This window comes from Microcoleus sp. PH2017_05_CCC_O_A (genome assembly GCF_020738785.1).
In the GTDB taxonomy this organism is placed as follows: domain Bacteria; phylum Cyanobacteriota; class Cyanobacteriia; order Cyanobacteriales; family Microcoleaceae; genus Microcoleus.
The window spans coordinates 1-40950 of the sequence record NZ_JAEQCB010000078.1; the positions used below are offsets into that span (position 1 = coordinate 1).

General features: G+C 45.6%; 38 protein-coding genes, 1 tRNA gene and 1 pseudogene. 16 read left to right on the top strand and 24 right to left on the bottom strand.

The features are described 5' to 3' along the window. Positions 1-148: 148 nt before the first annotated feature. Complete coding sequence (locus tag JGK20_RS19070) at positions 149-6031, bottom strand: AAA family ATPase (RefSeq protein WP_293231755.1); 5883 nt, start codon at positions 6029-6031, stop codon at positions 149-151. Between the two features lie 1083 nt (positions 6032-7114). On the opposite strand from JGK20_RS19070, the gene JGK20_RS19075 reads away from it, so the two are divergent. The 7 genes from JGK20_RS19075 to JGK20_RS19105 all read left to right on the top strand — a co-directional run bounded on the left by JGK20_RS19075 (position 7115) and on the right by JGK20_RS19105 (position 13735). Beyond that, positions 7115-7615, top strand: coding sequence for a peptidoglycan-binding protein (locus tag JGK20_RS19075; protein ID WP_293182851.1), 501 nt, complete (start codon positions 7115-7117; stop codon positions 7613-7615). Between the two features lie 312 nt (positions 7616-7927). Further along, on the top strand, positions 7928-8353 hold the full coding sequence (locus JGK20_RS19080; protein ID WP_293182871.1) for a photosystem I reaction center subunit II PsaD: 426 nt from the start codon (positions 7928-7930) through the stop codon (positions 8351-8353). A 304-nt stretch (positions 8354-8657) separates the two neighbouring features. After that, the gene (locus JGK20_RS19085) at positions 8658-9521 is read left to right on the top strand and encodes a GNAT family N-acetyltransferase (RefSeq protein WP_293182853.1); all 864 of its coding nucleotides are present in this window, start codon (positions 8658-8660) and stop codon (positions 9519-9521) included. 155 nt (positions 9522-9676) lie between these two features. Further along, positions 9677-11224, top strand: coding sequence for an anthranilate synthase component I (gene trpE, locus JGK20_RS19090; RefSeq protein WP_293182855.1), 1548 nt, complete (start codon positions 9677-9679; stop codon positions 11222-11224). Positions 11225-11491: 267 nt separating this feature from the next. Then, positions 11492-12376, top strand: coding sequence for a PhzF family phenazine biosynthesis protein (locus tag JGK20_RS19095; RefSeq protein WP_293182857.1), 885 nt, complete (start codon positions 11492-11494; stop codon positions 12374-12376). A 179-nt stretch (positions 12377-12555) separates the two neighbouring features. Next, on the top strand, positions 12556-13122 hold the full coding sequence (locus JGK20_RS19100; protein WP_293182859.1) for a Uma2 family endonuclease: 567 nt from the start codon (positions 12556-12558) through the stop codon (positions 13120-13122). A gap of 115 nt (positions 13123-13237) precedes the next feature. Continuing rightward, complete coding sequence (locus tag JGK20_RS19105; protein ID WP_293197311.1) at positions 13238-13735, top strand: hypothetical protein; 498 nt, start codon at positions 13238-13240, stop codon at positions 13733-13735. On the opposite strand, the gene JGK20_RS19110 is transcribed toward JGK20_RS19105, so the two are convergent. The 3 genes from JGK20_RS19110 to JGK20_RS19120 form a co-directional block, all read right to left on the bottom strand. Then, positions 13732-14568 (bottom strand): hypothetical protein, encoded by an 837-nt coding sequence (locus JGK20_RS19110; protein ID WP_293231757.1) that lies wholly within the window; start codon positions 14566-14568, stop codon positions 13732-13734. The two genes, JGK20_RS19105 and JGK20_RS19110, sit on opposite strands and share 4 nt — an antisense overlap. A gap of 269 nt (positions 14569-14837) precedes the next feature. Beyond that, positions 14838-16154 (bottom strand): homoserine dehydrogenase, encoded by a 1317-nt coding sequence (locus tag JGK20_RS19115; protein ID WP_293182865.1) that lies wholly within the window; start codon positions 16152-16154, stop codon positions 14838-14840. A 276-nt stretch (positions 16155-16430) separates the two neighbouring features. Further along, positions 16431-16631, bottom strand: coding sequence for a hypothetical protein (locus JGK20_RS19120; RefSeq protein WP_293182867.1), 201 nt, complete (start codon positions 16629-16631; stop codon positions 16431-16433). 261 nt (positions 16632-16892) lie between these two features. Here JGK20_RS19120 and JGK20_RS19125 point away from each other — a divergent pair, with 261 nt between their 5' ends. After that, positions 16893-17030, top strand: coding sequence for a DUF4277 domain-containing protein (locus tag JGK20_RS19125; protein ID WP_293182873.1), 138 nt, complete (start codon positions 16893-16895; stop codon positions 17028-17030). Between the two features lie 415 nt (positions 17031-17445). Here JGK20_RS19125 and JGK20_RS19130 read toward each other — a convergent pair whose 3' ends face one another. The 3 genes and pseudogenes from JGK20_RS19130 to JGK20_RS19140 all read right to left on the bottom strand — a co-directional run bounded on the left by JGK20_RS19130 (position 17446) and on the right by JGK20_RS19140 (position 21524). Beyond that, positions 17446-17877: a CAAD domain-containing protein gene (locus JGK20_RS19130; RefSeq protein ID WP_293182875.1), complete on the bottom strand. Its 432-nt coding sequence runs from the start codon at positions 17875-17877 to the stop codon at positions 17446-17448. Positions 17878-18363: 486 nt separating this feature from the next. Further along, positions 18364-19797 (bottom strand): annotated as a pseudogene (gltX, locus tag JGK20_RS19135) (glutamate--tRNA ligase); the annotation flags it as partial. Between the two features lie 575 nt (positions 19798-20372). Continuing rightward, positions 20373-21524 carry a transposase gene (locus JGK20_RS19140; protein ID WP_366039182.1) on the bottom strand — a complete coding sequence of 384 codons (1152 nt, stop codon included), beginning with the start codon at positions 21522-21524 and terminating at the stop codon, positions 20373-20375. A 198-nt stretch (positions 21525-21722) separates the two neighbouring features. On the opposite strand from JGK20_RS19140, the gene JGK20_RS19145 reads away from it, so the two are divergent. Together JGK20_RS19145 and JGK20_RS19150 are read left to right on the top strand one after the other, a co-directional pair. Then, positions 21723-22205 carry a DUF393 domain-containing protein gene (locus JGK20_RS19145; protein WP_293179508.1) on the top strand — a complete coding sequence of 161 codons (483 nt, stop codon included), beginning with the start codon at positions 21723-21725 and terminating at the stop codon, positions 22203-22205. Between the two features lie 100 nt (positions 22206-22305). Then, positions 22306-22515: a hypothetical protein gene (locus tag JGK20_RS19150; protein WP_293191312.1), complete on the top strand. Its 210-nt coding sequence runs from the start codon at positions 22306-22308 to the stop codon at positions 22513-22515. Positions 22516-22561: 46 nt separating this feature from the next. On the opposite strand, the gene JGK20_RS19155 is transcribed toward JGK20_RS19150, so the two are convergent. From JGK20_RS19155 to JGK20_RS19220, 14 genes are all read right to left on the bottom strand, one after another. Then, positions 22562-23221, bottom strand: a complete 660-nt coding sequence (locus JGK20_RS19155; protein WP_293179502.1) for a Uma2 family endonuclease — start codon at positions 23219-23221, stop codon at positions 22562-22564. A gap of 58 nt (positions 23222-23279) precedes the next feature. Beyond that, positions 23280-23365: transfer RNA gene (locus JGK20_RS19160), tRNA-OTHER, on the bottom strand. A 37-nt stretch (positions 23366-23402) separates the two neighbouring features. Further along, positions 23403-24065: a hypothetical protein gene (locus JGK20_RS19165; protein ID WP_293213901.1), complete on the bottom strand. Its 663-nt coding sequence runs from the start codon at positions 24063-24065 to the stop codon at positions 23403-23405. A 123-nt stretch (positions 24066-24188) separates the two neighbouring features. After that, positions 24189-24362 (bottom strand): hypothetical protein, encoded by a 174-nt coding sequence (locus JGK20_RS19170; RefSeq protein ID WP_293213903.1) that lies wholly within the window; start codon positions 24360-24362, stop codon positions 24189-24191. Between the two features lie 15 nt (positions 24363-24377). Beyond that, on the bottom strand, positions 24378-26006 hold the full coding sequence (locus JGK20_RS19175) for a hypothetical protein (RefSeq protein WP_293213905.1): 1629 nt from the start codon (positions 26004-26006) through the stop codon (positions 24378-24380). Next, the gene (locus JGK20_RS19180) at positions 25993-26454 is read right to left on the bottom strand and encodes a hypothetical protein (protein WP_293231759.1); all 462 of its coding nucleotides are present in this window, start codon (positions 26452-26454) and stop codon (positions 25993-25995) included. The genes JGK20_RS19175 and JGK20_RS19180 overlap by 14 nt, the downstream gene beginning before the upstream one ends. Further along, positions 26435-26635 carry a hypothetical protein gene (locus JGK20_RS19185; RefSeq protein ID WP_293179486.1) on the bottom strand — a complete coding sequence of 67 codons (201 nt, stop codon included), beginning with the start codon at positions 26633-26635 and terminating at the stop codon, positions 26435-26437. The genes JGK20_RS19180 and JGK20_RS19185 overlap by 20 nt, the downstream gene beginning before the upstream one ends. Next, positions 26632-27261 carry a hypothetical protein gene (locus tag JGK20_RS19190; protein ID WP_293231761.1) on the bottom strand — a complete coding sequence of 210 codons (630 nt, stop codon included), beginning with the start codon at positions 27259-27261 and terminating at the stop codon, positions 26632-26634. The genes JGK20_RS19185 and JGK20_RS19190 overlap by 4 nt, the downstream gene beginning before the upstream one ends. Positions 27262-27424: 163 nt before the next feature. Then, on the bottom strand, positions 27425-27667 hold the full coding sequence (locus tag JGK20_RS19195; RefSeq protein ID WP_293231763.1) for a hypothetical protein: 243 nt from the start codon (positions 27665-27667) through the stop codon (positions 27425-27427). A 2-nt stretch (positions 27668-27669) separates the two neighbouring features. Continuing rightward, entirely contained in the window at positions 27670-27855 is a 186-nt protein-coding gene (locus JGK20_RS19200; protein WP_293179477.1) for a hypothetical protein, read from the bottom strand. Positions 27856-27857: 2 nt separating this feature from the next. Further along, on the bottom strand, positions 27858-28418 hold the full coding sequence (locus JGK20_RS19205; RefSeq protein ID WP_293231765.1) for a hypothetical protein: 561 nt from the start codon (positions 28416-28418) through the stop codon (positions 27858-27860). Between the two features lie 500 nt (positions 28419-28918). Next, positions 28919-29251 (bottom strand): hypothetical protein, encoded by a 333-nt coding sequence (locus JGK20_RS19210; RefSeq protein WP_293231767.1) that lies wholly within the window; start codon positions 29249-29251, stop codon positions 28919-28921. An 83-nt stretch (positions 29252-29334) separates the two neighbouring features. Continuing rightward, the gene (locus tag JGK20_RS19215; RefSeq protein WP_293179468.1) at positions 29335-29754 is read right to left on the bottom strand and encodes a hypothetical protein; all 420 of its coding nucleotides are present in this window, start codon (positions 29752-29754) and stop codon (positions 29335-29337) included. Then, positions 29751-30116 carry a hypothetical protein gene (locus JGK20_RS19220; protein WP_293179465.1) on the bottom strand — a complete coding sequence of 122 codons (366 nt, stop codon included), beginning with the start codon at positions 30114-30116 and terminating at the stop codon, positions 29751-29753. Before JGK20_RS19220 ends, JGK20_RS19215 begins: the two co-directional genes overlap by 4 nt. Positions 30117-30461: 345 nt before the next feature. On the opposite strand from JGK20_RS19220, the gene JGK20_RS19225 reads away from it, so the two are divergent. Both JGK20_RS19225 and JGK20_RS19230 read left to right on the top strand, forming a co-directional pair. Beyond that, positions 30462-30665, top strand: coding sequence for a hypothetical protein (locus JGK20_RS19225; protein WP_293231769.1), 204 nt, complete (start codon positions 30462-30464; stop codon positions 30663-30665). 83 nt (positions 30666-30748) lie between these two features. Further along, positions 30749-31426 (top strand): hypothetical protein, encoded by a 678-nt coding sequence (locus tag JGK20_RS19230; RefSeq protein ID WP_293231771.1) that lies wholly within the window; start codon positions 30749-30751, stop codon positions 31424-31426. 89 nt (positions 31427-31515) lie between these two features. Here JGK20_RS19230 and JGK20_RS34605 read toward each other — a convergent pair whose 3' ends face one another. Beyond that, complete coding sequence (locus JGK20_RS34605; protein WP_366026233.1) at positions 31516-31764, bottom strand: helix-turn-helix transcriptional regulator; 249 nt, start codon at positions 31762-31764, stop codon at positions 31516-31518. Between the two features lie 535 nt (positions 31765-32299). Between JGK20_RS34605 and JGK20_RS19235 the strand changes: the two genes are divergently transcribed. The 4 genes from JGK20_RS19235 (at position 32300) to JGK20_RS19250 (ending at position 37430) form a co-directional block, all read left to right on the top strand. Further along, the gene (locus JGK20_RS19235) at positions 32300-32515 is read left to right on the top strand and encodes a hypothetical protein (RefSeq protein ID WP_293231773.1); all 216 of its coding nucleotides are present in this window, start codon (positions 32300-32302) and stop codon (positions 32513-32515) included. Next, entirely contained in the window at positions 32512-32841 is a 330-nt protein-coding gene (locus JGK20_RS19240) for a hypothetical protein (protein ID WP_293218706.1), read from the top strand. The genes JGK20_RS19235 and JGK20_RS19240 overlap by 4 nt, the downstream gene beginning before the upstream one ends. Before the next feature lie 566 nt (positions 32842-33407). After that, positions 33408-35798 (top strand): hypothetical protein, encoded by a 2391-nt coding sequence (locus tag JGK20_RS19245; RefSeq protein ID WP_293231775.1) that lies wholly within the window; start codon positions 33408-33410, stop codon positions 35796-35798. 3 nt (positions 35799-35801) lie between these two features. Then, the gene (locus JGK20_RS19250; RefSeq protein ID WP_293231777.1) at positions 35802-37430 is read left to right on the top strand and encodes a bifunctional DNA primase/polymerase; all 1629 of its coding nucleotides are present in this window, start codon (positions 35802-35804) and stop codon (positions 37428-37430) included. 58 nt (positions 37431-37488) lie between these two features. On the opposite strand, the gene JGK20_RS19255 is transcribed toward JGK20_RS19250, so the two are convergent. Together JGK20_RS19255 and JGK20_RS19260 are read right to left on the bottom strand one after the other, a co-directional pair. Further along, positions 37489-40131: a hypothetical protein gene (locus JGK20_RS19255; RefSeq protein ID WP_293231779.1), complete on the bottom strand. Its 2643-nt coding sequence runs from the start codon at positions 40129-40131 to the stop codon at positions 37489-37491. 3 nt (positions 40132-40134) lie between these two features. Further along, a partial coding sequence (locus JGK20_RS19260; protein ID WP_293231781.1) for a hypothetical protein occupies positions 40135-40950 on the bottom strand: 816 nt, incomplete at its 5' end.

Consider the following 40950-nt stretch of genomic DNA (forward strand, 5'->3'; position numbering starts at 1 on the left):
TAACCAATAACCAATAACCAATAACCAATAACCAATAACCAATAACCAATAACCAATAACCAATAACCAATAACCAATAACCAATAACCAATAACCAATGCCCCATGCCCCATGCCCCATGCCCCATGCCCCATGCCCAATAACTCCCCTAAATCGGAAGACCAATCACAAACTCTGTTCCGCCTCCTACCGAAGACAAACATTCCAAAGTTCCCCCATGTATTTCAGTGACTATCTGATGGCAAATAGACAGTCCCAATCCCGTACCTTTACCTTCTGCTTTAGTTGTAAAAAATGGCGCAAACATTTTTTCTCTGACAGATTCCGGCATTCCCATTCCATTGTCAGCAATCTGAATCACAATTGTATCGATGATTTCCAGTTTTTGCTGGCAAACACCCACGGTAGAAATCATAATTATATTGGGATTTTGTTCAATTTCTGCGTAGGTTTTGCCCGCGTTAAATTCTTCCACAGCATCGATCGCATTAGCAATCAAATTCATAAATACTTGATTTATTTGCCCGGGATGGCATTTTAATGTTGGCAACTCACCGTAATGTTTAATGATTTTAATTGCCGGTCTGTTGTGCTTAGCCTTGAGGCGGTGAGATAAAATCATTAAAGTAGTTTCAATGCCTTCGTGGATGTCAACTGCTCTTTTTTCCTGACTGTCGCTACGAGAATAGTTCCGCAGAGATTGCATAATGTCGCGGATGCGATCGATTCCCATCTTCATGGACGCCGTAGTTTTGGGCAAGTCGGCTAATAGATATTGTAGATCGATCGATGCAATTTCCTGTTCAATTTCTGCTCCCGGTTCTGGAAAGTTTTCTTGATAAATATTCACCAAGTTAATTAAATCACCAATATATTCTTGAACGTGGTGCAAGTTCCCAGAAATAAAGCCAATAGGATTGTTCACTTCGTGGGCTACTCCAGCTACCAGTTGTCCGAGTTGAGAGATTTTTTCAGTTTGAACTAATTGTGCTTGAGTTTGTTGCAGTTCGATCAATATGGCTTCTAAATTTTCAGCTTTCTCTCTCAGTTGAGCTTCTGATGTTTGTAAAGCTTGTTCCGCTACTTTGCGCTGGCTGATATCGCGAATGATTGACAAAGCGTGGGGTTTCCCTCTGTATTCAAAAAACTTTGCTCTTACCTCAATATCGAATTCTGTACCGTCTTTTCGCAGCACGATAGCTTCACAATAAAATTCTTGGTGCAAGCTAACGGTTGTCATAAACTCATCGAATAAATGTAGGCACTTTGGGTGCAGGAGATCTAAAGGACTTAATCTCAAGAATTCCTCCATAGAATAACCGTACATTTCGCACATTACCGGGTTTGCTGCCGCAAATTTTCTAGTCTCCAAATCTATTAAGATAAGTCCGTCTGCTACACTTTCAAAAATACTGCGGTACTCCTCTTCTTTTTGAGCGAGTTCGGCTTGAGATTGTTGCAAGTTTTGTAGGGATTCAGTTAACTGGCGGGATTTATCTTGTTCGCTAGCGTAGGAACGCGCATTTGCAATAGCAATTGCTGCTTGTGCGGTCAACATTTCCAAAAGTGTCAAACCTTCGTCAGTGAAGGCTCCAGCGACCAAGTTATTTTCTAGATAAACTATACCGATTGACTTTCCTTGATAGACAATTGGCGCGCACAAAACTGACTTCGGTTGCTGATGCTGAATGTATGTATCGAATTGGTAAAGTGTTTCTTTAGTTGCATCGATTAGTACCAGAGGTTCCTGAGTTCTTGCTACATAATTGACGATAGAAAGAGGGACTTTGTAGTTATTTTTGACTGGGTGGAATTCTTCAAATATTGCATAATTATGCGGGTCGCTATCCGACACTTCAACGAACAAGTATCCGTCTCGTTCCAAAAGAATACACCCGGTTTGAGCGCCTGCATTTTCTAAAATAATATGCAGCAGTTTTTTTAACAATTTTTCTAAGACGATTTCGCTAGAAATAGCCTGAGAAGCTTTGATTACTGTTTTCAAATCAAAAATATTGGCATCAGTGGCGGTAGTCGCAGTTGTATTTATAGCGATCCGATCGTCGCTGATTTTGTTAAACCAATCTGGATGAGATTGTTCTAGTTGATGAACTTTGGCGGTTGCACCCCACTCGACATAGCAAAAACGGGCATCATTGAGATAAATTTTGGCGAGATTGGCACGATTTTGTGTTATATAAAATCTGGCAGCTAATTCATTGGCTAGGGCAGCATTTTGGACGAAGCCATTTTTGAGGGCGGAGGCGATCGCCCAATCATAATGTTGTGCTGCTGTATGGCTGTCTCCTGACAACCTCGCGATTTCTGCCTGAATTAATGAATATTTGTGCAGATAATTTGCAGGACAGTGTTCTGCCAAATCTCGAAAATTCTCCAGACTAATAGTGAGCTGTTTTCGGTATAGTTTGTACTCGGTATCATTGGCGTTTGTGCAACCAGCAGCTAGGGCGATCGCGTGATGGAACCGAAAAACCGGGTTGACAAAATGACCGGCACCGCCTTTCAAAAATTCCGCGCCGAAGAGAGCATATTCTAAGGCGCGATCGACTTCGCCAAACCAATTAGCATGGGTGAGCTTGTAAAGATAGATGACAAAAGCAGTGGTAAGATCGGCTGAGGATTTGGCAAATTCTAAAAGCTGGTGTTCGTCGATGAAGGTTTCCGGCTCTGGGTAGGTTTCTGGTGAGCTAGTCAGTTGGGCGATCGCATTTTTGGTCAGCAAGTGATAAGCTAGCATATTGCGATCGACCTTTGAAAGCGCTGGAATAAATTGATCGGCAATTTCTGTAGCTTTGCTCAAAGACTCGTTGCCAAAAAAGCAGACCCATAGATAATTAATCGAAGCATATCCCGACCATTGATAAGCACCTGTTTCTAAACCGCTATTGAAAGCTTTGAGCATAAAAGGCTTGCATTCATCGATATATTTCATATAATGTAAAGTTAAAGCCCCCCACATATGAAAAATACAAGTACCTAACTCTTTATTGTCACAGCCTTCGTAGAGATTGAGCGAGAGTTCTCCGGCGGCGCAGCCCGCCTTGATTTCGCGATATTTATTGACCAAAGTAAAGGCGTACAAAGTGTAACCAAAGGCGGAAAATGGTGAATTCCCGTACAGAATGCTTGTTTGTACAAACTTCATCGCGCAGAGATATTGAGCGTTGGGACTGGTAAAATAGGCGATCGGGAAAAGTTCTTTCAAAATTCGATGAGCTGCTAGTTGTAGCGAATCGGTAAGTTTGGGTAAATCTGCTAATATATCGATCGATCGCCCGATCATCCTCTTCGTCTCTGCTAATTCTCGGGCTAGAAATTCATCATCCGGGTAAGGTTCAATCTCAACCCCCAAAGAATTTAACGTTTCAATCCCTAACTCATAAGCGGCAGATAAGTCATTCTTCATCCGCAGACAAGTTATTTGCAATTCTGCGATCGCACACTGTTCTAACAAAGTATGAGTTTTGGTCAGAATCCGGTCAAAAATTGCTAAAGCTGCATCATTGTTACTATTTAAATATTCTGCTTCACCCAGCTCTAAATTTAGCGCAAAACTCAAGCTATAATTATCTTGCCAACTTGAGACAGGCAAACAGTCGCACCCAGCTTGGAAAAAAGTAAGCGCATCTTCAAAAGCCGAAGCAGCTTTAGCAGTTTTACCTGCTTGTAAATTTAATTGTGCTAATTCATAAAGTTCTTCAGGATTAGCAATGAATTCGCGAGCAAAGTTCAAATGATTAACAATATCAAAAATCTGTTCTTGACGTTCAGCTTCATTGCTCCCCTCCAACAACAAACGTCCCAGCTTCCAGTGAACTGATTGTTTTTGGGACTCAGGAATCATCACATAAGCGGCTTGTTGAACCCGATCGTGCAAAAAATTGTAGCGCACTTTGCCAATTATTGGAGCCAACTTTTCTAATTCCCATTGCTCAAATACTTGTGGTACTAGATAGGCGTCATCTACAGGCAAAATCAACCCTAATTCTAGCGCTTCCCACAAATATTGTGCTGTTTTAGTCAAAGATTGTTCGCTCACTACTGATAATATATCCAGATTAAATTCGTTGTTTATACAAGCAGCTAATTGTAAAATTGTCTGACTTTGTTCAGATAAATATTGAATTTTATGAGCCATTAAATCAACTACATTTTCGGAAATATTTTGCTGTTTGATTTCTTGGGTGTCCCATTCCCATTCTGCAAGTTCTATATTAAATATCAGAAAATTTTCTTGAGACAGTGACTTCAATAACTGCTTTAAAAAGAAAGGATTTCCCTGAGTTTTTTCGAGCAGCAATTGTGCCAAGGATGCGACTTTTCTAGGAGAACAGTTTAAAGTGTCAGAAACTAATCGATTTACTTCATAAATTGCCAAGGGTTCCAGGTGAATATTGGCGATCGCAATTCCTGCGGCCCTCATTGCCTCATTTGCCAACATAAAGGGATGGCTCGGACTTACTTCGCTATTTCGATAAGCAAGAATAAGCAGGAAGTAAGGATTTTCTTCGGTGCAGTTGTGTTGATACAAATTAACGCTTCCAGCATCCATCCACTGACAGTCATCGAGAAACATTACCAAAGGATGTTCGGCTGTTGCAATTGCTTGGACAAACTTCTTCATCACTCCGTTGAAGCGGTTTTGAGATTCAATAGCACCGAGTTCGGGTACGGGAGGTTGTTCGCCCAAAATCAATTGTAACTCCGGGATAGCATCGATCGCAATTCGAGCATTTTTCTGCAAAGCGTTGAGTAGTCTTTGTCGCCATGCTACTAGCTGAGTTGGGCTTTCCATCAAAATTTGCTGCACGAAGTTACCCATAGCTTGAGTGAAACAAGCGTAGGGAACATTCCGCTTAAACTGGTCGCATTTACCAGATATAAAATAGCCACGTTGCCGCGTTATATCACGGACAATCTCATGAACTAATGCAGATTTGCCGATGCCGGAATAGCCACTGACTAGGACAATTTCACCGCTGCCTTTGCAGACACGATCGAACACTTCTAATAATTGTGCTATTTCTGTGTTTCGTCCGTAGAGTTTCTGAGGAATTGACAACTGACTCAGGGCATCTAGTTGTCCGGGAATAAAGTTAGAAATTGTCCCTGAATTCTTTATTTGATTTTGGCAGCGTTCTAAATCTGCTAATAATCCTGTGGCAGTTTGATATCTAAGTTCGGCATTTTTTGCCATGAGTTTTGCCACAATTTGGGTCAAAACTATGGGAATTTGTGGGTTGAGTTGTTGCAGGGGAACTGGTGGTTTGGCTATGTGACAGTGTACCATTTCTAACGGGTCACTGCTGGTAAATGGTAATTGTCCTGTCAGTAATTCGTAAAAGGTGACGCCGAGAGAGTAGAAATCGCTGCGGTAGTCGATGGAACGGTTCATGCGCCGGGTTTGTTCGGGGGACATATATGCCAGGGTTCCTTCTAGGCGATCGGAATTTTTTGAGTGTGTTTGTTCTTTTCTCAACCGCGAAGCGATGCTAAAATCAGCAAGTTTTACTTGCTTTGTTTGGGGATTTATGATAATATTATCCGGTTTAATGTCTTTATGTATGATTTGATTTTGATGCAGCAATACTAAAGCTTTTGCCAAGGATACGGCTATGTTTAAAAAATCGGCAATCGATAATTGGTAATGCGTGGCATTCGCCTCTAGATTGTCGGTTTCGGGCTCGGCTAATTCTGGTTGATGTTCTAAGTTTTCGATCCAATATTTCAGGGATACCCCTCCGATATCTTCTAATACTAACACTAAGCAAAAAGGATGGATTTCGAGTCGATAGACTTTGATGACATACTCTGAGTCGATATGTTTTGTGATTTGATATTCGTGTTTTAAACTGGCGCTCTGTTCTAGGGTCGGGCAGTCGGTGTTTAAGACTTTGAGAATGACTAATTGTTTTTCTGCTGTCGATATGGCTCGATAAATAACTGTGTTAGTTCCTTGGTGAATCAGCTCTTGTAAGTTGTAACCAGAAATCCCTGAAGCTGGCAGCATAGTAGATTTTCCCAGTTGATTATAAATCAATGCCGAATTAATTAGAGAATGGCACATATGGAACCCCAATGAATGGCGGGCGATCGCTACTTTACAAAGCCGCAGGTTGCAGCGATGTATCGAACGATCGCACAATCTTAAAATTACTTACGTATTTAGCAGGTGTTTGTTTTAAGAGGTCTAGCGACCTAGAAATTGCAACTCTTAATTTTTTTATGGTGGAAGTGTTACAGCCTTTAAATGAAATCATACAGCATCCCACCATCATTGTAAATGACTTTATTAAATTTTAATAATAAAAGTTAGGGCGTAGATAAATAGCTGCTCGCGGGGCGTTGGGGAAAGCAATTGCAGGATTGGGAGATTTCTGGATATAACAAAGAATCACAGAAACACTTGGTTTTTACACTTGCACAATCAATATGATTGTAGGTACACATTGTGGACATTACCGAGGACTTTAATATCATTTGAGCGTACAAGCTGTGGATATTACTTAGCTATAAACTATTTTTGTAGGCAGTTAGTAATGTAGATCAAAAAAACTTGCGTAAAAACTCGGTTTTTAAAGAAAATATTGGTTCGCTGGCTGGAATAAAGTTAAGAAGTTTTCAAAGCAGAACTCGCCTCCGCTGCTATACCCCAATACCGTTTACTTAAGACCGCCCTGGGGGTAAAACCTATGAAAAATAGATACGGAGATTGCTTCGTTCCTATCGAAGGACCATCTTAAGTAAACCGTATTGTGCTATACCTCCTCTCACCCCGCGAGATAGCTTTTACAGGTGATGCGACCCGGCGGTGTTGGGCCTTAGGATCGAAAGTATCAAAGCAGATTCAGGACGTGCTTGCGTCTTAAACCCGGCTTTTAGGCAAAATAAAGGGTTGGGCGGCAGAGCACTACCGGGATATTGGGAGCGTTAAGTCGGAAGGGCCACAAGTCTGGAGAGGGCTTGCAGTCGATCGAATCTGTTGAGACACGGGCGGGCGTCAGTGTTGATTCGTGAAAAGTTGAGGATGCCCATATTTCGCCCGGAAAAACTTTTTTGCGATCGGAATACTCAAACCTAGAGGAAAATCAATATGTCATTTACAACCAAGATGAAATCTACCCAACAAGCTATTACTAAGCCACAACTGCAATTAGGTTCTCAAGGTCAAGCGGTATTGGAACTCGAACAAATGTTAACCAAGTTGCGGGTTTACCGGCAGCCTGTAAAAGGAATTTTTAACTCATCAGTTGAATTTGCTGTGAAACTGTTTCAGTATCGGGTTTTCTTGTCGCCGGACGGCATTGTCGGGCCGCTGACTTGGCAGGCCCTTTATACTGAAGCTCCTGTGAATATGCCGGTACTTAAATTCGGCAGTTCTGGGGAAGCAGTCACTACTGTTCAAGAAGTTCTGACCATTTCCCAGCACTATCGGGGCTCTATTGACGGTCAATTTGCCACTTTGACTGATCGGGCTGTTAGCGCATTTCAAAAAAGCTTTGGGATCGAGGCCGACGGGATTGTCAACCAAGAAACTTGGACTGCTTTGAGTCAAATTCCGCGCGGCTATGACCCTAATTGGTTCTTGACTTAGGGTTAGGTGCTGCTCGGTAATATATGGGCAGATTTGTGCGATCGCGTGTGAGGAATTGGGCAATGTGCGATGCTTCGAGTGCGCGATCAGTACCCGAAGCATTACATTTTTTTGAGATATTTTTTCGGGATTTGTGCAGAGAGAGTTCTGTTTTATAACTTTGGTAAAAATTACAAATTATCAATTATTAATTACTAATTCCTAATTATCAGAAAAGATCGATCGCCCAAAAACTGTTAACTTTCCTTACAATTTCGATAACAGGGTACAGTGGCGATGATAGGATGCCGTAAAAATCCTTTGGATATATCTATGGCAGAAGAACTGACTGGACAACCCCCCATCTTCGGCGGCAGCACCGGCGGCTTGCTGACCAAGGCGCTAGTTGAAGAGAAGTATGCTATCACTTGGACTAGCCCCAAGGAACAAGTGTTTGAAATGCCTACAGGTGGCGCTGCGATTATGCGTCAAGGCGACAACTTGCTGTATCTGCCCCGGAAGGAGCAGTGTATCGCTTTGGGCGGCCAGCAACTGCGGGCGAAATTCAAAATCTCGAACTACAAAATCTACCGCGTTTTTCCTGACGGTTCTACTGAGTACCTGCATCCCAAGGATGGCGTGTTCCCTGAGAAGGTGAACGAAGGTCGTGTTGCTAATGGTAGTGTCCCTCGCAATATTGGCAGCAATCCCAATCCGATCAAGGTGAAGTTCACAGGTAAGAAGACCTACGATCCTTAAGCGATCGATCTATTGCTGAGCAAAACATAAGTAATATTGCTTATTTGGGACTCAGTTAAGACTGATCCCCCTAGCCCCCCTGATAGTCGGTGGGGACATGAGCATTCTCTTTCGTCTCCTTCTTAAAAGGGGGGACAAGAGCATTCTCTTTCCTCCCCCGACTATCCGGGGGATTGAGGGGGATCTGGCCTCGGAGAAAAGCGAGATTTATCAAGGGTTTTAGGGTTAAGTTGACAGGAATGGGCAGCGCCCAGCTTCTACTGCAAATATCAAATCTAATTAATAGTTAATCCTTAAATTAAAAATGAATGTCGCAATCAGGCGATCGCAGATTTCTGATATCGATGTTTGCGCTCGCATTAATTATGAAGCTTTTAAAGATATTTCCGATCGCCACTGCTTCCCTCACACAGATTTTCTGACGGTAGAGTTGGCGGCCGAAATTAGTCGGTTTTGGCTCGAAAATCCCTCGTATTTTGGCGTTGTAGCCGAGAATGACGGTGCGGTTGTCGGGTGCGGTTTTATGGATGAACGCAACCCGATTCGCGGTATCGGGCCCGTCAGTGTCGATCGGGCTTTTCAAGGCCGCGGCGCAGGGCGACAAATCATGAAAGCCTTGCTGGAACGGGGACAGGATGCTGTAGGCATCCGTTTGGTGCAAGAATCTTTCAACATGGCCTCGCTGTCGCTGTACGCTTCTCTGGGTTTTGAGGTGAAGGAACCTTTCGTGTTAATGGAGGGGAAGTTTCGCAGCGTGCCGCAGTATGGGTTTGAGGTGCGGCCGATGGCTGGCGAGAATGTGGGCGAATGCGCGGCTTTGTGCGAAAAAGTCTGTGGGTGCGATCGAACTTCCGAGATTGAATACGCCCTAAATAATTATTGTCCGTTAGTTGCGTACCAGCAAGGTCGGATTGTGGCTTATACTTGTGCGATATCTGCTTTGGGTCACAGCGTCGCCGAAACCGAGGCAGATATGCAGGTTTTGCTCTTGGGGGCTGCTGCGTACAGTTCCGAAGATGTGCTAGCTTTTCACTTGCCGCTGAGGTATGGAAGTTTGTTTCGCTGGTGTTTGCAACAAGGGCTGCGCGCCGTCAAGCCGATGGCGGTGATGGCTGTTGGCGAGTACCAATCGCCGGAGGGCTGTTGGTTTCCGTCTTTTGTTTATTGATTGTAATTAAAGTTAGTATAGCAACCGCCATTCAAGGTATTGACATAAAGCACCTCATGAAGAGACCCCTGAGATCCCCAAGCGATCGCTCTCCAATTTGATTCCTGTCAACTGTCAACTGTCAACTGTCAACTGTCAACTGTCAACTGCTATATATGATATTTCCCGATTTCTCACAATTTTCGGAACTGGCGAAACAAGGCAATTTTGTACCCGTATATCAAGAATGGGTGGCTGATTTGGATACGCCTGTGTCTGCGTGGTATCGGGTTTGCGCCGGTCAACCTTACAGTTTTCTGCTGGAGTCGGTGGAAGGTGGGGAAAAACTCGGGCGTTATAGTTTGTTAGGGTGCGATCCGCTGTGGATTTTGGAGGCTAGGGGCGATCGCACAACTCAAGTTTACCGCGACGGTTCCGAAAAAGTATTTACGGGCGATCCGTTTGAGGCTTTAACCGAGTGTTTGCAGCCTTACAAACCAGTGAAATTGCCGCAGTTACCGCCGGGAATTGGCGGATTGTTTGGTTTTTGGGGTTACGAGTTAATTAAGTGGATTGAACCGCGAGTTCCAGTGCATCCGGCGGGCGAGAATGATTTGCCGGATGGGTTGTGGATGCAGGTTGATAATTTGCTGATTTTTGACCAGGTGAAACGGAAAATTTGGGCCGTCGCCTATGCGGATTTGCGCGAGACAGGCGTTGATTTGGCCGAGGCCTATGGGGCAGCGTGCGATCGGGTTTCTCAGTTAGTAAATAAACTGAAATCGCCACTTTCACAACAATCTACTCTCCTAGAATGGACTCCGCCGAGTTACGGGCAAGATGCAAGTTCCACAACTGAAAATACAGAATTAGCTTACAGCAGCAATACCACCCGCGACAAGTATTGTGAAAATGTATTGAAAGCCAAGGATTATATCAAAGCGGGAGATATTTTTCAGGTAGTGATTTCGCAGCGGCTGGAAGCAGAATACACGGGCGATCCTTTTGCACTTTACCGCTCTTTGCGCCTGATCAATCCTTCTCCGTACATGGCTTATTTTAATTTTGGAGATTGGCAGATTATCGGTTCCAGTCCAGAAGTGATGGTGAAGGCAGAAAATACTGTTGACGGCAAAAGGATTGCAACTTTGCGGCCGATTGCCGGTACGCGCCGCCGGGGTCAAACTCCTCAACAAGACGATGCTTTGGCTGCTGAATTACTGCAAGATCCGAAGGAAATTGCGGAACACGTGATGTTAGTTGATTTGGGCAGAAACGATTTAGGCAGAGTTTGCCGCAGCGGTACTGTAAAAGTTGACGAATTAATGAAAATTGAGCGTTATTCTCATGTGATGCACATTGTGAGCAATGTAATCGGAGAATTGGCTGAAGATAAGACAGCTTGGGATTTGTTGAAAGCTGGTTTTCCTGCTGGTACGGTTAGCGGTGCTCCGAAGATTCGGGCGATGGAAATTGTGCACGAGTTGGAAGGTTGCCGTCGCGGCCCGTATTCTGGGGTTTACGGGTTTTATGATTTTGAGGGACAGTTGAATAGTGCGATTACAATTCGCACTATGGTTGTTCAATCGCAGGGCGGTGACAAACATTCGGTTTCTGTGCAAGCCGGTGCTGGTTTGGTGGCCGATTCTAACCCGGATATGGAGTATGAAGAAACTCTCAATAAAGCCCGGGGTATGTTGCAGGCTATTCGCTGTTTGAAGTAGCGAGTCTGGGTCAAAAATCTTGTCGATGTCGATAAGAGTCGGCGATTGAAATCGCGTCTACACAAACAATGTCCGCCTCCGCGGACAAAGAGAAGATAACGTAATTTTAACCGTCTGGTATTCAACCCGCGGAGGCGGGTTTTGTCTGTATAGACGCGATTTCAATCGCCCGGTCTTCTAATCTTAAAAGAGGGAAAGCGGAGGCGGGTTTTGTCTGTATAGACGCGATTTCAATCGCCCGGTCTTCTAATCTTAAAGGAGGGAAATATGAATTTTTATATCGTTGACGTGTTTGCCGAGTCAAAATATGCTGGCAATCAGCTAGCTGTCTTTTGCGGCGCGGGAGTTGCGGAACTCTCAGAGGCCGAAATGCTGCTGATAGCGAAGGAAATCAATTATTCGGAAACTACGTTTATTCCATCAAACCAGCCGGAAAACGGCGGCTATGACGTGCGTATCTTCACGCCCAAGAAGGAATTACCGTTTGCCGGTCATCCGACGCTGGGGACGGCGTTTGTGCTACAACAACAGATAATTGGCCAAAAGGTCGATCGAGTAATTCTCAATTTAGCCGTGGGTCAAATTCCTGTCACCTTTAATTATCGCAACGAATCCGCAGATATTTTGTGGATGCGACAAAACCCACCAACATTCGGTCAAGTTTTGCCAACCGAAACTCTCGCCAGCGTCCTAAATTTACAACCCGATGAGATTGAGACAAACTTCCCAATTCAAGAAGTTTCTACCGGAGTACCGTTTATAATTGTCCCGTTAAAAACCCTCGCAGCCGTCAAAAAAGCTCAAGTCAACTTAGATAAATATTTTGAATTAATTAATACCACAGAAGCCAAAGAAATTTTGATATTCTGCCCAGAAACTTACAGCGACATTAATGATTTAAACGTCCGAGTTTTCGCCCATTCCTTAGGAATTCCCGAAGATCCGGCGACGGGGAGTGCCAATGGCTGTTTGGCTGGATATTTGGTAGAATATACTTATTGCGGGGAATCAAAGATTGATGTGAGAGTCGAACAGGGTTATGAAATTGGTAGACCTTCGTTGCTGTTGTTGAAAGCTCAAAAAAATCAGGAAGAAATAGAAGTTTTGGTGGGAGGTAAAGTGGTGATGGTGGCGAAAGGAGAATTTGTTTAAAACATTCAAATATAGCTTCCTATATAGGTTCGTAGTGAGGACTTTAGTCCTTATTTGTTGCGGACTAAAGTCCTCACTACAAACCTATTTTATTATAAACCCGCCCCGGTCTTCACTCTAGAAAACTTAATATTCCGCTCAAATTGTGAGATAGTACACATATAGAAGGATTGACTCACATGATGGTAAGTTCACTCATCGAATCCAGGGAAATTCAAGTTATTGAATCTCCCAGAATTTCCCTAGAAGAATGGATAGAAAACCCGCCTGACAGCACAGAATGGGTGGATGGAGAATTAGTAGAAAAAAACGGCATGACAGCAAAAACTGGTCGGATTCAATCTCGGCTATCCCGCTATTGGGGAAATTACGCAATTTCCAGCGGACAAGGCGGAGAAGTTTACACAGAAACAGGTTGCCGTACAGTAGAGAGAGGTCGCTGTCCTGATGTTTCTTACTTGACACCAGAATTAGTCGCCCAATTTAATGATTTTACCATACTTCCTCAAAGTTTCCCGTTGATTGCTGAAATTATTTCTCCTACTGATAAAGCGGAAGAAGTATTTGCCAAAACCAATGAATACCTGCAATCGGGCTGTCAAGAAATATGGCTGGTACTTCCTGAGAGTCAGTGGATTGTTGTTGTTACTCAACAGCAGAGACTTTTATTTACCATAGGTGAAGTCGTCAGCACTCAAATAGTTTTGCCTGGTTTTAGTATTGCCGTCGATGAGTTGCTAGCGTAAAAAATGGGTTCAATTTAATTATTCCTAATCAAAATGGGTTAATATGAGGTAGCTCATATTCATTGCTCTGCGTTACTGGCATAGTGAAAGCATCATCTTTCTGAGAGACTTTCCAATGCTATCAACATTTTCGCGCACTTTAAATTTATCCTCTGATGCTTCCGAAGCCCTGCTTGCACTTCCATTAACCAGCTTGCTGGATTCACCGGAATTCAATCAAATCTTGGGAAGTCTGGATACTGCTTTGCTTAAAGAAAGTTTGCCTGCTGCTGGGGCTATATTATCCCAAAAACTCCCAGCTTTTTATGATTGGTTGCAAACTGAATTGGGAATTAAAAATGTCCCAGATAGTCCAGATCATGCTACAAAATGGGTAGTCGGTTTTCTGAAGAATCAAGAGAGTTTAACTGATTTAGTTGAGATGCACAAATCGATTCCAAGACTTGCATTAGATCGATCGATTCCTCGGTTAGTTAGCGCCTTTGATGGGGTTCAACCCACCGCCGTCAAGGAAGAGTGGGAAAAAGCGATCGCAGCGCTTTGTCTGGTACTCGCCGTCGCAGCGCGGGAAAATCAGTCACCGGGCGCATCGAAGGCTTTGGTAGGGGTTTAGGTGAAGCGGCTTTTTCGGAAAATTTGCAGTTGCGCGCGATCGATCTCAACGACTACCGGCTTTTTCTTGTTGAGGACGATCGCATTATGCCGATTTAACAACAGCCACTGAGCCAACATTACCACCAGGACTCGCCTTTTGCGAAACTTGCCTTCAAAACGGGCCATTCGGACGATCGCCTCTTCGATTTTATACCACCAGTTTTTCCCTTTCTGGGAAATCACAAAAATCGTTCCCGGTATGTAATCGCCTCCATTTGCCCAGAAAGCATACCTTTCGCCTAAAGTAAAGTAGTGAAAAACATTGTTAGCGGTGCAAGTTTCAGCTAACTTTTCCGCAACGCCCAAAGAATTAAACGTTACAGTCGATCGCAGATAACCCGGATATTTTGCTACAATTTGCTGAGCAACTTTGCCGCCCAAACTTTCTCCGATGACATCCGCCGGATTTCCGCTGCGAAATTGCTGTTTAAGCCAATCTATAGCGCCTACAGTTTCCGCCGCTTTTAACTGGCGTTGTACTTTGGCCATAAATACATCGGGTGTATCTTCCAAAACGCGATCGAAAGGATACCACGAACCGTATCCGCGAATCACGAGCACGGGCGGATTATTCCCAGAAACCGGAAGGCGACTTTCAGCATAAAAACCAGTGCGCGAGTCTTCAAACACTTTTTCTATGGTATAATTTCCATCAACAACTTGCCCCTCTGCGTGCCGAACATAAATTGACGGATTGCTGGGATCCTCAGTATCGTGGAGTTGGGGTTTGGCAAACTTTTCGTAGAGGGAATCTAGCAAGTGCCTTCCTGTAGGGCGATCGACAAAATCCAATTTTATTGATCCATACTAAATTAAAAACAATCTAAAAAAGGTTCGTAGTGAGGACTTTAGTCCTCAGGAAAAGAAGGACTAAAGTCCTCACTACTAATACCAATTTAATGTGAAGTTGCACATATCTCGATCCCCCTAAATCCCCCTTAAGAAGGGGGACTTTGATCGGAATCTTGTCCCCCCCTTATTAAGGGGGAGTAGGGGGCAAGCTAAGGGGGGATCGGATTCTATGCAACCTCATAAAAAATTGGTATAACCTTGTGCAATTCTTACAAAACTCGCAACGTGCTCGCAATACTATCGACTGCTTCCATCGCGCGAATTTCATCGAGTGCTTGTTGGAAATTACCTTCCCGAACATCGTGAGTCACGACAACAATTTCTGCTAAATCGCCGTGAATTCCCGTCTGCACAATGGACTCCAAACTAACTTGGTGGTTGCCGAAACAAGTGCCAAGTTTGCCAATTACCCCGGGCGTATCCCGCGTCAGAAAACGCGCGTAAAACCGAGTCACAAGTTCCTGCATTTCTGCTATTTTGCAGTAGTGTTGGTGAGTGCAACTCAGCAAAGGATGGGGAATCGGCACAGTTTCGGTTTTCAGGATAGCAGCCACATTCAAAATGTCGGATACTACCGCGCTGGCTGTGGGCCCAGCCCCCGCACCGCGCCCGTAAAGCATCAATTGCCCGATCGCATCTCCTTCGACTAAAATGGCATTATAAACACCGTTAACACTCGCCAGCGGATGAGCTTTCGGCACAAAAGTAGGATGCACCCGAATCGAGAGGAGTTCCCCTTCTGCATCCCCATTATGTTCGGAAATTTTGCTAGTTTCTTGAGCAATAGCCAGCAATTTGATCGTAAATCCCAGCTTGTCGGCGTAGTCAATATCAGCCGCGCTAACTTGCCTGATACCTTCGCAGTGAATATCTGCTAAATTGATGCGTCCGCCAAAAGCTAACGAAGCTAAAATAGCAATTTTATCAGCAGCATCCCATCCATCCACATCTGCTGTAGGGTCAGCTTCAGCATAACCTAATTGCTGAGCGTCCGCGAGGACTTCGCCAAAGTCTGCACCTTCTGTCTGCATCCGCGTCAGGATGTAATTAGTTGTGCCGTTAACGATGCCGGTGACACTTTTGATGCGGTTTGCACCTAAAGATTGTTTGAGGGTTTGAATGACCGGAATGCCGCCGCCCACCGCAGCTTCTAGCATTACATAAACGCCTTTTGCGTTAGCAGCGTCGAAGATTTCATTACCGTAGCGGGCGATAACTGCTTTGTTGGCGGTGACTACGTGCTTCCCGTTGTCGATCGCTTTCAGAATGAGCGATCGCGCCGGTTCCAATCCGCCAATCAGTTCTACTACAATATCAATTTCCGGGTCAGTCGCGATCGCCTCTAGGTCAGTTGTCAGCACATTTTCTGGCAATTGTAAAGACCGAGTTCGAGAAATATCGCGCACTCCCACCCGATAGATTTCCAATTCCTGCAACAGCGGATGGCGCCCATCTGGGGAGAGCAAAATCTCTGCTGTTCCCGCGCCAACCGTACCCAAACCTAGCAAACCAATTTTGAAAGCCACGACTTTGACCCGTAGAAAATCACTTAATCTACAATCATTGTATGATAACCAGGCATTCATAGAATACCCACAGGCTCGACTTCTTTAAAAAATCAGACTCTATATCAGATCGCGTCCAATCAATCATTCCTAATAAAAACGGTTCGTAGTGAGGAATTTAGTCCTTTAATTATGAGGACTAAAGTCCTCACTACGAACCAATATGATTGTGATTGCTATCTTCAGAAAAGAGCTGACCAATTAATCCAGACGTTACATCAGACTTTGCATTGCAATTTAAAGTGCTGTATCCAGGTCTACCTCCAATTCTCGAAGCCACTGTTTCAATCTTTCTACGTGCTGCCTTTCTGCATTAACTTGCTGTTCTAGTTGCTGATTTTGCTGTTCGAGTTGCTGTAGATGTGCTTCTTCTGCTCGAATTAAATCTTCTACTATAGCAATCTTTGCAGGAGTCGTAAATTTTTTACCCCACGCCAACCCTCAGAGCGAGTTCGGGGAGGGAGTAAGAAATTTACAAATGATTTAGGATTGCTATAGACCAATACGGTTTACTTAAGATGCTACTTCGAGAGGAACGAAGCAATCTCCGTATCTATTTTTCATAGGGTTTTACCCCCAGGGCGGTCTTAAGTAAACGGTATTGTGCTATGGACGAGATGGAATTAGTAGAAGAATTCAACTTTCATAGTAGGAATAAGAACCCAAGAACTTCTGAACCCAGGACAAGTCATGAAAGCAATGATTTTGAATAAATTAGGATTTTTAAGTGCACCATTATACATATTCGATAAATTTTTAGTAGGAAAAGCAACATCACATCTAATCGGAAAGAGAATATTGCCCGAACATCTAAGGAATGAAAATTTAATAACCTAGGCGACTATCCCCCCTTCGTCCTTACTGGAACAAAAATCGGGAAGCAAAGTTGCTTAAGTTATTCAGTTTTCATGCCCCAAACAGCGACGCACCAGACAATTCATAACGGGGATGAATAACCAGAATTTGGTATGAAACGATAGTTAAGCAAACAAGACAAACAGTTGTTTTGTTTACGAGTCTGCTCGCTATGGCTGGTGCGTCGCTGTCAGATTTTGGGTTTGTATTGAGGGATTTTTCTTTCTTCGACGCACCCTACGGCTATCTTCTACCTTCTACCTTCTACCTTCTACCTTCTACCTTCCATCCGTTACACAATCCGTTGCCGAACTTCCTTCATTAAAAAACCCGACACTGACAACATATTTAAACTTGTCAGTATCGGGTACAAAATCAACAAATTACCAACAAAAATTTAGGACTTTTTGCCAAAAACTTGTTCTTTCAAAGCTTGAATTTCTTGACCTAATTGTTGGCGGTTGGAAGAGCGGAGCAAATAGCGGTAGATAAACCAGGCGCTGTATCCGATACCAATTAGCTCGAATGTGGGTGCTAGCAGGGGGATGTCGTTGAGTTCGTCTACAATGCCCAAAAGCACTTTCAAAGAAACAATCGAGGCTAATATGACACCGACAACTGTCAAGGGACTTTTGTACTGCTCGTAAAAGCTGCCGATGTAAGCAGGAAACTCCGACAAAATTGAAATAATTTGTTCTTTGATCTGCTGTGTCTGATTTGGTTCTTCGGTAATGATGACTTTTGTGCTACCGCTCGAACTGTCTGCTTCATTTTCAGCAGGAATTTCGGTGATGATAACGGTTGTTTCTGGTTCGTTTGATGAAGTCATTTCTCCACTCGCAATAGTTTTTTGCTGATTGGCGGCAGGTATTTCAACTGCTGCTGCGGCTGTTTCAACTGCCGAAATATCGACTGCTGAAACCTCCGTTCCGACTGTTGAAACAGCCGGTGTTTCGACTGCTGTAACTTCCGCTGCTGGTTCAATAGTCGGCGTTTCGACTGCTGTAACTTCCGCTGCTGGTTCAATAGTCGGCGTTTCGACTGCTGTAACTTCCGCTGCTGGTTCAAGAGTCGGTGTTTCGACTGCTGTAACCTCTGCTGCTGGTTCTACCAAAGGCGTTTCGACTGTTTCAAGAGTCGGTGTTTCGACTGCTGTAACCTCTGCTGCTGATAGTTCAACCGCCTGTGTTTCGACTGTTGAAACCTCGACTGCTGGCTGTTCCCGCTCGGAAATTTCGGCGGGAGTTTCGGCTTTGGGTTGTTCTAGGCTAGGAGTTTCGGCCGCAACACCAACTGCCGGCAAATTCAAGTTGCTAATGGCATCAAGCAAGCGGGTTTTAGCCGTCCCCCGCTGGTGAAGGATTACCCAAGATTCTATCAGGTCGGGGCCGTGCATTGCACCTGTCAGAGCGGCTCTGAGCGATCGCATAATCAGCCCTTTGTTAAGATTTTTCTCTTTACTGAGCTTTTTAGTGATTTTCTGAGCTTCTGCTGCTATTAGGGTGGGATGACTTTCCAGAGCTTCTTGAACTGCTTGTAAAGCCTGTGCAGCGCCTGATTGCTGCAACTGTGCGAGTGCTTCTTCTTCGTATTCCAAAGTTGGCAAGAAGAACAACTTGCACATACCGACAGCATCGGTTAAGCGAACGAGACTCGGGCCGATTAAAGCAGCTATTTGTTCGAGCCAAGGGCGATCGGCCTTAGAATCAAACTCATAACCGGCTTTCTGCCAATAAGGTATCAGCAAATCTGTCAATTGCGGCACAGGCATCTTGTGCAGGTATTGACCGTTAAGCCAATTGAGTTTATCCCAATCAAATTTTGCACCGGCTTTGTTGACTCGATCGAATGTAAAGACTGCCGCAGCTTCGGACAATGTAAATATTTCTTGCGTAGAATCCGGCGCAGTCCAACCCAGCAAAGTCATGTAATTGACTAAAGCTTCGGGGATATAACCCATATCTTTGAAGTCAGAAATCGAGGTAACGCCGTCGCGTTTAGAAAGTTTTTGCCCTTGCGCGTTTAAAATCAGCGGTGTGTGGGCAAATTCTGGGATTGTCGCGCCCAAAGCTTCGTAAAGCAATATTTGTTTCGGAGTATTGCCGATGTGATCTTCGCCGCGGATGACGTGGGTGATGGCCATGTCGATGTCGTCGGCGACTACGGCGAGGTTGTAGAGGGGCTGGCCGATGAGGCCGCCGCTGGATGCGCGGGCGATTACCATATCGCCGCCGAGGTCGCTACCTTTCCAGGTTACGGTGTCGCGCACCATGTCGTTCCACGCGATCGTGCGATCGTCCTCAATGATAAACCGAATCACAGCTTGCCGCCCTTCTGCTTCAAAAGCTGCGCGCTGTTCCTCCGTCAGGTGGCGGTGGCGGTTGTCGTAGCGGGGGGCCTGTTTGTTGGCTTTTTGTGCTTCCCGCATCTCGTCAAGTTCTGCTGACGTGGTGTAGCAGCGGTAAGCGAGTCCTTTGTCGAGAAGGGTTTGGACTGTTTGGCGGTAGATTTCCAGACGCTGGGACTGAAAACTCGGGCCTTCGTCCCAGTTCATACCCAGCCAGGTGAGTCCTTCGAGGATGTTGTCGGTGTATTCGCTTTTAGAACGTTCTACGTCTGTGTCTTCTACCCGCAGGATGAATGTTCCGCCTTGGTTGCGGGCAAACAGCCAGTTAAATACGGCGGTTCTGGCGGTACCGATGTGGAGGTTTCCGGTGGGACTGGGGGCTAGACGGACTCTGACGTTCATTTATCTTTTTGCTTTTAGATTGGGGGCAATTTACTGGTTGGGGGATTTGCTGTGGCTGTGACTACAAATTTTATTATATTTTGTTGCCGCCTTAAAAATTGTGTTTGCCAGTTGGTTTGCCTGGAATTGCTCGATAAATAGGCTAATTAGCGATCGGGCGAAAGTCTCGGGCTTTTTGAGCAGACGGCATCTTGACGATATTAGCATTGTCGGCGCCCAAGACTGGATTGACCTTTGGGCCTATTTTTTAAAGCAGGAATAACTGCGGCAGGGATGCGGTCGGCGCGATCGATAATTATTAATTCTTTTGACACTCCCCACCGATGAATCGGGGGGATTCTTCTCTCAAAGGCACTTAGGAATGAAAATTTAATAACTTACACGCTCGATGATTGTTGTGGGATGGGCGTCCCGCCCGTCCTTTCTGCACGGGCTCTCCCGCCCATCCCACAAATTTGCTTAAGTTATTTAATTTCTATTCCTTATCTAGCCCGATATTCCTATGGACTCCCGACAGTACGCCTCCCGAAGCAATTTGACTCACGGGCTGTCCAACCGCAAGGATACCTCGATTTCTAATCACCTGTGCTGCTGCTACATCTCTGTGGGTCGTATATAGCCTTTCTCAAAAAGGTGAGGTATGACTGACAGGTTATATAACCACTGAAACCAAGAGGGCTCTCTTCCCAACAACGTCCGCGAATCTTTCGCGTTCCACAATTAGGGCAGGTTTGACTGGTATAGTTCTTGTCTACTTGGGCAAAATACACCCCACGCTTCCAGCACACATGAGACAGGATGGAAAAAAATTGACCATAAGCTGCATCTAAAGTATGTTTACCAAACAACCCCTTAGCCCAAGCCTTAAAATTGATATTTTCAACAAATATCATGGACGCTTGGTCGCACAGCCGATGAGCTAATTTATAATGCCAATCCTTTCGAGTATCGCTAATTCTTTGATAAATTTGAGAAATTTTTCTTTGAAGCTTTAGCCAGTTATTAGACCCTTTTCTCTTATGCTTTAATCTTCGTTGCAGTAATTTCAACTCGCGGTGAAGTGCATTAAAGAATCTCGGTCGATTTACCAATTCTCCATCAGAGGTTGCCAAGTATTTATCTAGTCCGATATCCACACCTAGATGATGTCCCGACGGGAGAATGTCCGGTATATTTACCGCTAACCGATAAGTCAGCATTACAAAATAACCAGAAGCCTTTTTAACTACTCTAATTTGCGCCAGGAGAAAACCCTCTGGTACAGGCCTAGACATCTTCAACCTGACCCAACCAATTTTTGGCAGATTAACCCGTCCATTCTCCACTGCTGCATCTTTGACAGCCGGAAACACAAACGAGCGCAGCCTTTTTTTAAAGCGTGGAAAACCATGTCCTCGATCCCACATTGCCACAAATGCCGATTCTAACACCTTTAATGTTTGCTGCAACACTTGCGAATGCGGAACCTTTAATTCGGAATAAATCTTCTTAGCTCTTGCTAGATTTTTACACTGACTAGCATAGGTAGGTCTAGGTGTGTCTGGTGAGATGATATATTCACCAACTATCGAACAAGCATTAACAGGAGACTTGCGAGAATTTACCCAATCCTTCCGTTCTCTCAAGGCATAGTTATATACCTGACGACAAACGTTTAACCAAGTCTCAAATATTTCGACTTGGTGTTTATTAGGTCGAAGTTTGTACTCGTGAGTTACTGTTAACATGAATCTATGATATCATTTTTTGATAAAATAAGCGTGCTAGTTTATAAATTTGACTGCGAGAAACAGCCTGGTAATCGTTTCTCTTGCGACTCAAGTCTGGGCCGCGTTCATCCCCATGCCTGAGCCTGAAGTCAGCGGCTTTCCGCTCGTCTTCAGGTAAAATGTTTGTGTGCGATCGCCATTAAAATAAATTTCCCTATGTCTACTGCTAAAACTGAATTTCCCGAATCTGTTGAAATTAAGCCATCTTGGCAGATTGAGCTTTTGTACGACGGTGAATGTCCGCTGTGCGTGCGGGAGGTCAATTTCTTGAAAAAGCGGGACGCGGGCCGAGGTTTGGTGTCGTTTGTGGATATTGCGGAGGATGACTACAACCCCCAAGCCCACGGCGGAATCGACTACGAAACGGCGATGGGCCGGATTCACGCGGTGTTACCCGACGGTACGGCAATTAAAAATGTTGAGGTATTTCGGCGGATCTACGAGATTTTGGGGATTGGTTGGGTCTATGCTGTGACTAAGTTGCCGATTGTTGGGGCGATCGCGAATTGGCTGTACGGAATTTGGGCTGATTGGCGGCTGCCTTTGACGGGAAGACCGGACTTAGCAAGTATTATGAGCGATCGAACTGCGCGGATCGAGTGCGAAATTGAAGGTCGCTGTCGGGCAAAGTTGGAATAGAGTTAAATTGAGTAAGTGCGATCGACCGATTTGCAGATTTCAACAGAAACAAACTGCAACTAAGATTAAAGATTGATTGCTACTAAAAGCAGGGGGAAAAATGGAAGACGCAGGATATACAGTCTTCATGGGCTTCGGTGGTCTTTGGGTACTCATGGGAATTGTCGCTGTGACTTTCCTGTTCAAATCGGACGGTCAAAAACTTAAGTTTGGTAAATGGGGACTGCTAGTGGCTATTCCGATCCTAGTGCCGATCGCCCTGGTTTTGACATATCAGATATTCCGACCGTTTATTATCCCACACCTTTGAGTCGATCGTCCGTGGGAGAAAGGAATTAGTTAAATTAAGTTAAGTATTATTCATTTTCGGGCGATCGCAACTGCTCCCTCACCCATACTCGCAAAGCGTCAATTATAGTCATATCATCCTCCGTCTCGGCCATCTGCAAAAATTGAGTGATTATTTCTGAAGAAACAATCGGAAAAGTGGCACTACATTCACAGATTACATATTCTCCGTTCTGAAATTGAAAAAATTGTACAGTCTCTCCGAGATATCTCCAAATTTCAGGAACTCCCAGGTTTTTGTAAATACTAAAGCGATTAGTAGATGGACTGGTAAGATCGACTTCAATGATTAAATCTGGTGGCGGGTCAATTGATAAGTTAATTTTTCTGCCACGAATGCGATCGACATTTTGGATATAAAAACAGGAATCTGGTTCGGCACCTTGTTTTAAATCTTCACGATTGAGAGTTGTCGAACCAAATCCCTTACGTTTCAACTTTAATTCATCGCTTAAAGTAGTCACAAACTGTTTTAGCAAACAATTAACAGTTTCATGCAAATCTGATGGCATGATAATTTCTAATACTTCTTGAAAATATGAAAACCGCGAAGACCTGTTGTCTCCAGCTTCTGCTAACAAGCTTTGGTAAGTCTGCCAACTGATACTAGATAGTACCACCCGTTGTGTGGTTTTTTCTGGAGAGGGATGAATGAGCGTCGCAGTCATGTTTGCCTCCTGCTTAATCCAGAAAAAAGTTTATTACAACCCTAAACTTTCGAGAGAACGGGACAGACGGGGCTCGAACCCGCAACTTCCGCCGTGACAGGGCGACACTTCCAGATCAAGTGTTCGCCTGCTTTCAACTGTCCCTGCACAACAAAAAATCTATCTCACCCTGACCGAAAAGTCAAGAGTCAAGAAAAAATATTTCAACGTCGTGCTTATTTGCTCCACCCAGTACCGCTGCATAGGGGTCATTCGGTGGCTCGTGACGAATCGGCATCGGGGTACCCCACCACTCAGCATCCTCAAAAAGCTCAGGACGTTTGTCGTAGTAATCCCGCCAGCAATCTGGATACCATTCCCAAGCTTTCCAAAAGCCATGAGGAATGATCGATCGTTCTACCACATACCCATCTAGATCCGAGCAACGAGGTCTCTCAAACCAGCTCCATTGAATTTCGCAAGGTGACGCCCAGCCGTGCTCCCACATGGTGAAAAAAGTATAGTCAAAATCATAACCAGGGGCAACAGGGACTTCAACACGAACTCCATCAAAAGGTAAATCAATAGCGGGGGCAAAACCTTCTTCGTCTGATACACCAACCCTAATATATTTAACAATGCGATTCTCATTTCCATTGTCGTAAGAAAACATATCCAAGTACACAGGCAACTCAACTGCCTGAATTTGATCATCCCTACACCACCCAAAAACTCGATCCTCGTCTTGATAAAGGGAACCTTTTTGGAATCGCAATTTAAGCCATGCAGGCAACTCCTCAAATTCTTTCAGAATTCCAGGAACCAACATTAAATCTGTTGCAGACGCATCATTCAGCAATCTCATAATCATTGTTTTGGCTGAACTCCTTGAACCCCTCGTCGTGACCGGGTTCAAATATCTTTGGATACCCCATTTCAACTTTCGCTCAAACATAAAGAAACAAGGAGCGACCTTGCAATTACGCTGTTAATTTAAGTCAATATCTTCATCAAGCTCATCAAAATCTGGGTCATCCTTGGAATAAGCCCAAGCATGATCACAAGCATTACAGGTGTAAAATCCATAATCTTTGTCGAACTTAATATCCACCGATCCACATTGCGGGCATTGAATATCTTTTGTCAACGACCCTTCTTCCATTTGTTATTTGCCTCCCTAAATAACTACGGATTGATAGTGATTTCTAGCAGACTCGTAGCGCTTATCGCTACCAGATTTAGCAACCCCCCATATCGCCAAAATAGCAGCATTCTGAGATAGCCCGCTACGCTTACAGGCAACCACCACCGCACGCACTTCGGGGGTCAATGACTGCGTTGGATCAGGAAACTCCCAATTTTCCGGAATCGGGTTGACTGCGTTGTATTTCCGGTGCAGCAAGGATTCCAGGTGGTGAATAGGTTGGTGGAGAGGCGGTGGAGAGGTGGTGGAGACTGGTGGAATCTCCACCACTGACTCAGTGGGATAATCTGTAGCAAATGATTCGAGAAATATTTCGCAATCCCCAAAATGATCCACATCGTCAATCAGCGATCGTGCATCAGGAATAGAAACATCAATTGGTACAGAATTGGGTGATTTAAGTTTGCCTTGCCCCGAAGGCTTCCACCCGTCTTCAGAGTCCTTATCTGGTACGGCGGTCAGCAACAAGGTAATAGCACCGGACTGTTTAAACAATTCCGACAAATTTTTCGCCTTGAACATTGCCTGAGTATCAGTCTGAGCTGTAACAAGAGGAAAAACCTTTCCCTTCCTGGCCGCTATAAAAAGCTTTAGCCAAAAAGTTTGCAAGATATTTTCAACCTCAGTAGGCGGCAAGATTAAAGCCAAAAGAGGCTGCCACTCACCTATCTCCTCAAGGAGTAAGGTGATAGGAAAATGATGGTAAGTTCCCTCATCATCATTCTGATATTCATCGTATCGCTTGGATAAAATCTCAAGAATTTTATTCAAGCCATCCAGCAAGCTTTTCGCCCGTTCCTTGTCACCCAAACCAATACCGTAAATCTTCGTCCCTTTGATGAGGAATTTTTCAATTCCTCGGTACATTGATTTACGCTTGTGGGAGTTTATAATTATCAATCGATGTCCTCGACTGATGCGACAACGAATCAACGCGCTCGTTAGAGTAGTCTTTCCCGATCCAGGGGTTCCAATAAGCTTCAAAAACCCTGCAAAAACTGCGCTACTGATTTGGCTTTTCAGCAAAGATTGAGTCAGGGAATCACCGGGTTCGATCGCACTTTTAACTTGTTCTCCGACATCAATTTTGTCACCTGGATTTGTAATGTCATCCAGTGTTCCCGGCTTACCGTGAGGTAACGCTGGCTGGGATGGCACTGGAGTAAATCCGATCGCCTCCTTGAATTTTTGCTGAAGCTGCAAAGTAAAAAGATCGATATCTGCCTGCGCCTCAAGTTGTAATTTTTTGAGGCGAACCCCTGCACCGATTTCGGCCGTTGTCTGATTTTCTTTTTGCTGGATATCGTCGCTGGCAACCTGTCCAGCCCAAAATAGCCGCTGTTCGCGTTCGTCACTGCCAGCGAAGTGTAGAGCAGCCCCAAAGCTAGCGAAGCTAGCTAACCCACCAAGCAGCCGAATCAAGCCGGAAGCGCCCTCAGTTTTGACAATCTTGCTATCGGGCTGGACTAACCAGTGAGGATAAGTTCGCTTGCCAAGTTTGGTGCGAATCGTTAGTTGGGTGTCAACCGGAAGGCTTGCGCCGGCAAGAACAAAGCCAGCGCAACCAGCAAGCAGAGCAAGTGAAATCTTAAGTCGAGACATTGCGACCTCCCCACAGCCACGCCACAAGGACACACACCATCAACAACCCAACCACGATCGACCCCCCGTACAAAGAGAGGAAGTCACCAACAGCACCAAAGATTGCCAAAATTGCATCCCACTCACCAGCCGCAGAGCCGAGAGCGATCGCGGTGGCAGCCGCCTGATATCCAGGACGATCGTCGTCCGCGCCAAAAAGAGCCTCCTTGCCAACCACCGCGGTCGCAATTATTCGGATAGCAAAACTGCCAAACGACAACCAGGGAATCATTCTAAAAATAAGTACCGCGGATGCAGTGCCACTGGCTATCAAGCCAAAATGAGCTACTCTGTAAGCATTCCGAGAAAATGCGATCCGCTTTTCTCCCGGCTCGGCAACTTGTGGTTTCGGTTGCTGAGCCTCCCAGTCCTCGTAAGCTGCGTACCCTTCAAGAGTTCCGTCCATCATCTTGCTCCAATACTTTTTTAGCTAAATCCATGCCGTCGTTGCCACCGCACCACCGTCGGCGTTTAATGTGTCCAAAACAACTGACATTTGACCAGTTATTTGGGTCAGCGTAAGCTTCCAAGACTCTGCGATAAGCCTCAAGCTTTTCGCGATCGCGATCTCTAAAAAATGGAAACTTCATACTTTAAACCATCCAGCCAAAGATTTAGAAATCGAGCCAAACAAGCCGCCACCCAAAGTTTTTTGGCCTCCAGAAGTAGTGGTTTCGCCTTTCCAGTAAGCTTCTTGCTGCTGGCGGGCGATCGCCTCTTGATTTTTGGCATCCGCACTGGCTTTAAGCTGTGGTTCTAAGGCGGCCGACTGAGTTTTAAAGCCAGCTTGGAGAAACTTGATATCAATGCCGTAGCGATCGGCTATCAAGCCGATTTCTCCGCCTGTCTTCGCTTGCGCGAATCCCATGTCGGCAGCAAATTGAGCCTCGGTTTTGAGTACAGAAAGCCTTGCTTGCTCCTTGCGGTAAAGTACCGCAGCCTTATATTTGGCTCCCCCTTCAATGCCCTTGGCAACAAGCCCCGTTATTTTTTCATCTGTATCAAATCCGTATTCAAGAAGCTCCAGCGCAAGCTCTTCGATCCTTTTGATGCAATCCAAAATCGCCTTTTGATTCGCAACATAAATCTTTGAGCGTCGGGCTTGCTGCTGCCACTTCTTCTTATTAACCGAACTTTCGTGAACTTCTTCATCCGTGCAATTCGCTACCTTGGCGAGACCGATATCGCCTAAGTTTTGTCGGAGAACCGGCGACATAGGATTATGACCTACAACCCTTGAAAGCATTATTGTTCCTCCTCTTTTGCCAATTGAGCTCTTAAACCTTGAATTTGACTAACTACCTCGATCGCCCTAGCACACTGGCAGCGACCACACCGCAAACATTTGGAACTACATTTTTCGCATCGCAACTTAGCCCCTACTTATCCGAAGTGGATTCTTGTTTTGGCTGCTCGCTATTTGAGACCGTCCCAGCATCTCGCGACCAATAATTGACACTGTTGTTAATAATTTGAGTGCCGAAAATCACTGTTGGAGACTTTTGTTGCCGAAGCCCTTGCCCAAAACCGGCATCATATCCAATAGCAAAAATTGCAAGCCCGCTCACACAGACTGCACCGACGACCATACGTTCAATTTGGCTGTCATTTGGTTCTTTCATAACTACCCTCTCAAACTTTTTACTTGACCAATTACCTCGATCGCCCTAGCGTCCCAAATCCCATAATCTTCTCGGAGAGATTTGATGACATTAGCCTCGACTGCCGGCGCCGATTCGCCGTATGCAACCACCGTTCGATCGGGATTGTATTTGCGAGACACTTTGACCGTCCACTGAGGAGTTTTCATATTCAATCCACCTCGAAAACATCTTGGGCTTGCACACCCAATTCCCGCATCTCTGCATTGAACTCCTCGGCGAAACCCGCCTTAATTTCCTTGGCAACCTTCTTCGCCAAACTGCCACCAAGCATCCTCCAGTTAGCCATGCCACTGTTCAAGTTAGCCTTCGCGGACTTAAAGTTTTCATCCGCAGCCTTGTCGCACTGCTGAGCTAATTGATTGTTCTTACTGGCAATAGTTAGAGCACTGCTGGTTTCTCCGGAATCCACAAAATTGAGCAAAGCTTCAAGAGATTTCTTGTCACCCGATCGCAAAGCCTTGACGAGAGAAACGGCAAATCCCGAGTATTCGGTTCTTCGCGCTTCCCCACGCCTTAAGAGATCGACGGGGCAATTGTATTTCCCGGTCAACTCAGAGATAGCTCTTTGGAAACCAGACTTATCTAACATCGCCTGATATTGAGCTTCGGAAGGCTTGAGCCAATCCCCTTCCTCTTGAATCGATTCAGTCCAACTCGGCATCTCGGACACAGCCTCAACGTCAACAATTTCAACACTTTCGGTAGTCATGCTTCCTGCCATAAATGCGAATCAATTCGCGAATCGATACGAATCAAATCAGAATCGATTTGAATCGATAATCCAACAATAGCGGCTGGCGAAACATCAAGGTACTAGGCAGAGCCTAATTATTGGGCACTGCCCAAAAACAACCCAAATCGATTCAATTCACAAAAAAAAGACCCCCTCCAAGAAGGAGGAGGTCGGGAAATAAATCACGAACCAGGTGGTACAGGCAGGTGAGAATAAATCTCCCCTAGGAGCCTCTTTATGTAGGGTTTTGGCTCCCTGTACTTGGGGTCGGATTCGTCTTTCAGATAGCAGTACAAGCTTTGAAGGGGAATATCAGTTTCTCTGGCAATCTTGTAAAGTGACCACTTTGTCAAATCTCGGAAAGTTTTCGGATCAATGTGTCGGTGTGTTGTTATTATAGACATATCATCTTGCCCGCAAAAACTAAGGTGGTCGGCCCCTGGCTGTTGATATCAGCGCAGGGGCATTTTAATCTTTTAATCGGCTAATCTTTCTTTAGCGGCTAAAACTGAATAATCTTCGGCAATACCCTCGGTCAGCAGCGCCATAATATGCAACCCTTCATTGACATTCTCGAAATCAACCGAATCATCCATGTCAAGTAGAGAGACGGATTCGAGGGTTGAGTCGTCCATTGAACAAACAATTTCAAGTGCTGACGCGAAAGTCATATCAACCCTCAACGAGCAAGCGGTAGCTTCCAGTAATGACAGCTTATCTTCCAAACTCGCACCCTCTAATGATTTTCCGAAACGGGATTCCAGGATGTCGGTAACAGTGGATTGATGATCGTTATTTTCAGTGTTCATGGCTGAATAGATAGGGGGATTTACTCGTTGCTTCGGACTGGCTCATGTATGCGCCACTGCGTTAAAAAGGAATAGGATCAAAATCAGTCATCCTCCTCTATAGGTTCGTCACATTCCTCGTTGTCATTTTCAGTGTTGCCAGATTCCCCCGTTCCCGCCGATCGCAATTTCAGCCTTTCATCGAATTGCAAAACATTACTTCGGGGATTCACTCCGCAACCTTCAAGGAATTGAGCGAGCCGATCAAGTTGGGCGCGAGCTATCTTTAGCCGATCTTTAGTATCAGCTAGATTTCTTTCTAGTTTGCCAATGTTTTCACCGATCGCTTGGCTGTCTTCGATCAACAAAAATTGAGCATCTAGCCTCCGGAGCAAGGCGTTGACCTGTCGCTCGTCAATTTCACCGTCAAATTCAATTTCCAACGTTCCATCCGTTCTATACTTCTCCCATGAGGATGAGTTTGAAACTTCCTTGACTACTGGGATACTAACTTTGAGCTTCATAATTCTTGTGCCTCCCAACAATTTGATTTGTAGTTGTACCGCCAGCCGAAAAACTGGACTAGGCGAAATAGCTGATAAACGCGAATCCGGAAAGTAGAATGTAAAGGGCAAACAGCCAAAGCTCCCCGAATCTTGAGCTTGAGCGCTGGAGTCAATCTCCTCCCTTCCGTGAGCAAATTAGGTGGCAGCGACAAATCTTCAGAAGTCCGCCGATCGCCCCGAACGCAATTTAAGGGGTTCGATCGATAATCAGCAGAACAAATCAACCGCAGGTATCGCTTGGCGGCGGGCTCGCCGGAACCCAGATCGAGGTATTCGCTGTCGTCGTCGAAGAAGCGGGGGTGGTTGGGTAGGTCTGCCATGGCATCACTTCAGCAACCACTTACGATCGCTACCACTCCACCGATAACCGAGAGTCTTGAGATTGGCATAAAGGATTGATGGATCCGATCCAAGCCCTTGCATCCTGGGAGGAGAGCAAGAGCCTGCTCGTATTTTTTGAGCTTGATTTTAGGCATAGGGTATGATTGTCAGTAGCTGGGAAAGGAAGGGCGATCGCCGGATCTACCCAGAGCGATCGCCCGTGTGCTTGGTTAGAGCGTTAATCTTGCGGTGTCACCCGCAAGTCTGGAGAGGCGTGTAGCGAGCCTCAGTATCTAATTGTCAATAAGCTTGGTTATCAAAAATGTCCCATTTTTGGGACATTTTTGTATGAATTATTCTTTTCAGACAAGGCTAAAAAACTGGAGCAAGAGCTTGAAAAACAGAGCTTTTGCTATTTCAGCATCGAGGAGACGCCTGATTATTTTCGCCACGGCCGCAGTAAAAATCATCACCGCCACCGAGAGAGCGAAACCTTGATTGAGAAAGGTTCACGAGAAATGTCCCAAAAATGGGACATTTTTTCGTAAACCTGCGTTATTTGCGTGGTTGCGCGGTTCCGCTGGTGGCTGAAATCGCTATAAAATCCAGAAACTAATACCTGGGTTTTAATATGAACTTCAAGCGACGAATCGAATGGCGCAAATGGCTAGGGGTGGCGGGATGGGTAGCGTTGGGCTACTTCATCGGGCGACCGGAACAACTCAGCCGGATGGCGCGGAATCTAGAGAATCACTTGGCGGGAAGTCGGACGCAGTATCTTGTGCCAACCACCACAGGGACAGCGCCTCGACTGGTTCAGATATACCAGCAACCCCGACAGTCTTTCAGATCCACTTTCGAGCCTGGGCAGCAGGGATGGAACGATTTCCATGACCAAAATGGGCGGTTTTCGATAATAGTGCCACCACACAAAGTTAAGCAAGTGACAGATGCTGACGGCGTGATGTACTCGATCGAGCAAAAAGACGAATTTTACACTTTTGGGTACAAGACAATTGAAAACTCCGAATTCATTAGCCCCGATCGCAAACAGGCTCTTATGACGGAAGTTGTCAGCAAGCAATGGAATTCAGGAACTACCTTTGGGGAACAGTTTTCGATCGTTTCACAAAGACACTTTGGTCTAAACGGAAACCCAGGAATAGAGGTTAACTTGCAACACAGGTCTAAACCGCTCAAGATGACGTTCCGAAAGGTGATGGTGAGAGATCGCCTGTACATGATGGGGGTTGTGAGTCCTTACAATCAGAACACGCAGACATTCCTGAACTCGTTTCGGTCGCACTAGACAACGGTGCTAGACAAAACAATAGACTGTGATCAAGCCTCCCCAGAAACTACCTGGGGAGGCTTAACTATTTAATTTTCAAGGTTCCGTTAGGCGGGTTTGCGACTTATATTACTGAACGCCTCAATCAGCTCTTCAAGAGTGCAATCATATGCCTGGCAATACCTAGGAATATCAGTCAGAGAGGGACTAGGCACGGTAATACCTCGCTCCCATTTACTGATAACAGACTCAGTAATACCTAACTCGACGGCTATTTGCCTTTGAGTTTTGTTGGCTCTTTTGCGAATCCACACAGGTGTTAGAAGATTTGCTTGATTTTTTAGTTGACTTACCATAGTATATAAGAACTAGCTTTTAAAAGCAAGTTTGAGAGAACAAGTTTTTTGAGGCTGGTGTTCGACCACAAAAAGTAAGCAGGCTGGTGATTAGCGTCTACGGCCTGCTTACTACAAATATAAGAGTTTCCAGCAAGCAAACCGTCTTTGGCAACTAGCTCTGTAAGACCTGATGAGCATGAGCGACAAGAAGCGGTCGGTTCCGGCAACTCCACAGCACAAACAAGTTAACCTACGTCTTTTCACGTAGACAAACTCTGCCTTTTAGAAAGGAATTCCGTGAAAATGCGGACTTTATCGATCGGGTCACGTGCCATTGCGGTATCAGTAGCCCTGATTTCAGTGGGCGATTAGCGACGAACACCCCCGACACACCGCCACCACCGGGAAGCGGTCGCAGGGATTCCACAAAAGCAGAGGTGATGCCTATGACCTAATACCTGGACTGCCTATAAACTTCCTTCCTATCATTCGCCGGCGATCGCGCGGCAGGACGTGCGATCGCCTTTCCCTCACCCATCAAGCAAGTAAACCCATGAACACAGGCCGAACTATTGCCAGCCACATAGCAATCAACGAAACCAGAAGAAACGACATCTTAGAAATCCTCAAAGACGGCCCTAAAACAGCCTACAAAATCTCTCTCAAGATGCCCGGATTCTATTCCACAGGTTCAACCATGTGCCGTCTACGCGAGTTACAGGCAGCAGGAAAAGTAACAAATTTCGGAGACGTATGGGAAATCAAATGAGTCAAGTCAACCCACTAGACACTTTCAAAAGCACCTACGACATAGACGACGAATTGGTCAAGATCCTTGTGCGAGATAGAACCACTCTCGGCTTACTTTTTCTCACGCTAGAAAAGCTCGCCTGGAACGAAAGAATGGCAGTGGGCTTAGCCGCCTATCACCGCATCGACCAAACCTCCGCGCAATTGATAGAAATCAAGCCGCGTCACGGCGAATTTGCGACACCTGTCGCGGAAGCAATGGAATTATTGAAAGCCCTTTCCCCGTCGGCACTGGCCGAATTAGCCGGGGACATTCTGCAAGATGACTTTGAACTTGAAGCGTAGGGAAACAAGCAACCGATGTGAATTGAAACTACATTTTTTCTCCGCGATCGCGCTGTTGTAGAAAGTGCGATCGCTTCCTTACTCACCAAGACCGACTGTTTGAGGATTCATGAAAACGAACAAAACTAAATTCGCCGTCGGCGACACAGTGTCAATGCTGATCGGAAGAATCAAAAGAATAGGTGTTTTAGAGGAAATTCGTGAGAAATCACTATTCGTTAGATGGGAAATAGCGGGGAATAAAATAATACGTTCATGGAGCTGGATATCAAGCGACTGGGTATCCAAAAAATATCCTTCAATTATCCAAAAAGATGAATTATTGATCAAATAAAACAGGAGCGTTCAGCATGACAGTTGCAACAGTCGATCGACCAGCACTCATCACCGAAATGGGGAGAGCAGAGGCAGATTCAATCACGCAGGATATCAAGGGTAACTTTGACAGCCTGGGTTCAATGCTCATAGAAGCAAGAGATCGAAAAGCCTACAAAGCCCTCGGGTACAGAACCTTTGAAAGTTACTGCAAAACTGAATTTGGCAAGTCAAGTTCCAGTGCTTACAGATTGATTGAGGACGCGAAAGTAGTAGCACGATTAGAGGCTGAAATTGCCAAACAATACGACGAACCGATCACCTTAAATATCCCCAGCGCTTGCCTTCGCCCCCTAAAAGAAATTCCAGATATCGGCAATAAACTTAAAGCGATCGAATATGCAAAAAATTTAGCGGCAGCGGAAGGTAAAAAGGCTACTAAAAAACATTTAGAAATAGCAGTATTTGAGATATCCGGTAAGCGCAGTCAGGATTACAAAGCCGCAATTCAAAGCTTAGGTTTTACGAAGGGCGTACCAGTCGAGATAAAAGACGTAAAAAGCGGCAGAGGATTAGTCAAAAAAGTAGACAAATTAGGCAAGATTCACGTCGCACTTTACAGCGGAGGAGTCTACCCAAAACCACTTGGCGCCAGTGACCTGAGAATACTAACGAAAGCGGAAAAGCCTACCACTCCACTGAACGAAATCACTGCCAGCAAGGGCGATAGAGTGTTGATTTTTGCCAAGGGGCTAGAAGGCAAAAAAGGAATTATTCACAAATGGAAAGATGAATGCCAAGCACTTGTCACAGTGGACGGGGAAGATGAGCTATTTACTATCGCCTATGCAGAGATGGAGTTGATTCGACGCGAACAAGAAGAGGCTAACTGGGAATCGGAATTGGTGTGGGAAGCCGGGAAAAACAGATATTATTATTTCCCGCAAGAAGACACAATATACAGCGATACATGGCCACAGGGCTTAGCTCTAAAACCTCACTCCCACGAACAAAGCCCAACTGAATTCATGAGGGAATGGGAAGATAAATTCGCGGGCGATTTACTCGAAAGCCTTACAAATCCGGCACGATTGAAGACACTAGCACTCGCGCAGGCGATCGAACTCCCAGAGGATGAAGGTAAGGAATTCGCTGCTGATTTGATAGCCAGTCTGAATCAATTATTTCCCCAAGCGTCCAAGCCCAAGGCCATGGGAATAAGCTTTGCCTTGACAATAAACGAGTTGACTTCCGGCAAGAAAACGCAAACTCGGCGCGCGTGGCAAGATGATTATGCAAAAAACTTCATTCGATATTTTGACAAAAGTATTGCCATCCCAGCCTTAAATAAAGGCCGTCATCGTGGCGGACACGAACTAGGGTTTATCAGACTCACTCAGCGCCCATACCAACAGTATTTATCGGAAATGTCGGCAACTGACTTGCAAGAAGAAGGGGGTATGGTTGCGACAGCACAAGGATTTATCGACACATTCTTCGAGGGACAAGACAAATTAGTTTGGGTACTGCACTTCGAGTTTCTGTCCACACCTGTCAACAATAATACAGACGCATTAACAGAGGATAATCGGCGATTGCGGGAACAATTGGCAAAATTAGAAGCCGACAGAGACAACCTACTAATAAGGGTAGCGGAGGCACAGAACAGATACATCAAAGTTAGAGAACAAGAAGTCACACCATTGGAGGAGCGGCTTATTTGTTTTGACTCACAGTTAGTAGAAACTGAAAAAGAATTGAGAGCCACTAAAAGAGAACTAGGGCTAGCCGTTCAACACTCAAGACAGCAATTCTTTCAACAAGAAATATTGAAAATAACCCTAGCGAATGAAAGCTTACAAATCAGACTAGAAGAGGCAGAAACAGCAATTGAGGCCATCGTGAATATACCTCACCAGCAAATCAATATCATATCAGAAGCCGAAGAATTCGCCGAGCTTCTAATAGAGAATGCAGCTTCCACGATCTCTCCCCTGGAGCCTGAAGAATTCGCCGAGCTTCTAATAGAGAGTGCAGCTTCCACGATCTCTCCCCTGGCGTCCGCTGAAACAACCGACTTCTTACTAGAAAATACCTTGGATGTAAACATTGTAGACGCAAGCGTAGACAGCACAGAGGCTCTGAATGTAGACACAGATACGGACACTGTAGACATTGTAGAGCCCCAAAGAGAAACCGACTATGACGACTGGTCTAAATGGAATGCAAGCGTAGCGGCACTAAACGAGGCTGTAGACACCGCGCTAGACGCGACTATTGAATCATTTCCGCAAGCACTTCTGACTGCCATTTCCGATCGAGAGAAAAAGATTCACGCAACTATCGATAAAAAAGAATATCGGCAACCAAAAGGAAAGCTTACGAAAAAAGAAGCAGATGCTATTTCGGCGAACAATTTACAAAGGTTAAAAAATTCGCTTCAAGAATTAAGAGATTTTCAAGAGTTAAGAATAGGACAACTTGTGACAAAGCAATTTCACCCAGAGATAAAGGGAAGGATTACAGGATTTGAAATGTCGGTAGGTGGGATGCCCTTAATTTGGGTAGTTTGGCTCCAGAGTGAAGGAGGGGAGCAAATAGCCGAACATTATCCACTAAAAAGCCTCATAGTGGAATCGTAGGAAATGCTCCAAAGTTATTTGCCCGCACTACTAGCACTCCCTGAACCTTGGCAGCTCGTACCAGTTATCGGTAAGCGCCCTTATCAAAAAGGCTGGAATTCCCATCTGTACGATCGCCTAGAAATTCTCACCGAACTGCAAACCGGCAAAGCTACTGGTATTGGCTTGAAGCTGGGAAACGGATTGCTGGCAGTAGACATTGACGGCGAATCAGCCGCCAAACTCCTAGTCAAACTAGCCGGTGAAAACAGCCTCACAGATTTCCCACGAACAACCGCATGGACAAGCGGCCGCCAAAGCCGAAAGCAGTGCCTATTCTCAGTACCAGAAAAAGACTGGTGCCGCTTACGCAATCTGAGAATCGGCACTGGAATTGCGGGTGACGACGGCAAGGAAGAATGCTTAGAATTTCGTTGGCTGGGAACTCAGAGCGTTTTGCCACCGAGCGTCCACCCAACCACAAACAAACCTTACATTTGGCTCAAAAATCCGCTGCAACATCCACCCCTACCAGCGCCGGAATGGCTGATCGAACTTTGTGAAAACTGGCATAGCGAGTATGTCAGCGACAAGGAGCTAGATTTGGTGCGCTTCCCGGCACGATTATTCCCGCATTTTGGCCGCAAACTAAGCGTCTGGCTGCTCGCGCGTCGCTTCGATATTTCGCGTTGGAGCCACGGCGGAAAATCCAAAGGATCGGGAATCGGGAAATTTTCGCTGGCAGCGGCGAGTAAAATTTTGGATCGCAGCCAGGGACATATCAGGAAGTTACTGTGCGCCGCGAAAAGATCGGGATTGATTCGTGACTATTCGCAGTCGGGGAAATGGGTCACAGTGTGCTATGCAAGCTTGGAAAAAGCGATCGCTCTCACCGGGATAGAGAAACTCGGCCCGATCGCCGCCATAAATATTGATGATTTGGCTAACATCCACATACTCGCTACAGAAGTGGAAGCCCAGAATTTGCAACGAGCATCTCTCCACCGTCAGAGGCTGGAAGAGGTCGAGCAAATAAAAGCTCAGGGTTTAGATCCTGAGCACACTCCGACGCAAATAATTAAACCGATCGACCTGCACACCTGCGACTATCCGGCGCGGGTACTGGGAAAGGGCGATCGGTTTATCTATTGCAATTCGGATTTTCGGTTCTATGGTGGCAGTCAGGAGGCGATCGCTGACAGCCGGGGGATTAGTCAATCGACTGTTAGCCGGCACCTCTCAAATAGATATCGATTGGTAGCAACACCGGTGCGAGGATATCGCCAGGAATTGCCACCAATCGTGAAAAAACAACTGGTAGAGAAGCTGCCACATCTTAAAAAGATGCCGTCAGGATTGTGCATGGAAGATGGCTTATTTTCCATGCACGGCGACTGGTGGAAGCCTCATTGCAATGTTTATCTATTAGATCATCGTCTGGTGTCGGCCAGACGGCGACGACTCCGAGTGCAAGGGCAAATAGATAAGGAATCATTATTGTTTGAAAAAATTTCGCAGGACGTTTCAAACAATAATGATTCCTTATATGTTGTTCTTTTTGAGGAGTTGAAAGAATTAATTGAGAGCTTGCTGATTAGAAATCGAAACCTTCCAGCCACCATCAAAAACCGGAACAAGGAAAAGCAAAAATGATCATGGCTCAACAGTAAGCAAAAAACGTCCCATTTTTGGGACACTTTCCCTTGTCCAATTAGCACCCCTCGATCGGCGGAACGAAGCATTTTACTGTCTCAGCAACCCCATTCGTGCCGAGCTGTGCGATCGCAGCGCGAACACAGCGCACCGATCGAACTGCCGGATTTAGTTTGACCGCGCCGCCTTTTGTTATCCGCAGCTTACCTTCGGAAACAGACAAACCATCTATCAAATCTAGAATCCTTTCCGCCTCTTCCTCTGTCTCGGCACGCACACCAGATTTGATTTTGGAAGAGCCCCAAAGTAGTCGGCCGTAGACATTCCCCTTTGTGTAAATCAAGTTGTCGAAATCGCGGCACCATTCCAAATCCTCGCGGGGATTCGGGATTTGAGTGTGCCACAAACTGCCGGTTTGCTTGGGATAATTTTGCCCCCAAGTGAGCACCAATTGCCTCGGTACGTCAAACTCTGCGAATTCATCCCCGGGCTGGACTGGGTAGCAAGTCGGAGGCTCGCAGGCTTTGGCGTAAGACAATTTTTGCAGCTCGGTAAACGCTGAAATTTGGCTCGACAAGCCGGCAATCCCATCACCGTTATAAAGCAAAATTTGAGTGCCACCTTCGCAATCCAGAAAGTTAATATCCCCGGAAATTCTCGTGTCCGGCTCACAAACTTCACCGAGGATTTTTGTGCTGATTGCCGTTAGCTTGTCTATTTGGCTGCTCAATCCGAGGAACCCGGCCCCGGAATAGCTGTTATCGAATACGTCGCTGCCACAGGCATAAGTCCCACCTCCGAAAATATCGGGGAAGGTGAATGCAGGTACATCAATATCGCAGACCTCATCCAAGATTTTTTTATTGAAATCTAATACCCTGTCGATTTGACTTTGCAGCCCCAGTAATCCGACGCCAGAGTAATTGTAAGTGCCGAAGGTTTCGTCACACACATAAGTTCCCCCGCCCTGGATTAGCGGGAATTCTATTTCGATGTCGCAAACCTGATTTAATATCTTTTTGTTGAAATCCAGCACTCTGTCAATCTGACTTTGTATCCCTAACAAGCCGACGCCAGAATAATTGTAAGTACCGAAAGTCTCGTCACACACATAAGTTCCGCTCCCAAAAATGTCAGGGAACGTGAATGCAGGCACATCAATATCGCATACTTTTTTGATGAGCATTTTATTCATGCCCAGGATTACGTCTAATTGCTTGTTCAGACCTTTCAGCCCCTCGCCGGCGTAATCGTAGGGAATGGTAGCGCCATCGCATTCAATAAACCCGTTGTTTTTAAATTCTGGGAATCTATCGTCATCTTCGCGCTTCTTGCGTTTCAGTTTATCCGAGATATCTCGACAACATTTGTCTAAGTCTTCTTGAGTCTTCTGAAGCGTTTTTTGCAAAGTAGCTAGCGCCACATCTACTTCTGTTAAATCCGCCGTTGCTGTGATAGTTTGTGGCAACTCCGCTACTATTGCCATTCCCACAGGGATTTGAGCCGCCGAGGCCATTCCTATTGGAATTTGTGCAGCAGTTGCCATTCCCACAGGGATTTGAGCAGCAAGATTCATGCCCAACGGGATTTGTGCAGCCACGCCCATGCCCTGGGGGACTTGGGTTACGGTTTTCAGGGAAAGGCCGCTAATGGCCTTTCCCAGCCCGTCTAAAGCGACTCCGATCAGCGCTATGCCTACAGCTATCGGCGCAACCATCTCGGCAACTGTTTCGCTGGTAGTTCGTGGATTTGTCGCAGCGATTTCTACGCCAGTTGCAGTTAGACTTGCGATCGGAGTCAAAAGTTCAACTATTCCCTCCATTATCGGTCGCACGATTTCAGCATCAAACGTCTGCGGAATTGCTGCAATCATTTCAAAAAGGGGATTTATTAAATCGGAAATCCCTTGAAGTAAAGGCGAAAAATCTAATTGAAATCCTTGTTTTAACTGCTGAATGTCTAAGTCAAGTTTTTTCAAAAAATCAACTATCGGAGTCAACAAATTAACTCCGCCTTGGGTCACTTCATCAAGTAAGGAAGGACTGTTCAAAGGCTTACCTTTGGGGCTTACCGGAGCGAGGGTTATTGTTCCAGTTCCAGGGTTTAAATTTATGTCCAATGCCGGTCTGGGCTTTTCCGCTACCTGTGGCGTTTTGATTTGTGGGCGCGAGGCTGGTTGCGTTGGCGCTTGTTGTGGTTGTGCTATCGGCTCAAATTCAAAAATCGGCGCAAATGGATCGGGGCGGCCGACTGGCGATTGTACTTGTCTTTGTGGTTGCCGCTGTGGCGATTGGGCTGTCGCTGGGCGGAATGCCCCACTATCTCTCGGATCTGAAATTTGCGATCGCACTTGCTGGATCGGTCGCCCGCCAACCATATCAGAGCCGAACCCTGCTGGTTCCGGGAAAATTAGATCCTGGGCAACTGCCCCGGCGACGCCCAGACCCACGCCAAGTCCTTTGATTCCTATGCCAACGGCAGCTTTTTGAGTAACAACTGGAGCCGCGCTTTTGAGGTTTGCCGGAACATTTTTAACTACCTGTACCTGAGGGGTATAGGCCGCTGGCGGGCGAATGGGGGCGGAAAGTTTTCCTCCCGTTGTAGGCCCGAGATTTAATCCCTGTCGCGGTACAGCCGTTGTTGTTGGCGCGCTGGCGTCAATGGTGATTGTTTGAGGTTGAAAAGTTATGGGGGTTGCCACTTCCTATCCTCCTGCCCCGTTCCATAAGTTCGCCTCCACTTGGTTTAGGCGATCGATGATTGGCTGCAAATTCAAGTCGATCTTCATCCCTTGCAGCATTTTGTTGACAGCCTTCAATTCTTCGATCGTTCGTTGGTCAATGTGGTCTTTGATCAACTTGTCGCGACCAGCTATTTTGTCTTCAACAATCGTTGCTATCGTATTACAATCGCATCCGCACATATTTTTTCCTGGGGGGGGGGGAGAAGCATTGCCACCAAGGGAAGGCGATGGGGGAGGAGGGAGTGAGGGAGAGAAACACCTGGTTCTTGTGACAGGATCTACATCAAAATAATCCCAGTTCGTGCCGAGGCCGTAATCGTAGAAATTCTGAAACCAGTCAGACAGGCTGGAATAAATTTCATCAGCCCAAACCGTGAAAACATACTCCGAATCCCAACTTGTAATAAATTGATTTGTCCGCAGGCCAGTATCAGGATCCAATACTGGTCTGGATCTAAACACGACTCCTTCTCTATCGCCGGAATAAGATTCCGAAGGGCCTTCGCCACCGCCAGCCCCCCAAAAATTCACAAGGGTAATGCTAACAGACGTGCAATTAGTTGTTTGCATCGCAGCATCTATTTGATCTGGTGAAAGATTCCCAGGAGGGAGTAAAGATGAAGAGGGAGAGGGAGAGGGAGAAGGTGACGGGGTAGGAGCAGGGGAGCCGCCTGGAATGTTGCCTCCCCATCCTTGCTCGATCATTTCATCAAATCTTCGCCTAGGATTGTTCAAATTATTAATTGAATTAATCTGCGTCGATCGCCTAACATTTTC

What these genes read in the sequence shown, in the direction of transcription:
- JGK20_RS19095 (WP_293182857.1), top strand. Translation starts at nt 11,492, where the DNA reads ATGAATTTTTATATCGTTGACGTGTTTGCCGAGTCAAAATATGCTGGC.
- JGK20_RS19190 (WP_293231761.1), bottom strand. Translation starts at nt 27,261, where the DNA reads ATGTCGCCGGTTCTCCGACAAAACTTAGGCGATATCGGTCTCGCCAAG.
- JGK20_RS19215 (WP_293179468.1), bottom strand. Translation starts at nt 29,754, where the DNA reads ATGAAGCTCAAAGTTAGTATCCCAGTAGTCAAGGAAGTTTCAAACTCA.
- JGK20_RS19105 (WP_293197311.1), top strand. Translation starts at nt 13,238, where the DNA reads ATGCTATCAACATTTTCGCGCACTTTAAATTTATCCTCTGATGCTTCC.
- JGK20_RS19180 (WP_293231759.1), bottom strand. Translation starts at nt 26,454, where the DNA reads ATGATGGACGGAACTCTTGAAGGGTACGCAGCTTACGAGGACTGGGAG.
- JGK20_RS19155 (WP_293179502.1), bottom strand. Translation starts at nt 23,221, where the DNA reads ATGACTGCGACGCTCATTCATCCCTCTCCAGAAAAAACCACACAACGG.
- JGK20_RS19100 (WP_293182859.1), top strand. Translation starts at nt 12,556, where the DNA reads ATGATGGTAAGTTCACTCATCGAATCCAGGGAAATTCAAGTTATTGAA.
- trpE (WP_293182855.1), top strand. Translation starts at nt 9,677, where the DNA reads ATGATATTTCCCGATTTCTCACAATTTTCGGAACTGGCGAAACAAGGC.
- JGK20_RS19205 (WP_293231765.1), bottom strand. Translation starts at nt 28,418, where the DNA reads ATGACTACCGAAAGTGTTGAAATTGTTGACGTTGAGGCTGTGTCCGAG.
- JGK20_RS19130 (WP_293182875.1), bottom strand. Translation starts at nt 17,877, where the DNA reads ATGACTTCATCAAACGAACCAGAAACAACCGTTATCATCACCGAAATT.
- JGK20_RS19145 (WP_293179508.1), top strand. Translation starts at nt 21,723, where the DNA reads ATGTCTACTGCTAAAACTGAATTTCCCGAATCTGTTGAAATTAAGCCA.
- JGK20_RS19070 (WP_293231755.1), bottom strand. Translation starts at nt 6,031, where the DNA reads ATGCTGCCAGCTTCAGGGATTTCTGGTTACAACTTACAAGAGCTGATT.
- JGK20_RS19210 (WP_293231767.1), bottom strand. Translation starts at nt 29,251, where the DNA reads ATGAACACTGAAAATAACGATCATCAATCCACTGTTACCGACATCCTG.
- JGK20_RS19150 (WP_293191312.1), top strand. Translation starts at nt 22,306, where the DNA reads ATGGAAGACGCAGGATATACAGTCTTCATGGGCTTCGGTGGTCTTTGG.
- JGK20_RS19195 (WP_293231763.1), bottom strand. Translation starts at nt 27,667, where the DNA reads ATGAAAGAACCAAATGACAGCCAAATTGAACGTATGGTCGTCGGTGCA.
- JGK20_RS19085 (WP_293182853.1), top strand. Translation starts at nt 8,658, where the DNA reads ATGAATGTCGCAATCAGGCGATCGCAGATTTCTGATATCGATGTTTGC.
- JGK20_RS19240 (WP_293218706.1), top strand. Translation starts at nt 32,512, where the DNA reads ATGAGTCAAGTCAACCCACTAGACACTTTCAAAAGCACCTACGACATA.
- JGK20_RS19170 (WP_293213903.1), bottom strand. Translation starts at nt 24,362, where the DNA reads ATGGAAGAAGGGTCGTTGACAAAAGATATTCAATGCCCGCAATGTGGA.
- JGK20_RS19075 (WP_293182851.1), top strand. Translation starts at nt 7,115, where the DNA reads ATGTCATTTACAACCAAGATGAAATCTACCCAACAAGCTATTACTAAG.
- JGK20_RS19165 (WP_293213901.1), bottom strand. Translation starts at nt 24,065, where the DNA reads ATGAGATTGCTGAATGATGCGTCTGCAACAGATTTAATGTTGGTTCCT.
- JGK20_RS19200 (WP_293179477.1), bottom strand. Translation starts at nt 27,855, where the DNA reads ATGAAAACTCCTCAGTGGACGGTCAAAGTGTCTCGCAAATACAATCCC.
- JGK20_RS34605 (WP_366026233.1), bottom strand. Translation starts at nt 31,764, where the DNA reads ATGGTAAGTCAACTAAAAAATCAAGCAAATCTTCTAACACCTGTGTGG.
- JGK20_RS19185 (WP_293179486.1), bottom strand. Translation starts at nt 26,635, where the DNA reads ATGAAGTTTCCATTTTTTAGAGATCGCGATCGCGAAAAGCTTGAGGCT.
- JGK20_RS19125 (WP_293182873.1), top strand. Translation starts at nt 16,893, where the DNA reads ATGATTTTGAATAAATTAGGATTTTTAAGTGCACCATTATACATATTC.
- JGK20_RS19220 (WP_293179465.1), bottom strand. Translation starts at nt 30,116, where the DNA reads ATGGCAGACCTACCCAACCACCCCCGCTTCTTCGACGACGACAGCGAA.
- JGK20_RS19175 (WP_293213905.1), bottom strand. Translation starts at nt 26,006, where the DNA reads ATGTCTCGACTTAAGATTTCACTTGCTCTGCTTGCTGGTTGCGCTGGC.
- JGK20_RS19250 (WP_293231777.1), top strand. Translation starts at nt 35,802, where the DNA reads ATGCTCCAAAGTTATTTGCCCGCACTACTAGCACTCCCTGAACCTTGG.
- JGK20_RS19235 (WP_293231773.1), top strand. Translation starts at nt 32,300, where the DNA reads ATGAACACAGGCCGAACTATTGCCAGCCACATAGCAATCAACGAAACC.
- JGK20_RS19140 (WP_366039182.1), bottom strand. Translation starts at nt 21,524, where the DNA reads ATGTTAACAGTAACTCACGAGTACAAACTTCGACCTAATAAACACCAA.
- JGK20_RS19230 (WP_293231771.1), top strand. Translation starts at nt 30,749, where the DNA reads ATGAACTTCAAGCGACGAATCGAATGGCGCAAATGGCTAGGGGTGGCG.
- JGK20_RS19080 (WP_293182871.1), top strand. Translation starts at nt 7,928, where the DNA reads ATGGCAGAAGAACTGACTGGACAACCCCCCATCTTCGGCGGCAGCACC.